Here is a 43,602-nt window from a genome sequence, read left to right as displayed (position 1 = left end):
CCACCACCCCGCGCGGCGGCACCCCCGGCCCCCGCCCCGACAACCACCGGCGCCGCCGCCACCGCGGCCAACAACCGCCGCCGCGAGACAAACCCCCGCGGACCGTCCCCGTACACCCGGTCACCATTCCTCACTTCATCGCCTTTCATGACGGGATGAAATCATGACGTAGCGGGTGAAAGGGGGCATTGGGGTGGGGGTGTCCGGGGGAGGGGGCGAGGCGCCCCGTCCACTCACCCTCGGGCGACCGGGCTCCCCCACAGCCACAGGAAGGCCACTGCCCTCACGGAGAAATCGGCGGGAGCCCGGCCTTCCAGGGCATTGCGAGGGGGGAATCTCCATTCCGAGGACCGCCGTCACCATCTCCTCCCCGAGTCATCACCTCGGAATCCCGGGAATGGGATTTCCGACACCTGACGCCCGGTAACGCATAAACCGCCCCTACGGCCCGCGGTGGAAATGGACGGTCGAGCCCGGCCGACGCCGCACGAGCCGCCTCACAACCCGCTCCTGGCGCCCACCCCGCCCTGTCCTAGAATTGGCGCGACCATCTCAGCGGCCCGACGGGCTTCCGCTCCGCACCCGCGGAACAGAAGGACATGCCCCCACCCGCACGAGCCACTTCGTGCTGCCTGGGGGCAAACTCTTGTTGTTCCGTGAGTCCGTGGCGTCACTGGCCCGCCGCACCCACGTCGAAGGACGGCTGGCGGAACTCCTGGCCGAGAACTTCGTCCACCGGCACGGTCACCGCCCCCGGTCCTCGGAGATCCGCTCCTGGAACCGCAGCATCCCCGTACTCGTCAATTCACTGCTCGAAGCCGGTCTCGGCGAAGTGGAGATGTTGCTCGAGTACGGCCTTCCCCTGACCAGCAAGCGCGCGGACGTGATACTGGCCGGTGTGCACCCGGGCACCGGTGGCCCTTCCTACGTGGTCGTGGAGCTCAAGCAGTGGAGCGAGGCATACCCGGAGGAAAGCGACCCCCTGCAATGCCGTATTGACGCGTATCCGGCTCCTGTCCTCAACCCGATCGAACAGGTACGTGGCTACTGTGACTATCTGGCGTCGTTCAACGGCGCCCTGGAACAGAGCCCGGAATCGATCTCCGGGGTGGCTTTTCTGCACAACGCCACCGAATTCGGCGTGGCCGGGCTGCGGCAGGTCACGGAGGACCACCGGGGCCGGATGTTCACCGGAGAGCAGCGCGGCGCATTTCTCGACTACCTGCGCGCAAGGCTGGCGCCCAAGCCCGGTGCCAGGGTGGCTGATGACCTGCTGCAGGGCAAAGTGCGGCCCTCCCGGCAATTGCTGGATGTCGCCGCCGACGAAGTCCGCAGCCGCGAGCAGTTCGTGTTGCTGGACGAGCAGCGGTTGGCCTACGAGACCGTGATGTCGGCGGTCGGGGCGGCCCGGCGGTCCCACCACAAGCAGGTGATCGTGGTGGCAGGCGGCCCTGGATCCGGAAAGAGCGTGATCGCCCTCTCCCTGCTCGGTGAGTTGTACCGGCGGGGAATTCCGGCCCTGCACGCCACCGGCTCGCAGTCGTTCACCAAGACCATGCGCAAGGTGGCCGGGTCCCGGAAAACCGAAGTCCAGCGGCTCTTCCGCTACTTCAACAGCTTCATGGAAGCCGAACCCAACGATCTCGACGTACTGCTCTGCGACGAGGCACACCGGCTCCGCAAGACCTCGGCCAACCGCTACACCAAGGCGGAGCTGCGCACCGGACGCCCGCAGGTGGCCGAGTTGATCGACGCTGCCCGTGTTCCCGTGTTCCTCCTCGATCAACACCAAGTGGTGCGTCCGGGCGAGATGGGGACGGTGGACCAGATCCGCCATGCGGCGGCTGCGCAAGATCTGCAGTGCACAGTCGTGGAGTTGGACGGCCAGTTCCGGTGTGGCGGCAGCGACGCGTATCTGCGGTGGGTGACCAGCCTGCTGGGGCTGGAGGGGGACAGCGCCATCGACTGGGAGCCGGACGGCAAAGTCCGGTTGCTGACCGCGGACAGCCCGCAGGAACTCGAGGACTTCCTGAATTCCCGGCGGGATCAGGGCTACAGCGCGCGGATGTCGGCGGGCTACTGCTGGCGGTGGACGAAGAAGATCACTCCGGCCATGACCGCTCTCCCCGCCGACGTCGTCATCGGCGACTGGGCGAGACCGTGGAACCTCTTCGGGGACCGTTCCCTGCTGGGCGCGCCGCCGGCGTCGCTCTGGGCCACCGATCCTGCGGGCTTCGGGCAGGTGGGGTGTGTGTACACGGCGCAGGGCTTCGAATACGACTGGTCCGGCGTGATCATGGGCCCCGACCTCGTCTGGCGGACCGACCACTGGGTGGTCGACCGGTCCGCCTCCAAGGATCCCGCGTTCACCAGAGCGACCCCGGACACCGATATCGACCGTCTGATCCGCAACACCTACAAGGTTCTGCTGACCAGGGGAATGATCGGGACGGTCATCTACTCCACCGACCGGGAAACCCGCGAGAAGCTCCGGTCCTTGATCCCACCCTCCGAAGGGGCGTAGCGGCTCCGTTCCACGGCCCCCCACGGTCGGCGCCCGCCGGACCCGGCGCGCTCCGTCGGCCGTAGGAGCCGCTGCACACCCGACGGGGTCGATCACCCCCAACACGTGATGCATTAGTGTGGTTCGCGCTGCGCACCTTCCCGGAGGGTACGTCGGCGGCTGTTCACCACCGGTCCCCGGATATGACTGGTAAGTGGTTTCCCCGCGTCTTGTGCGTGGGTGAGTGCGGATGCCCGGAAGGGCAGATCCCTGCTGCTTCCCAGTTCCTACCGAGGAGTGGTGACGCATGAACCCCGTTGCGTACAAGCCTGCACGTCGTAACTGGCTTCGCGAGATTCTGGTCGACGTCGCCGTGGGTGTCATCGCCAATGTGGTGCTGACGGGCCTGACAGCGGCAGCGCGCCTGTTCTTCTGACGGGCAGGTGGCGGGCCCGGAGAGCCCGCCACTCCGCTTTCCCCGAGCGGTGTCAGACCCGATCGGTGTCAGAACAGCCGGAGATCCGGCTCCTGCGTTTTCCCCTTGTTCCGGTTCCTCTGCCGCTTTCCCCTTGTCCTCTTCGGGCGGGGAAGATGCGGCACACGTGCTTCCGGCGGAAGGTTCTCCCAGGTGGGGCGCAGCCCGTGGATCTGAAGCTCACCGACGAGTCCCTTCAGATAGGTCCGGGTCTCCTCGTCCGTGGAGTACAGCACGGTCGCACGGCTGGCCCGCGTCATCAGCACGTGGTACGCGTGGCGGATGAGCCGGGCGAATTCCGCGTCGTCAACGCTGCCGGGTTTCACCTTCGGGTCGAACGACCCGGGCACCGCGACGCGCTTGACGCCCGTCTCCGGGTCCTTGCGCTCCTTTCCCCGGCGGAACACCCACCGGTCACCGCGGCGGACCATGTCCTCTCCCATGATCACGCCGCACCAGTCCCATTCGAGACCTTGCGCCGTGTAGACACAGCCGATCTGGTCGAGTCCCTTCTCGTGCACGGACCAGATCTTCGAGGGCGGCGCACCGTCCTCGCAGAAGGCTTCGCTGTCCGCGTTCCACGCCCGGTGCCAGTCGCCGATACGGACGTCGGCTTCCAGGCGCTTCTCCTTGCCCAGTGGCTTGGTCCACGGCCAGCAGTAGCCCGCGACCATCCGCGCGGATGCGCCGGCCAGGGCTTCGGTGCGGATGACGCGTTCCAGTTCCTCCGGGGTGTCCGCCACCTCGATGTGCATCAGCCCGTCCGGGGTCCACGGCTCGGGCTCCTCGTCCGTCACTCCCAGGGCGGCGCGTACCCAGCGGATGTAGCCTTCGCTGCCACCGCACCGGAACTGCTCCTGCAGGTCGTACTGGAGGAGTTGGGCGCCGTAGCGCCCGGCCGCGCCCTTGATCAGATCGGTGGTGCCCACCTCGTTCGGCCGTACGGACTGCCCTTCGTCCAGGAAGAACACGGTCAGGCGGGAGGCGTCGAGCAGTTCGTCCACCTGAGGCTGTGTGCCCTGTTGTTCGGGTTTCCAGAAGCGGTTGGTCGAGCGGTCCCGCAGGCGGTGGGCCTCGTCGCAGATCAGCACGTCCAGGGGCGGATCCGGTGGGGTGACGAAGCTGCTGAAGTAGGTGAAGGATTCCCGGAATTCCCGGTCGCCGTAGCCGACATGTTCTTGGAGCGCACCGTTGAACGCCCGGCTCCCGCTGGCGTACTTGACCGTCCGGCCCGCCGCTTCCAACTCCGCCTTGACCTGGAGCCCGATGGCGCTCTTGCCGGTGCCCGCACCCCCTCTCACCAGGAAGACCACGCGTCGGTCGTCCGGCACGAGGGCGGGGCGCCGTTCGTCGGGGAGGACCTTGGCAGCCGCCTCCAGGATCTGGTCGGCAACCGTCTTCTGGCGCCCGCGCAGGGTGAAGACCGTGTCGTCCCCGCGGGAGCGGATCATGGCGTCGAGGAGCGGGGTGTTGCGCAGTCCCATGCTCCGAAGCAGGATTTCGGCCCCGGAGGCACCGCCTTCGGCGGCGAAGTTCCGTCGGAAGTCGGAGAGCAGTTCTTCGCGCTGATCTCCCGTGTACACACGGGAATAGACTCCGTTGGGTGCGTCCAGATCGGTCAGCGCCCGCACGGATTCCTGAGTGGCGTTGTGGAGATAGGCAAAGCCTCCACACTCGAATTCGATTCCGTTGAGGGGACCGCGCGCTCCGGTGAATGCGTCGTAGTATTCGCGCAATTGAAGGGCGGGGTGCTTTTTCGGCTCCTCGATGCCCGGCACGCGGACCTGCGTCATCTTCCCGAAGGCCCGTTCCACCCTGGTCACCCTCGACCAGCGCTTCAGCTCGACGAGTTGGACGGAGATCCGGTGCTCCTGCGGGTGTCGGCCGATGAGCACGACGTCGATGAGCCGAGGGTCCCGCCGACCGTCCTCGTCGAGCGTGGCGGCGCACTCGACGATCATCTCCACGTTTCCGCGGCCGGACATCACCAGATCGTTCGCGAGGCTCACCAGGCTCTCCGCCCAGGCGGAGCGTTCGGACTCCGAGGCGTTCCCCTCCCGGAAGTACCGCCATCGAGCGGCGAGATGCGGCACCATGCGATCTCTGGAGTTCAGTTCGAGGAGATCTTGGGCCGCCAGCTTCAGCAGGAGCATGGACACGAGGTGGTTCCCCCTGGGCACGAGTGACTCGTGCGGGTGGGGGCATGTCCGCGTGGGAAGCCCGGCGGGCCGCAACCGGTACCGGTGAGTTTAAAAGCCCCACCGGCCCGGCCGTCGTCGGGGCGGCTCCCGGCCCCGGAGCGGCCCCCCGGTCGCCGCCACCTGCCCGTCTCTCCCTACCTGTCGGCTTGCGCCTCACCCCCCTCCCGCCGCGCCACCCGCAGGCCCGCCGTGCCGACCAGGAGTAGTGCGGCGACCGTGCCGAGGGTGAAGGTTTCGAAGGTGGTGCGGGAGACGCCCCAGGTGGTGTCGAAGGTGTAGGGGAGGCCGGCGAGGGATTCGAGGGTGCCGGGGAAGAGGGCGCACCAGGAGCCGAGGAGGATCCAGGCGTAGACCAGGGCGGCGCAGGTCAGGAAGCCGCGGTGGCCGAAGGGGACGCGGTAGGGGCGGATGACGTCGGGGCGGCGCAGGCGGAGGAGGACGAGGGAGGGGACGATGATCAGGTAGGAGAGGAGCAGCGTGGTGACCGCCACGGTGAGGACGACGGCGAAGACGGCGCCCGCGTCGCCGCCCGCGAGTTGCATCGCCGCGAGCATGAACACGGTGGCCACGATGCCGGAGAGCAGGTTGGTGCGGACGGGCGTGCCGAGCCGGGGGTGGAAGGCGCCGAGGGAGCGGCTGAAGGAGCCGCCGTCGGCGGCGGCCATCGCCTGCATCCGGTCGCTGACGATCATCCAGGCGCTGCCCTGGGTGAGCAGGGCGAAGACGAACATGACGGCGGTGAGCGTCAGCAGCGGTCCGGCCGCGGGTCCGTAGATGCCGAAGACCAGGCGGGCGCCCTCCATGAAGCCGCCGATGCCGGTGACCTGGCGGGCGGGGACGACGGCGAGGAGGGCGAGGACGGGCAGCAGGTAGCAGCAGACCGCGACGGTCGCGGAGCGGCCGAGGGCGGCGGGTACGTCGCGCTGCGGGTCGTGCATCTCCTCACCGGCGGCGTTGGGCGCCTCGAATCCGACGTACGCGAAGAGCAGGATCGGCACCAGGGCGAGGAATCCGGCGGTCGAGGGGGTGAAGTGGGTGTCGGCGAGGCCCTGGAAGCCGTGTTCCAGGCCGTAGAGCACGGCGGTGAGGGTGAACAGGGCGATGGTGAGGACCTTCATCGCGGCGCCGATGGTGGTGATCCACTTGCCGCGGCGGAGCGAGACGACGGCGGTGAGGATGGCGGTCCACACGAAGAGCAGTTTGAAGGTGTAGTCGGCGACGGTGCCCGAGCCGAGGTGGAAGACGAAGCCGTCCCAGGTCTGCGCGGCGAGGAAGACCAGCGAGCCGCCGAGCCAGATCGGGTTGGTCACCCAGTAGAAGAGGGTGGTGAGCGCGGCGGCGGAGCGGCCGAGGGCGAGCCGGACCCAGACGTACGGGCCGCCCTCCTGCGGGAACGCGGCGCCGGTCTCGGCGAACAGCAGGGCGTAGGGCACGAGGAAGAGCAGGGCGAGGGCCGCGGTCCAGGTGACGGCCTCGCCGCCGCCGGTGGCGATCTGGCCGACGGTGTCGAACGAGATGACCGCGGCGATGGCCATGGCGGTGATGTCGAGGCGCTTCAGGCTGCGCCGCAGGCCGGTCGTCGTGGTGTCGGGGGCGCGCGAGGCGGTGGACGGGAGAAGAGAGGACACGGGCAGTTCCTTGGGGGTGTCTTTCGGTCTTCGTGGATGCGGCGGTGGCGTGCGGTGCCGGGCCTCGCGAGGGCGGGGGCTCGCCCTCGGGCCGGGTGTCCGTGGGTGGGGCGGTGGCGCGGCGGGGTGCGGTGCCGGGCGTCACGGCCCCACGAAGACCGGAGGGACACCCATGAGGGGGAAGGGCCGCTGCGAGTGGGCACGCGGGCGCGCGGCGACGGGTGTGGCGTCCGGGTCGGGGAGGCCCGGCGGGGCACCGGGCCTCCCGGGAGGGGTCAGGCGGTGCGGATCTCGCCGGTGGGCGCGGTGCGTTCGAGGACGCCGCGCAGCGCGGTGGCCACTTCCTTGGCCTCGGACTCGGTCATCACCAGCGGCGGGGACATGACCAGGCTGTGGGCGGAGTCGCGGACGATCACGCCGGTCTCGCGGCGGATGACGTCGTGCGGCATCCGGTCGGGGTGGAGCGGCAGGGGGGTGCGGGTGGTGCGGTCCTGGACCAGTTCGACGGCGAGCATCATGCCGACGGAGCGGATCTCGCCGACGATCGGCAGGTCGCCGAGGTGTGCCTCCAGTTCGGCGTGGAGGAAGGCGCCCCTCTCCGTGGCGCGGGCGAGCATGCCCTCCTTCTCGATGATGTCGAGGTTGGCGGTGGCGACGGCGGTGGCGACGGGGTGGCCGTTGTAGGTGTAGCCCATGGGGAACCCGTGGTCGCGCAGGAGGGTTTCGGCGACGTGGTCGCCGACCAGCAGCGCGCCGAGCGGGACGTAGCCGGAGGTGATGCCCTTGGCGGTGACGATGATGTCGGGGGTGACGCCGAAGTGCTGGGCGGCGAACCACTCCCCCATGCGGCCGTAGGCGGTGACGACCTCGTCGAAGATGAGCAGGATGCCGTGGCGGTCGAGGACCTCGCGCACGCGGGGCCAGTAGTCGGCCGGGGGGACGAGCATGCCGCCGACGCCCATGATGGGTTCGCCGATCATCGCGGCGATGTTCTCCGGGCCGATCTCCGCGATGCGCTCCTCCAGTTCGCGGATGAGGAAGTCGGTGGGGTCCTCGCCGCCGTAGAGGTCGGTGCGGTACGGCCACGGCGGGGTGAGGTGGGAGACGTGCGGCATCATCGGGGCGAAGCCCTCGTGGTAGAGGGGGAAGCCGGTGGCCGAGCCGCCGCCGTAGCCGATGCCGTGGTACGCCTTGCTGCGGGCGAGGATCCACGTCCGGCTGCTCTCGCCGCGGCGGTGGTGGTGGTAGCGGGCCATCTTGATGGCCGCCTCGTTGCCCTCCGAGCCGCCGGAGGTGAAGTAGACGTGGTTGAGGGGGTCGGGGGCGAGCGCGGCGAGGCGGGCGGCGAGTTCGATGGCCCGCTCGTTGGAGAACTCCCAGAAGCTGGTGAAGTACTCCAGCTTCGACATCTGCGCATGGGCGACGTCGGCGAGTTCGGTGCGGCCGTGGCCCACCTGGGCGAGCCAGAGGCCGCCGGTGGCGTCGAGGTAGCCGCGGCCCTCGGTGTCGGTGAGACGGCAGCCGGAGCCGGAGGCCATGATGACGCGCTCGGCGGCGTCGCCCGGCAGGTAGGGGTGGATCAGGTGGGCCCGGTCGAGGCGGGTGAGTTCCGCGGTGTCCATGGTCATCGTGGGTGTCCCTTGTTCGGTGCGGTGGGGTGCGGTGGCGGGGCGTGTCGGGTGCCCGCGCGGTCAGCCGTGGGAGATCCAGGTCGTCTTCAGGCCGGTGTACTTGTCGAAGGAGTGCAGGGAGAGGTCGCGGCCGTGGCCGGACTGCTTGAAGCCGCCGAACGGGGTGAACGGGGAGAGCGCGTCCACGGTGTTGACGGAGACGGTGCCCGCGCGCAGGGCGTCGGCGACGCGGTGGGCGCGGCCGAGGTCCGATGTCCACAGGGAGGCGGCGAGCCCGTAGGCGGAGTCGTTGGCGAGGCGGACCGCCTCGGTCTCGTCCGCGAAGGGCAGCACCGTCAGGACGGGGCCGAAGAGTTCGTCCCGGACGAGCGGGGCGTCGGGGCCGAGGCCGGTGGCGACGGTGGGGTCGAGGTAGGCGCCGTCCCGGTCGGGCCGGGTGCCGCCGCAGGCGAGGGTGGCGCCGGATGACGTCACGGCGGCGAGGACCCGCTCCGCCTGTGCCTCGTCGACGAGCGGGCCGAGGCGGGTGGCGGGGTCGAGCGGGTCGCCCGGCCGCCATGCGGCAGCGTGGGCGGCGACGCGGGCGGTGAACTCCTCGGCGACGGACGCCTCGACCAGCAGCCGGGTGGTGGCGGAGCAGACCTGCCCGGCGTTGTAGACGAAGCCCCAGGCGGCGCGCTCCGCGGCGGTCTCCAGGTCGGCGTCGGCGAAGACCACGTCGGGGCTCTTGCCGCCGGCCTCGGGCCAGACCTGCTTCATGTTCGACTCGGCGGAGTAGGCGAGGAACCGCTTGGCGACGGCGGTGGAGCCGGTGAAGACGAGGGTGTCCACGTCCGGGTGGCGGCCGAGCGCCTGCCCCGTCGTCTCCCCCGGGCCGGGGACGACGTTGAGCACACCGTCGGGCAGTCCGGCCTCCGCGGCGAGTTCGGCGAGGAGGAGGGCGGAGAGCGGGGACTGTTCGGCCGGTTTCAGCACCACGCTGTTGCCCGCGGCCAGTGCGGGTGCCAGCTTCCAACCGGCGATGTCGAGCGGGAAGTTCCAGGGCACCACGGCGCCCACGACGCCCAGCGGGGCGCGGCGTACGAGCGCGAGGTTGCCGGGCGGGGCCGGGGCGATCTCGTCGTAGAGCTTGTCGACGGCCTCGGCGTACCAGGCGAAGACTCCGGCCGCGCCGGGGACGTCGGTGCCGTAGGACTCGGCGATCGGCTTGCCCATGTCGAGGGTGTCGCAGAGTGCCAGGTCCGCGGCGTGCTCCTCGATGAGGCGGGCGAGGGCGAGGAGCACCCGCTTGCGCTCGGCGGGGGCGGTGCGCGACCAGCGGCCGTCCTCGAAGGAGGCGCGGGCGGCGGCCACGGCCCGGTCGACGTCGGCGGCGGTGGCGGCCGCCACGTGGGTGGTGACCTTGCCGGTGGCGGGGTTGACGGTCGGCAGCCACCGGTCGTCGGTGGGGTCGGACCAGGTCCCGTCGATGAACAGGCGGGTGCGGGGGGTGAATGCGGCGGCGCGCTGCCGCCAGTCGGCGTACGTCTGCATGGTGTGGCCTTCGATTGCGTCGTGGGACGTGGGCGAAGCGGTGGGCCGGGGTGGCCCCGACCGGGACGGAGATGCCGTTCGAGACGGTGGGGTGCGGCAGGGGGAAGGGCTCGGAAGGGAGCGTCCGCACCGGTTTCTTTGAGTCGGAATTCAAACAATGGATGAACCGGCCGTCAATGCTCCGGACGGGAACTTCTTGCACAACCTGAGACGGGGGTCAGAGAATGAGCGGTATGAGGAAAGCCGGTAGACCACGCAACCAGACGGCACGTAGGCAGGCCCTCGTCTCCGCCGCGGGGCGGGCCATCGCGGAGCGCGGGCTCGAAGCCCTGCGCATCAAGGACATCGCGGATGCCGCGGGCGTCTCCCAGGGCTCGGTCCTGTACTACTACCCGGAGCTGAACGACCTCGTCCTGGAGGTGCACCGGGGCGCCGTGGAGGGCTATCTGGCCTCCCGTCAGCGGGCCTACGAGGAGGCACCGGCCGACGATCCCGCCGCCCGCCTCCGGGCCCTGCTGCACAGCGGGCTGCCGACCATGACCGACGATCCGGCCCACGGACTCCTCTACGAGCTGCACCGGCGCGCCGGGCGCAGCCCCGGCCACGCCGAGCTGATGGCCTCACTCTTCGCCCGGGAGGTCGCGCTCTACACCACCGCGCTGGAGGTGGGCGCGGCGAGCGGCGGCTTCACGCTCGCGGCGTCCGCGCAGGATCTGGCGCACGGACTGGTGGCCCTGGAGGACGGTTACGGGCTGCACATCGTCAGCCGCAACGCCGCGCTCCACCCCGACCGGGCCCAGGAGTTGATCCTCGCCCACGCCCGGGCGGTGACGGGGCGCGCCGACCTCTGAGCGCGCCCGTTCAGGTCCCGGCGGGCCGGGGCGCGGTGTCCCGCAGGACGTCCATGGCCGCCCGGGCGCGGGCGGACTGGGTCACGCCGCCCACGGAGGCGATCTGGACGGCGAGCGGCGGTCCGGCGTCGCGGAGCGGGAGCGCGGCGATCTCCCCGCCGCCGTAGGTCTGGCGGGTCGCCGGGCGCTGGTTGAGCACGGAGTAGCCGAGTCCGCGGGCCACCAGGGAGCGCACGGTCTCGTAGCTCCGGGTGCGGTAGCGGACGTCGGGGGCGCCGCCGGTGGCGGCCACCAGCGAGCGGAAGTAGTCGCGGCTGTGCGGCAGGTCGAGGAGGACCAGCGGCTCCGCGGAGAGTTCGGCCAGCTCCACGCCGTCCCGGTCGGCCAGCGGGTGGTCGGCGGGGACGATGACGTACGCCGGGGCGTGGGCGATCGTCTCGCAGTGCAGGTCGGGTTCGGCCGACAGCCCGAGGTCGTAGGTGAGGGCGAAGTCGATCCGGCCCGCCGTCAGCGCCTGGACGAGTTGGTCCGTCTCCGCCTCCACGACATCGATCTCGATGCCCGGATGGCGCCGGGTGCACTCGCTGAACAGCGGCGGCAGATAGTAGGGGGCCAGCGTCACGAAGCAGCCGACGGTCACCGGTCCGGACAGCGATTCGCCGCTGCCCTGGGCCTCCCGTTCGACCTCGTGGGCGCGGCCCAGCAACTCCCGCGCCTGCTGCCGGAGCCGCTCCCCCGCCGGGGTGAGCGTCAGGCTGCGGCCCCGGCGGCGGATGAACAGCTGCACCCGCAGGTCCCGTTCGAGGTTGTGGACGGCGGTGGAGACGGCGGACTGCGCGATGTGCAGCTCCGCCGACGCCTCCGTCATCGACCCGCGCTCGGCGGCCACCAGGAAGTAGCGGAGCTGAACGAGCGTGAAACCCACTGGTGACATCATCTGCGGCCCTCGGCTCCTGGTGATCCGGTCGGTGCCGACCTTATTGCGCGGCGGGCGCACGGCTCGCGACGGGCGCCGCCTCGGCCACGTCCCCGGGGTGCAGCAGGGCGGATCCGGCGGTCTCCCGCAGGGACAGGGCGGCGACGAGACCGCCGACCGCGAAGACCATCAGGTACGGGCCGGGCACCAGGGTGCTGCCGGTCGCCGAGATGAGCACGGTCATCAGGTACGGCACCGTCCCGGCGAAGAGCGCCGCGGTGATGTTGTAGGCGACGGACAGCCCGCTCTGCCGGGTGCGGGTGGGGAAGACCTCCGCCGACCAGACCGCGTACGTCCCGAGGATCGCGGCCAGGATCACGCCGAGTCCCAGACCGGCGATCCAGGTCCCGACGAGTCCGGTGCGCATCAGCCAGAACGCCGGGGTGGCGAGGACCAGCAGGGCGGCGGTGGCCCCGACGAACACCGGCTTGCGGCCCACCCGGTCGGAGAGCAGCCCGAAGAGCGGCACCAGCACCAGGCCGAGCAGCGAGATCGCGGTGGCCAGCAGGGCGGCGCTGTCGGCCGGGTGCCCGAGGTGGTCGGTCTCGTAGGTGACGAGGTAGGTCAACACCGCGTAGAACGGCACATGCATCGCCGCCATCAGCCCCGCCGCCTGGAGCAGTTCCCGCTTGTGGTGGCGGAGGAGTTCGCGGGCGGGGCTGCGCGGGACGGTGCCGCTGGCCTCCAGCGTCCGGTACTCCGGGGTGTCCTCGATCTTGTTGCGGATGAAGTAGCCGATGACGCCCAGCGGCGCGGAGACGAGGAAGGGGACCCGCCAGCCCCAGGCGGTCAGCTGGTCGGCGTCGAGCCCGGTGGACAGCAGCAGGAAGACGAACGACCCGGCGAGGAAGCCGAGCAGCGAGCCGACCTCCAGCCAGCTCACCCCGAAGCCGCGGCGCCCGCGCGGCGCGCTCTCGGCGAGGAAGCTGGCCGCGCTGCCGAACTCGCCGCCCGCCGCGAACCCCTGGACCAGCCGCAGCCCCACCAGGAGCAGCGGCGCGGCGATCCCGATCGAGGCGTAGCCGGGCAGCAGCCCGATACAGAGGGTGGCACCGGACATCAGGAAGATGACCAACGACAGGGTGCGCTTGCGGCCGATCCGGTCGCCGAGCGGCCCGAACACCAGGGCGCCGACCGGCCGGATGCCGAACGACACGGCGAACACCCCGAACACGGCGAGCAGCCCGGTGGTGCTGTCCTCCGCCGGGAAGAACACGGTCGCGACGGTACCGGCGAGATAGGCGTAGGCGGCCCAGTCGAACCAGTGCACGAAGACGCCGATGGCTCCCGCGGCGACGCTCCTGCGCAGGTCGGCCACGTCGGTGGGCACCACGGCTTCGTTCTCTACGGTGCCGCTGTTACGGGTGCGCATGTGCGCCTCCTTGTGGGACGGGGGAAAGGGGCCGGAGCGGTGCGGGGCCGGCGGCGCGGTGTGCTCAGTGCGCCGCCGGAAGGCCGGTGAGGGCGGCGGGGCCGGTCAGCTCGTGGAGCTCCGCGGCGGTCAGCAGTCCCCGCTCGCGGATGAGGTCGAGGGCGGGCCTGCCGCTGTGGTGCGCCTCCAGCGCGAGGGCGCAGGCGGTCTCGTAGCCGAGGGCCGGGCCGAGCGCGGTGACCAGTCCGGTGGAGGCGGCGACGGAGGCGGCGAGCCGTTCCCGGTCGGCGGTGATGCCCCGCACACAGTGCTCGGTGAGGACGCCGATGCCCGCGGCGAGGTGGCCGAGTCCGGCGCTCAGGCTCCGGTAGATGACCGGTTCGAAGGCGTTGAGCTGGAGCTGACCGCCCTCGGCGGCGAGGGTGACGGTGACGTCGGCGCCGATGACCTCGAAGGCGATCTGGTTGACCGCCTCCGGGATCACCGGGTTGACCTTGCCGGGCATGATCGACGAACCGGCCTGCCGCGGCGGGAGGCGGATCTCTCCGAGCCCGGTCTGCGGCCCCGAGGAGAGCAGCCGCAGATCGTTGCAGATCTTGGAGAGCTTCACGGCGATGCGCTTGAGCACGCCGGAGAGCTGGACGAAGACCCCGGTGTCCTGGGTGGCCTCGATGAGGTCGGGGGCGGAGACCAGCGTCGGGATGCCGGTCAGGCGGCGCAGGTGTGCCACTGCGCGCTCCCGGTAGCCGGGCCGGGCGTTGAGTCCGGTGCCGATCGCGGTGCCGCCGAGGTTGAGTTCGTGCAGCAGCGGCCGGACCTCGGCGAGCCGCTGTTCGTCCTCGGCGAGGGTGGCGGCGAACGCCCCGAACTCCTGGCCCAGCGTCATCGGCACCGCGTCCTGGAGCTGGGTGCGGCCCATCTTCAGCACCTCGGCGAACTCGTCGGCCTTCGCCGCGAAGGCGCCGCGCAGCGCGGCCAGCGCCGTGAGCAGGTCGGCGATCTGCGGGTCGAGGGCGAGCTTCACGGCGGTCGGGTAGACGTCGTTGGTGCTCTGGCCGAGGTTGACGTGGTCGAGGGGGTGCAGCTCCGTGTACCGGCCGCGGGGGTGTCCGAGCAGTTCCAGGGCGCGGTTGGCGATCACCTCGTTGGCGTTCATATGGGTCGAGGTGCCCGCGCCGCCCTGGAGGAGGTCGACCACGAACTGGTCGTGGAGCGCGCCGCCGCGGATCTCGGCGCAGGCGTCCGCGACGGCCGTGGCGCGGACCTCGTCCAACGCGCCGACCTCGGCGTTGGCGCGGGCCGCGGCGCACTTCACGGCCGCCAGCGCGCCGATCAGCCGCGGCCGGGTGGCGAGGGTCTCCCCGGTGAGCGGGAAGTTGGCCACCGCGCGGACGGTGTGCGCGCCGTAGTAGGCGTCCGCGGGCACCTCGACGTCGCCGAGCATGTCGTGCTCCGTGCGGTAGCCGCGCTCCGGCGGGGCGGTGCTCGGGGAACCTGCGGTCAGGGACATCGGTGTCCTCCGGATCGTGCGGTCGGTGGGTTCCGGTGGGCGGCGTCGGGGTGGCGGTGACGGGGCGGCCGCCGGGAGCGCCGTCGGTCCCGGCGGCCACCCCGTCACCCCGCCGCTCCCCCGTCGGAGGCGGCCCGGTCCACGCCGGTCCAGGCCAGTGCGAGCGCCCCGTCGAGCAGGGCGCGCTGCGCGGTCGGCCCCACGCAGTACGCGGCGAACTCGTGCTGGTGGTTGGTGGCGGGCAGCGAGCCGATGCCGATGTAGGGGTGGATGGCCGGGACCACCTGCGAGACGTTGCCCATGTCGGTGGAGGCGCGGTTCATCCGCGCGGCCTGACCGGGCGGTGCGAACTCCCGCCCCAGGGCGACGGCGTTGGCGCGGTAGTGGGCGAGCGCCCTCTCGTCCGCGCGGAACTCCGCGTACGGCTTGCTCTCCGGCTCGACGGTCAGCTCGCAGCCGGTCGCCAGCGCTCCGGCCTCGAAGGCGCGCATGACGCGCGGCTCCAGTTCGGCGAGTTCGGCGAGCGTCTCGGCCCGGACGTACCACCGGCCGCTGGCCCGCTCCGGGATGGCGTTCGGGGCGTCCCCGGCGTGCGTCACCACGCCGTGCACCCGGGCGGAGGCGGGGAGTTGCTGGCGGAGCAGGCCGATCGCGACCTGCGCCACGGTGAAGGCGTCGGCCGCGTTCACCCCGGCCTCCGGGTAGGCCGCGGCGTGCGCGGACTTCCCGGTGTACGCGACCTTGGAGTGGCTGACGGCGAACGGCCGGGCCTCGGCGACGTCGACCGGCGCCGGGTGCACCATCATCGCGAGGTCCACCCCGGTGAAGGCGCCGCGGTCCAGCATCTCGATCTTGCCGCCGCCGCCCTCCTCGGCCGGGGTGCCGTAGACCTCGACGGTGAGGCCCGCGTCGTCGGCGACGGCGGCCAGTCCGAGCGCGGCCCCCACCGAACTCGCCGCGATGAGGTTGTGCCCGCACGCATGGCCGAGGCCGGGCAGCGCGTCGTACTCGGCGCACAGCGCGACCCGGACCGGCCCGCTGCCGAACGTCGCGTGGAACGCGGTCTCCAGGCCCAGGTACGACGAGGTGACGTCGAAGCCCACCCGGTCGAGCAGTTCCGGCACGGTGGCCGCGGCCCGGTGCTCCTCCCAGGCGGTCTCCGGGTCGGCGTGCAGCCGCTCGGAGAGCCCGATCAGCTCCTCCGCCCGCCGCTCGACCGCCCGCCGGGCCGCCTCCTTCAACGCACTCATCGCCGATCGCCCGGGACGCCGTACGAGGGGGAGGTGGCGGGGTCGAGGCCGCGGGTGACGTAGTCGTCGCGCTGCGGGAGCCACACGTCGAGGAGGTCACCGAGCCGGTCCATGGGGTCGTCGGCCCAGTCGACCCGCAGGTCGGTGACGCGCCAGCCGACGTCCGCGACGACCGCCAGCCCGGCCGAGTGCACCGGCCCCGCCTCGCCGCCCGCGGCGACCGCGGCCCGCATGGCGGCGAGCAGCCGCTCCTCCAGCTCCCCGGTGGCGGCGGCGTACGCGTCGACGAGCACGCCGGGGATGTGGGTACCGGAGAGCATGTTCCCGGCCGCGACCGCGCCGTCCGCGGTGGCCGTGGCGTGGGTGCCCAGGGTCTGCGGACCGCTGAAGGCGTACCCGGGTCCGGAGCGGCCCAGGACGGTCAACTGCCGGTAGGCGATGGTCTTCTCGCTGCGTGCCGCGCCGGTCACCTCGGCGAGCGCGCGCTCGGCGTCACCGTGCTCGGCGAGCGCGTCGAGCAGATCGGTGCCGAGGGTGGGGTCGGTGATGTTCTGCGAGGTCGCGGCGCCGACGCCGGGCCGCAGATGGACGACGCGGGCGGCGACGGCCGGGCTGGACGAGCTGGCCGCGATGCCGAACCGCTCGCCGTCCCGGACCACCAGGGAGAACGTCATGCCTGCGCCTCCTTCGGGAGCACGGCGATCGCGTCGATCTCGCACAGCCACTCCGGGCGGGCGAGGGCGGAGACGACCAGCCCGGTGGAGATGGGGTGCACGCCCTTGGTCCAGCGGCCGACGGTGCGGTAGACGGCCTCGCGGTAGCGCGGGTCGACGAGGTAGATCGTCAGCTTGACCAGGTGCTCCATACGGGCACCGGCCTCTTCGAGCAGCATCTTGATGTTGGCCATGGCCTGCTCGGCCTGTGCCTCGGCGTCGCCGATGCCCACCGACTCGCTCGTGTCGAGGTCCTGGCCGATCTGCCCCCGTACATACACCGTGTCTCCGGCGACGACCGCCTGGCAGAGGTCATTGTCGAGGTTCTGCTCGGGATAGGTGTCGCGGGTGTTGAACGGACGGATCCGGGTGTGCCCGCCGGTCACGATCGGGGCGTTCACCCGGCGGCCCCCGCCGGTCGAGGTCGTGGAGGTCATCGTCTGCTCCTCAGTGCTGTCCGGTCGCCGTCGCGGCGCCGGTCCGGTCGGTGGGTTCGTAGGCGAAGTAGCCCCGCTGGATCGCGATGTGGTCGGCGACGTAGCGCGCGTCGTGCCAGACGCCCCAGATGAAGCTCGATCCGCGGCGGGAGAGCCAGGGCAGGCCCAGGAAGTAGACGCCGGGTTCGGACGAGATGCCCCGCCGCTGGTCCGGGCGGCCCTTCTCGTCGAACGCGTCCACGTCGAGCCAGCTGTAGTCGGTGGCGAAGCCCGTCGCCCACACGATCGAGGTGACGCCCGCCGCGGCCAGGTCCAGCTCCAGCCGGGGGCTGGTCACGCACTCCGGGTCGGCGCCGAGGACATGGGCCTCCGGCTCCTCGGGGAGGTCGAGCCCGTTCCGTTCGATGTACGCGTCGGCGGCGCGGAGGAACTCCAGGTACTTGGTGTCGCCGACGGCGATGTTCGCCGCGAGGTCCGGCGCGAAGCGGAGCACCCCCTCGTTGTAGGACGCGGTGAGGCCGACGAGTTCCACACCGGTACCGGCCAGTTCCCGGAAGTCCACGGTGTGCCCACCGCGGGCGCCGCTGACCGCGATGGTGACGTGCTCCGCCCCCTGCGGCGGCGTCTGCGCGTCCCAGATCCCGAGCACCCCCAGCCACCAGCAGAAGTCCCGGCCCCGGTACGAGCGGGGCGGCCGGTCGTGCGGCCCGACGGAGAGGAGGACCCGGCGCCCGGACCGGCGCAGCTCATCGGCGATCTGCACCCCCGAGGAACCGGCCCCGACCACGAGCACCCCGCCCTCCGGCAGCTGCTCCGGATTCCGGTACCCACTGGAGTGGATCTGCACGGGGACGGCGCCGTCGGGCACGATCGGCGGGATCACCGGCCGCTGGAACGGCCCGGTCGCGGCCACGACGAACCGCGCGTCGATGGCCCCCTCCGACGTCTCCACCCGGAAGCCCGGCCGGTCGGCCCGCTTCCGCACCGAGGTCACCTCGACCCCGCACCGGACCGGCGCGTCGATCTTCTCGGCGTACGCGGCGAGGTACTCCGCGACCTGCTCCTTCGACGCGAAGCCGTCCGGGGCGACGTCCGGGAACTCCAGCCCCGGGAAGCGGTCGTGCCACGCGGGCCCGTTGGCGACCAGGGAGTCCCACCGCTCGGACCGCCACCGCTCGGCGATCCGCTCCCGCTCCAGCACCAGGTGCGGAATGCCCTGCGCCCCCAGATGCTCACTCATCGCCACGCCCGCCTGGCCCGCCCCGACGACGACGACTTCGGTCTCTTCACTCGGCATGTGTGCCTCCACTCACGCGGTGCTCCATCCCGGTGTCGGATGGACTGCGCTGCTGCAGGAGACATCCTTGGACGCACCCAACTACCTGTCCAACAGATGTTTTTGTTGAGAGGGATCTGTTTCACAGATGCTGCGGGTGACGTGCGACACGACCCCGGGGCACGCCCTGCGCCCGCTCACGGGCAGAACGGCCGGACGAGCACGTACTCCGCCCACACCGTCTTGCCCGGACCGCCCACGCGCGGCTGCCAGCCCCAGCGGGCGGCCAGCCGCGAGACGAGCAGCAACCCCCGGCCGCTCTCCGCGTCCCCCGGCTCGCGGACGGCGTCCGGGCGCGGCGGCACCCGTTCGGTACGGGTGTCACCGACCTCGACGCGGACCGTCGCCCGGCCCGGCGCACCCGCCACGAGCCCCAGCCGCAGCACGAAGTCCCGACCGGGCACCCGGCCGTGCCGTACCGCGTTCGCGCTCAGCTCCCCCGCGATCAGCACGATCGCGTCGTGCGGATCCGTGCCGTACGGCACGCCCCACTCGTCCAGCCGGACCGCGACCAGCCGCCGCGCGAGGCGGGCACCACGGGCGGTGGCGGTGAACCGCATCACGAAGACACCCGGATCCGGGACCCGCTCGGCATTCAACTGCGGTACGGACAGGGCTGGTTGGTCGGCGCGGACGGCGTGGCCGCGGTTGCTCGTCATGCCGTCCACGTTCCGCTCGGCGCCCCGACGTGACCAGTGGCGACGCTCGGACGCCCCCCGGTTGTACGCGCGGCCCCGGAACCCGTACGAGGCGTACGGCGTCACCCCAAAGGCGGCTCAACGTTGGGCAGGTGACCGGCGGTTCGGGGAGGCAGAGGTGTGATGACGGAACACGCGCAGACGGAATGCGGATCCGCTCCGGCGGACGGCGAGGCGGCGGTGGCGCTCGGGGGCGGCTGGGAGGACGACGGCGGCGGCGCCCGCGCCGCGGACAAGTCCGCGCAGGGCGTGGTCCTCGCGTTCGGCCAGAGCATGAAGACGCTACGGCTACGGGCCGGAATGGAACGCGAGGAGTTCGGGCGGAAGATCGGCTACTCGGCGTCCACGGTCGCCTCGTTCGAGCAGGGACGCCGGATCCCGTCACCGGGAACGATCGACCAGGCGGACAGCATCCTCCGGGCGGACGGCCTGTTGAAGGTGTGGAAGGAACAGGTGGAACGGGCGCAGTACCCGGTGTTCTTCCAGGGGATGGCCCAGTTGGAGAAGGAAGCCGTTGAACTGCTCGCCTACGACACCCTCGTCTTCAAGGGGCTGCTCCAGACCGAGGAGTACATGCGGGCACTGCTGGGGATGCGACGCCCCGTCCTGGATCAGGAGACCATCGAACAGCGTGTGGCGGCACGACTGGCGCGGCAGACCATCTTCGATCGCTGGCCCGCCCCGTTGCTGAGCTTCGTGCTCGACGAGTCGATCCTGCGACGCCCCTACGGCGGAACAGACGTGCTGCGGAGGCAGTTGGAACACCTGCTCCTGATCGGCCAGAAGAAGAACGTAGCGCTCCAGGTCATGCCACTCGACCGGGAGGAAAGCGCGGGCGTGGACGGACCGTTCACGGTCGTCACGCGCACCGGAGACGGCAAGAAGTTCGTGTACGCCGAAGCACAAGGCTCTGCCACCCTTGAGACCGACCCGCAGCAGGCAGCCCTGACTGCCGCACGCTATGGGATTATCCGCTCGCAGGCTCTCCCCACGCGGGAGTCACTGGAGTTCATCGAAAGGTTGCTGGAGTCGCCATGAACAACATCGAGTCCTCCACCACCGCAGCCGACCTCGCCTGGTTCAAGAGCAGCTACAGCGGGGCCGAAGGTGGAGACTGCGTAGAGGTCGCCTGGCTCAAAAGCAGCTACAGCGGAACCGAAGGCGGCCAGTGCGTAGAGGTCGCGGCCGGTACCGAATCGGTGCTCATCCGGGACTCCAAAGCCGTGGCCGGGCCGGTCGTCACCGTCTCGCGCCGGGCGTGGACGGGGTTCATCGGACTGGCCACGTCGACGTCGGCGCAGAGCGGGATCTGACGTCCGTTCACCACTCCACGTGAGCCCTGCCGTCCGTCGGGCGGCAGGGCTTCCGCGGGTAAGGGCACGGGTCAGATCCGGGTGGCGAGCGGGACGGAGAGCTGCTTCAGCCAGGTGCCGGTCGCGAAGTCACGCGCCTTGAGGACGACACGGTCGCGGTACACGTCCACCTGAAGCCCCTGGTTGAAGCGGCCGGGGACGGTGACCTCGCCGCCCTGCCCGTTGTCGGCGAAACCGGTCTGCACCGCACCGGTGTTGACGACCGAGAAGCCGTCGAGGTTGGCGGTGCCGGGGACGACGCGGCGCACGTACCAGTCGGAGAGCGTCAGGTCCCAGTGGGTGTGGCCGCTGAAGAGGAACACATCGCGGTGGCGCCCGAGGAGACCGAGCAGCCGGTCCGGCTGGAGGTAGTCGCTCATGTAGAGCTTGTTGCGGGTGCCGGAGACGGTGTTGGGCAGCGGGTGGTGGCTGATCACCATGACCGGCCTGCGGCGCCGCGCCCAGTACCGCAGACGCTCCTCCAGCCACCGGAACTGCGCCTCACTGATCCACACCTCGTCCCACAGCGAGCTGTCGTGGTACTTCATGTACCGCTCGGTGCCCAGCGTCAGGACCGGGATGCCGCCGAACGTCGTCTCCGCGAAGATCCGGGAGCGCCCGGCGAAGCGGTAGAAGCTGCGGAAGAGGGAGTCCTCCGTGGTGCCGTTGGGCCAGCTGTCCTGGGCGAGGGTGTCCGGGTCGGCCCACTTGGGGACGTAGAACTCGTGGTTGCCGATGGCCCAGGCGAGCTGCCGCGGCTTCGGGCCCCGGTCCAGCGCCTTCCGCACCTCGGCGTACTCGAAGTCGTAGCCGCGCGGGGTGATGTCCCCGGCGACGGCCAGCCCCGAGGAGTGCGGGTTGACGTCCCGGATGTCCCGGAGCGCCTGGGAGAAGTCGTCGAGGTCGCCCTGGATGTCGCTGATGACGTTGAACGAGGTGACCGGTCGGCCACCGCCGCCACCGGCGACCGGCGCCGCCGCGGCGGGCGCCTGGGCGAGGCCACCGAGGGCCAGGGCTCCGGCCGTCGCACTGAGCAGGGATCTGCGTTCCACGGGTCTTTCCTTCCGGATACCGCGCGGAAGCCGGAAGAGCGGCCTCCGCGCGTGGGACGGGACCCGTTACAGGTAAGCGATCAAGCGGGCGGGCAGGTGAACGCACCTCGACGTCCGGGCGGAACGCTCACCGCCCGGCCCCCGCGGCGGGTGCCGCGACCGGTCTCCCGGGGCGTGCGGACGAACGTATGCGAGATATTCGCCGGAACCGTACCGTGACAAGGGGGATGAACCGGCCGAGATCCACAGACGGCCGTGGGGGACGAGAACCGCTTCGCACCCGCGGTCGTGGCCGGAGCGACAGGCGAGACAGGTGCGGCGCACCCACCGTGCGGACCGGCACCACGCCCGGGGTCACCCGTCGTCCGACCGCGTACCGCGCAACGGGAGCGCCACGCACGGAAGGTACGCAACGTTGACCGCACAGTATGACGATGTCGCCGGTCGGATGGCCGAGGTCGACCGGACGATCCGGCCGTACCGCAACAGTGCCGAGATTCCGGCCGTGTTGGGAGCCGTCGGTGGTCTGGCAGGGGCCGCGGTGCTGGACGCCGGATGCGGATCGGGGGCCTACACCCGGCTGCTGCGCCGGAGCGGGGCGGCCGAAGTGGTCGGAGTGGACGCGAGTCCGGCCATGGTGGCCGTCGCCCGCGCCGCGGAGGAACGCGAACCGCTCGGCATCACGTACGAGGCGGCCGACCTCGTCGACCTGGTGGCCGGACGCGCCTTCGACCTCGCCACGGCGGTCAGCGTCCTGCACTACGCCGACACGGGACGCGCCCTGTGCCGCATGTGCGAGCGCCTCTTCGCCCACCTCAGACCCGGTGGACACCTGGTCACCGTGGTGGGCAACGCCGATCTGCCCTCCGGTGCGGTCCGCGACGTCTTCTCCATCGACCGGCCCGAGCCCGTCCACGACGGCGACAGTTGCACCCTGAGCATCCACGCCACCCCGCCGATCCACCTCGCGGTACGCCACTGGAGCCGCGGGGCGTACCACACGGCCCTCCACACCGGCGGCTTCACCGACATCACCTTCACCCCCATCGGCCCTTGGAAAGCCACCCCCGGAACCGAACCCCTCGCCCTCCTCCTGTGCGCCCGTCGGCCAGAACCGTAGGGGGCTCCCTACGGCTCTCTACGGCTCCCTACGAGGTGGGCGCCCGCGCCTTCAGAGGGGCAGAGGGAACGACTCGCTGAACCGGGCACCGGGGCGGTTGCGTACCGTCGCCCGGTCCGGGCCATCGCACGGCGGCTTCGCGCAGCCCGTGCAACCATCGGGCGCCGGTCGGTGTTTTGGTGAGTGATGGACACGACAGCCGAGCCACTCTGCGAACGCCTGGCGACGGATCTGGACGACGGTTTCACGGAACTGGTCCGGGTCCACGCCTCGACGGTCCATGCCTTCCTGCTCCGGGTGACGGGAAACGCCGAGGAAGCGGACGACCTGGGCCAGGAGGCATTCCTGCGCGCCTACACGGCGCTACAGGGGTACTCCGCGGACCGGCGCCGTGCGCTGCGTCCCCGTGCGTGGCTGATGACGATCGCCGCGAACGTGTGGCGCAACCATGTGCGCACCTGCGTCCGCAGGCCCGTCGCCGGCACCCGCGTGGAGGATTCCTGCGAGAGCTGGCCGGCCGCGGGTCCGGGGCCGCAGGAGCGGGCGGACACGGCCGCCGACCGGGCCGTGCTGGTCGCGGCGCTCGCTCGATTACCCGAGCGGGCCAGAGTGGCGGTGGTCCTGCGCCATGTGGTCGGCATGAGCTACGCCGAGGTGGCCGGGGTGCAGGGCTGCTCGGTCGGTACGGTCAAGGCTCAGGTGTCGAGAGGGCTCGGCACCCTGCGTGAACTGCTGGAACCAGAAGTCGCGTTGCTGAGGGAGGTGACGAGGTGAACCGAGGTGGGGAATGGGCCTCGCAGCCGGAGGGCCGGGTGGAGACAGCACTGGCGGGACTTGCGGGCCCCGCCCCCGGGGACTTCGCGGCCCGGGTGCTCCAGCGGGTGGGAATCCCGAGGGACCGTTACGACACCTATCTGCACCTCGACGCGCCCGTCGGCGGGCTGTACGTCGCATTCGGGGCGGAGTCCGTGACCGGATCCGCGTTGGGGGAAACGCTGCCCGGCCCCCGGGCATTCGAAGAGGCGCACCTCGCCCGCACGGGGCGGAGCGCGATTCCCACGACACGGCCCCTGCCGGGTCTGCGGACCGCGTTGCGCACCGGTCGGACCAAGAATGTGCCGATGGATCTCCCGCAGCTCACCGAGGCGGAGCGGGCCGCGCTCGATGCGGTACGCACCATTCCCCGCGGGCAGTTGCGACCGCTCGCCTGGATCGTGCGGGAGTCCGGGCTCACCGACTCCGCCGCCGTCACCGAGGCGCTGATGGCCAATCCGGTGCCGCTGCTGATCCCCTGCCACCGGGTCACGTTCGACGACGGCGGTCCCTGCGATCTGCGGTACGGGCCCGCCGTGGGCGTGGCCCTGCGGGACGCCGAAGGGATCGACGACGATCTGGTGGGGCTGTCCCGCTCGGGGACGGTGTTCCTCGGCAGCGACACCACACGGATCTACTGCCATCCCACCTGCGCCCATGCCCGCCGGATCGCCCGGCCCCACCAGGTGCCGTTCCGCTCGGCACGGGCCGCCCGCGAAGCGGGTTACCGCGCCTGCAAGAGCTGCCGTCCGATAGCGGCGTAAGGCCCACGGCGGAGTGAGGTCCGCCGTGCAGGGAGACCGGTCCCGGCGTGCGGTCCCGCGCGCCGGGCGGAGAACAGCCGCGTACCGAACGCCACAGCCACGGAACCGCCCTTCACATCATCCAGCGGGGAGGAAGACGTCACGGTGCCGCTGTGCACCCGTGACCTCGTCGAGGTCACGGGCGGCGGGGCGCTGCGGCTGCTGGGGCGGCTCGATCCGCTGGCCGACCGGCGCGGCCTGACCGCCGGTGCGACCCGGCGCCAGGTCGCCGACCGCGCCGTCGTCAGGCTTCTCGTCCGCGACGGCACCCTCGCCCTCTGCCCCCGACGCCGCATCCCGGGCCGTCCGCCGACCCGCGATGCAACCGTTTCCGAACCGGCGGTGTTTCCCCTATACGTGCCACCGAACCGGACGCCGGACGAGCCGCTCCGCCGGATCCGTGGGCGTCCCGCTGCCGGTTGTGCTGGTGGTCACGCGCTCACTCTCTTCCCTGGGGCGCCCCGACCGGGCGCCCTCACGACGCGCCGTCCCCGGCCTTCCATCGCGCGTACTGCCGGGGCAGGCACACCGCGCACGGCCGGTACCCCGCGGCGACGGCGGTGACTTCGTCGGCGAAGAAGACCCGGTGGCGTGCGTAGTGCCCACAGGCGATGGCGCGCAACGCGGAGGGGCAGTCGAGCCGCCCGTACAGCTTTCCCGGCCGGTGGCCGCCGAGGGTGCCGGGTGTGGCGCTCACGTAGGGGCTGCCGTCACGCCCGACGAGCGTGTAGGTCGCGTCCCCCGTGAATCCGTCCATGACGAAGCCGAGTGTGCATCCCGCGAGCCGATGGTTCCGGCGGTATTCGGACATCGCGCTGAGGGTGCCGTCACGCCCTCGCCGCCCACCGACGCAGCTCTACGGTTCGACGGTGTTGCCGTCAGTCGTGGGCAAGATCGCCCTCAGACACTCCTGCGGGGGACCGCTCTCTCAACGCCGACAAACAACCTCGCCCCGTCCACCAGGGACGAGATGGAGAACGTTCATACAGCGGCAGTAAGCGACGCTTCCCTGTGCTCCCAGGCGCCGAGGACGGCCTTGTGCGCGTCCGGCTGGAGGTGGGCGTAGCGCTGGGTGGCCTGGAAGCTCGTGACCGAGGAGGTGCTGGACCTCGTAGAGCGAGAGGCCCTTTCCTGTGCCCACCCGCGGCCGTTCGGTTCCGATGCTCGTCTGGCTCTGTCTCATCAAGGAGCGGCGTATATCAGGGGCATCCCTGATGCGGCGAACCCCCAACATCGAGTGCACTTGGTACCGGCATACCTTCCGAGCAGAAAGCAGGCATTGTCTTGCACACGACGACGGTCGAATGGATTCGTGCCGACGAACGTCTCCCCCGCAACAGCGATTGCGTCATCGCCGCCGTGACCGGCCGCTACCCAAGCGACCCAGGAGAAGACCCGGAACCGTTCTCCGGGCAGGAGTTCTGGCTGGTGCTCCCCATGCACTTCAGCAGCATCCACCCGGTGGAGGAGACCGGGGAGATCATCGAGAACTGCTTCCACGACCCGGACGGCGTGATCCGATTTCCCCTCGGCGGACCGAGCAGCGACGAAGTGGTCACACACTGGGCCGAGTTGCCCAACCTCCCCGGAGCCGACGTCCAGAGCATCCTCGGTGACGGTGTAGGCCCTGCCCTTCGCCACGTGTCCGATTAGACGTCGTCTCCTTGGCGAGCTGGCGACAGTCGGCGAGCCGGGCCATGCTGCCGACAATCAGCCTCTGACCGGGCCGCCCCAGCATGCCCAGCTCGCTCAACGCATCGGCGCCGCGCAGCCGCAGCTGCCGCCGCAACCCCCCCCGGCACCCCGCCGCGCGCACGCGGCCGATGCCCGTAACACCCACACCGCACCTCACGCACACGCGGAACCCCCAGCTCAGGCGCCCTTCCCCGCCTTCTCCAGGATCGCCACGCACTCCACGTGGTGGGTCATCGGGAACAGGTCGAACGCCTGCGTCCGCCGGGGCACGTAGCCCGCCTCGCGGAAGTACGCCAGGTCGCGGGCGAGGGCGGCGGGGTCGCAGGCCACGTAGGCGATGCGGCGGGGGGTGAGGGAGGCGAGATGGGTGACGGTTTTGCGGCCGGCGCCGGCGCGGGGCGGGTCGAGGACGATGAGGTCGGCGGAGGTGATGCCGGTCCGGGGGAGGATCTGCTCGACCTTGCCGTGTTCGATGCGGACGCGGTCGAGGTCCTGGAGGTTGTGGCGGGCGTCCTCGGCGGCGCGCTTGCCGGATTCGATGCCGAGGACCGCGCCCTTCTCGCCGACGCGTTCGGCGAGCGCACCGGCGAAGAGACCGACACCGCAGTAGAGGTCGAGGGCGGTGTCGCCCTTCTTCGGCATCAGACCGCGCATCACGGCTTCCACGAGGACGTCGGCGGCCATCGGGTGGACCTGCCAGAAGCCGCCGTTGCCGACGCGCCAGGTGCGGTCGGCGGCGCGCTCGCGGACGAAGGGGCGGCCGTGGACGCGGTGGACGCCGCCGTCCTTCTCGTTGATCCGCAGCACCGAGACCGGCTTGTCCAGCTCGACGATCGGCAGACGGCCGCCGGGGCGCGGGGTGAGGACGACCTGACGGTCGTGGGAGCCGGTGGCGGCGATGGCCTCGACGGTGGCGATCTGCGGCCACTCGCGCTTCTCGATGCCCAGCTCGGTGACGCCGGGGGCGGCGATCAGGCAGCGGTCGACGGGCTGCACCTCGTGGGAGCGGTGCTTGCGCAGACCGGCGTGGCCGTCGGCGTCGACGGCGTACTGGACGCGGGTGCGCCACGCCGGGACCTCGCCCTTGGCGACCTTGTCACCGGGGGCGGGGGCGACGGTGCCGTCCCAGCGGGCCTCCTCGGGGGTGAGACCGGCCAGCCGCTCCAGCTGTTCGGTGATGACGGCGCCCTTGAGGCGGCGCTGCGCGCCGGGCGCGGCGTGCTGCCAGTCGCAGCCGCCGCACCTGCCGGGGCCGGAGAACGGGCAGGGCGCCTCGACGCGGTCCTTGGAGGGGGTGTGGATCTCCACGGCGTCGGCGCGCAGGAAGCGGGCGCCCTCGGCGCCCTCCGTGACGCGGGCGGTGACGCGCTCGCCGGGCAGCGCGTGGCGGACGAAGAGGACCTGGCCCTCGTCGGTGCGGGCGATGCAGTGGCCGCCGTGGGCGACGGGGCCGACCTCGACCTCGTACTCCTCGCCGACCAGCGACTTCTCGGGTTCTGTCTGCATGGCGGGCGAAGCTCCAAAGGGTGGGACCGGCGCGGCGGGGCCGCGGCCGGGTACGGCGGACGACAGCCTTCGAGTCTACGTGCCGCGGCCCCGTGCCCCGTGCCGGGCGCAGCTCGCGCGCCCGGCACGGTCCCCGTCACTTGCGGGGTGCGGCCTTGTCCTTCTTCGGCTGGCTGACCGGACCGCGGCGGACGGCGCCCGGCGCGTTCCACTCGGCGCGGCGGCGGGCCCGCTTCTTGGCCGCCTCGGAGGAGTCCAGCTGCCAGGGGACGGAGGTGACCATGACGCCGGGGGTGAACAGCAGCCGCCCCTTGAGGCGCAGCGCGGACTGGTTGTGGAGCAGGTGCTCGTACCAGTGGCCGACGACGTACTCCGGGATGTAGACCGAGACGACGTCGCGCGGCGATTCGCGGCGCAGCGACTTGACGTGGTCGACGACGGGGCGGGTGATCTCGCGGTAGGGCGAGGCGAGGACCTTGAGGGGGACCTCGATGCCGCGGCGTTCCCACTCGGCGCGCAGCGCCTTCGTGTCGGCCTGGTCGACGTCGACGCTGACCGCCTCCAGGGTGTCCGAGCGCATCAGCTTGGCGTAGTTCAGGGCCCGCAGGGTCGGCTTGTGGACCTTGGAGACGAGGACGAGGGAGTGCACCCGGGAGGGGCGGACGATGTCGTCGTCGGGGGTGTCCTCGGCGGCGATCTCCTCGGAGACCCGGTCGTAGTGGCGGCGGATCGCGGTCATCGTGACGAAGAAGATGACCATGCCGAGGAGGGCCACCCACGCGCCGTGGGTGAACTTCGTCAGCAGTACGACGACGAGGACCAGACCGGTGAGGGTGGCGCCGAAGGCGTTGATCGCCCGGGAGCGGTGCATCCGGTTGCGGGCCGCCGGGGACTTCTCGGTGCGCAGATGGCGGTTCCAGTGCCGGACCATGCCGATCTGGCTGAGCGTGAAGGAGACGAAGACACCGACGATGTAGAGCTGGATCAGCCGGGTGGAGTCCGCGCCGTAAATGTAGACGAGGACGGCGGCGGCTCCGGCGAGCAGCACGATGCCGTTGGAGAACGCGAGGCGGTCGCCGCGGGTGTGCAGCTGGCGGGGGAGGTAGCGGTCCTGGGCGAGGATCGAGCCGAGCAGCGGGAAGCCGTTGTAGGCGGTGTTCGCGGCCAGGAAGAGGACCAGTGCGGTCGCCGCCGCGAGGATCACGAAGAGGAACGATCCCTTGCCGAAGACCGCCTCGGCGACCTGCGAGATGACCGGGTTCTGGGTGTATCCGGAACCGACCGGATGGCCGTGGTCGAGCAGGTCGGTGGCGGGCTTCTCCGCCATCTTCACGCCGGTGGTCATCGCCAGCGCGATGATGCCGCAGAACATCGTGACGGCCAGACCGCCCATGAGGGCGAGGGTGGCGGCGGCGTTCTTCGACTTGGGCTTGCGGAACGCCGGGACGCCGTTGGAGATCGCCTCGACGCCGGTGAGCGCGGCGCAGCCGGAGGAGAAGGCGCGCAGCAGCAGGAAGATCAGCGCGAAGCCGGCCAGTCCGCCCTGTTCGGCGTGGATGGTGTAACCGGCGGTGGGTGCCTTCATGTCGTGGCCGAGGATCAGCCCGCGGAAGGCGCCCCAGAGGATCATGAGGAAGACACCGGCGACGAAGACGTACGTCGGGATGGCGAAGAGCTTGCCGGACTCCTTGACGCCGCGCAGGTTCATCAAGGTCAGCAGGACGATGATGCCGATCGCGCAGAACGTCTTGTGTTCCACGACGAAGGGGATCGCCGAGCCGAGGTTCTCGACGCCGGAGGCGATGGAGACGGCGACGGTCAGGACGTAGTCGACCAGCAGGGCGCTGGCGACGGTCAGGCCCGCCTTGGGGCCGAGGTTGGTGGTGGCGACCTCGTAGTCGCCACCGCCGCTCGGGTAGGCGTGCACGTTCTGCCGGTACGACGCGACGACGGTGAACATCAGCACCACGACGGCGAGCGCGATCCACGGGCTGAAGTGGTAGGCGGAGACGCCTGCCACGGACAGCACCAGCAGCACCTCGCCCGGGGCGTAGGCCACGGACGAGAGCGGGTCGGAGGCGAAGACGGGGAGGGCGATGCGCTTGGGGAGAAGGGTCTCGCCGAGCTTGTCGCTGCGGAGTGCGCGCCCGATCAGGATGCGTTTGGGCACGTCGGTCAGTTTGGACACGCAGAGGATGCTAAGCCTTCATCCTCGGCGCGGCCCACCCGCCACCCGGCTCGTAGGAACGGCAGGTGGCGGGCGGCACGGCGCCCTTCCCGCACCCTTCACGGGACGCGCACACCTCCCTCACGGTGCCCGTCCGGGGTCAGCCGGTGCGCCAGGTCCGCTTGATCTCGGCCCAGCGACGGGCCTGGTCAGGGGTGAGGCGGCCGCGGAGCTCGGCGAGCTTGAGGAGGTTGGCCTCGGCGCCGCCGGTGAGCGTCTGGGCCTCGGCGCGGTAGTGGTCGTCGAGCAGCGCCTCGGTCTCCGTGTCGTTCATCACGGGCACCAGCCGCGCGGCGATCTTGTTGGTGTTGCGGTACGAGCCCTGGAGCAGGAACGGCGGCTCGGTGCGGGTGGCGTCGGCCTGTGCGGCGGAGTCGATGTAGGCGCGGTTGACGGCGAGGACGGTCTCCTGGACGCGCAGCAGGGTGCGCAGCACGGCGAGGATCTGCTCCAGCTCGGCGGGGGCGTAGGGGTGGCCGAGCCGGTCGGCGTGGGCGGTGGGGTCGCGGCGGGCGAGGCGGACGAGCAGGTCGGTGTCGGCGCGGTCGCGGGTGGCGAGCGGCGCCAGGTGCGGGTTGGCGGTCAGCGCGTTCTCGATGTGGGAGAGGGCGAACAGCTCCTCCTTCCCGGCGAGGACGTCGCCGAGGTTCCGTACGTCGGCGCGGTTGGCGAGCATGTCGGGCAGCCGGAAGCGGCGGCCGGACTCGGTGTACGGGTTGCCCGCCATGCAGACCGCGAACCGCTTGCCGCGCAGGTCGTAGCTGCGGGCCTCGCCGTTCCAGACGCCCTCCATGCGGCGCTGGGCATCGCAGAGCGGGATGAACTTCTGGAGGAGTTCGGGCGAGGTGTGCTGGATGTCGTCGAGGTGGAGGAGGACGTTGCTGCCCATCTCCAGGGCGAAGGAGATCTTCTCGACCTCGCGGCGGGCGGCGGCGTCGGGCGCGGCGGCCGGGTCGAGGGAGGTGGTGCCCTGCCCGAGGGCGGGGCCGTCGACCTTGACGAGGACGAGTCCGAGGCGGGCGGCGACGTACTCCAGCAGGGTCGTCTTGCCGTAGCCGGGCGGCGAGAGCAGGAGCAGCAGGCCCTGGCTGTCGGTGCGGCGGTCTGCGCCCGCGGTGCCGAGCTGGGTGGCGAGGTTGTCGCCGATGAGCGGCAGATAGACCTCGTCGATCAGGCGGTTGCGGACGAAGGCGGGCATGACCTGGGGGCGGTAGGCGTCCAGGCGCAGGCGGCGGCGTTCGGCGTCGAGGAGCGCGGTGCGGTGGCGGGTGTAGGCGCGGTGCGCGGGGACGCGGTGGGTGCGGAAGGCGCGGGTGCGGTCGAGGAGTTCGTCCAGGCGCAGCGGGAGGGTGCCGTCGGTGAGCGTCGGATGGCTGCCGAGGAGGCCGTCGACGGTGCAGGTGACCGGGGCGTCGACGGGGCGGCGGGGCAGGTCGGGGCCGCAGAGTTCGATGGCGGCGGCCTCGGGGAGGTCGGCGGGCGGGGCGCCGCGGTCGTCGGCGTAGCCGCCGAGCCAGGCGGTGACGAGTTGGTGGCGGGCGGCGAGGTCGTCGCCGAGGGCGGTGAGGTCGTCGGCGTACTCCTTGACGGCGGCGGAGCCGGGGCCGCCGAGGGCCTGGTGGAAGCCGGTGAGGAGGTCGCGGGCGGCGGCGCCGGTGGCGAAGCGGGGGCTGCCGTCGGCCAGCTCCTCGAAGAGGTACGTGCCGGTCTCCCCGGCCGTGGCTCCGTCGGCGGGGCCGCTCAGCCCGGAGGCGGTGAGGAAGGCGGTGGCGGCGCCGGTCAGTTCCGCGGCGAGGTCGGCGGGGCCGGTGGTGCGGCCGAAGCGGGCGCGGGCCCGGGCCAGGGAGTGGGCGCGGGTGGCCCAGGCGGTGCGGGCGGCGGGGTCGGTGCCGTGGTGCCAGAAGAGCTGGGCGGCGGCGCGGACCCGCGGGGTGAAGCGGAGCAGTCCGGCGTCGGCGCGCAGCCGCAGCAGGGCGTCGAGGACGGCGGTGGCGTCCAGGTCGTGGACGCCGCGGTCGTACCCCTCGTCGTACCGGGCCTGGGCGGCGGCGCGGACCAGGTCGGGGAGGGTGCCGTCGGCGCGCGCCGCGTGGAGTGCGTCCAGGGTCAGGCCGTCGTGACCGGTCTCGGCGTGGTCGAGGAGGAGGGCGGCGAGGTGTTCGGCGCGGTAGACGGCCGGGGACTCGGAGGCGAGGGGCTGGTCGCGGAATTCCCGGAAGGCGCGGTCGGCGGTGAGGCGGGCGTCGTCGGCCGGGGCGCGGTAGTCGGTGCCGGTGACGGCGAAGGCGAGGCCGTCGCCGTGCGGGACGAGGGTGAGGTCGAGCGGCTGGGTGTTGACGGCGAAGCGGTGGCGGCCCAGCCGCAGGGTGCCCTCGGGGTCGTAGAGGTCGGCGCGGTCGCGGAGCGCGCGGACGGCCTCCTGGCGGGCGGCGGTGAGGCGGCCCTCCAGCTCACCGGCGCGTACCGGGTCGGCGAGGGTGCGCAGTTCGGCGGCGGTGGCGCGGACCTTGGCGACGAGCGGGTCGGTGGCGAAGTAGGCGTGGATGTCGTCGGCGGCGGCCAGGGCGCGGGCGCGGCGGGTGACGGTGGCGAGGACCCGGTCGGCGGATTCGGCGAGCCGGTCGGTGTGGCGGGCGCGGGCGTCGAGCTGGGCCTGCTTGCGGGCGGCGAACGCCTCGTGGATCTCGTCGCGCCGTTCCGCGATCCGGGCGAGGCGGGCGTCCTGCACGTCGTCGGCGCCGCCGTCGGGTCCGCCGAAGCGGGCTTCGAGGTCCTCGACCTGGAGGAGCAGCGCGGCGAGTTGGGTGTCGCACTCCTCGGGGGTGGCGGCGTCGGCGAGCGCACCGGCGACGGACTGGCCGAGGAGGGCGAGCCGGGCGGCGAACTCCTCCTTGCCCTCGGCCTCGGCGAGGGTGCGGCGGCGGGCGTCGAGGGTGGCGCGGGCGCGGTTGACGGCGCCGAGGGCGTCGCCGATGCGGCCGAGGACAGCGGTGCGGACGGTGGTGTCGTCGAGGTCGAGGGTGGCGACGATCTCGGTGACGGTGCGCAGACCGTCGGCGACCTCGTCGATCCGGGCGGTGAGGGCGGCGGCGTCGGCGACGGTGGCGAGCGCGGACGCCTCGTCGGTGAGCGCGGCGACGGTGCGGTGGGTGGTGGCGAAGGCGTCGTCGGCGGCGAGGAAGGCGACGGCGCGGCGGGCGGTGGCGGCGAGGTCGTCGGCGAGCGTGGCGGAGAGCGCGTCCAGCGCGGTGCGGTCGACGTAACGGACCTCGCGCAGGGATTCCAGCCGGCCCTGGGCGCGGCGCAGCGCGGTGAGATGGCCGACCCAGGCGGCGGCCTCGTCGGGCTGCTCGCCGCGGACCCGGCGGACCAGCGCGGTGGTCTCGGTGGTGGCGCGCTCCAGTTGCCCGGCGGCGCCGTCGCGGAGTGCGGTGACCCGGGCGAACTCCTCGACGACCCGGGCGGCTGCCGCGCCGACGGCGGCGAGGGGTTCGGCGGGGGCGCCGAGGTCGGGGTCGGTGAGCCAGTGGTGGGTGTCGGCGGCGCGGGTGGCGGCCGTCGCGAGGGCGTCGAAGACGGCGGCGGACGGCTCGGTGCCGGTGGCCATCCGGGCCACGCCGAGCAGATCGGCGATGCCGGAGACCAGTTCGGCGTTGCCGATGCGGGCGAGCGGTCCGTCGCCCTGCGGGCGGGCGGCGGCGTACGCGTCGGAGGTGAAGGGGGTGTGCCAGATCTGCAGCGGGTGGACACGGGCCGCCTCGGCGCCCGCGTCCCGCAGCACGGCGAGGGTGCCGTCGTCGAAGAGGGCGTGGCCGCGCCCGGTGAGCGGGGCGGCGGCCTCCTCGCGGATGACGTTGTACGGCAGCAGCAGGGTGTGGCCGTCGGCGGGGCGGCGGAAGACGTAGAGGACGTCCTCACCGTTGGGCGAGCGCACCGCGCGGGCGAACTCCAGCCCGTCGGCGGCGGTGCCGAAGAGTTTGGTGCCGCCGGTGGCGAGGTGGTAGCCGCCGGGGAAGACGAGGCCCTGTCCGTCGGGAAGGGCGCGGCAGGCCCGGCCCGCGGCGTCGATGCGGGTGACGGTGCGGGTGCGGGTGTGGAAGACGAGGCAGCGGACGGTCTCCTCGTTGTACGGGCGGATGCGCAGCAGGATCAGCGGGCCGGTGCGGGCGTGTTCGACCTCGGCGTCGGCGAGCGACTGGAGCGGTTCGTCGACGGGTTCGCTGTGGATGCCGTCCGGGGTGGTGGTGTCGTTCTCCGCCTTGAGGGTGAGTTGGCCGCCGGAGAGGGAGACGTAGACGGCGCCCCGGACGTCGATGTGCGGATGGCGTCCGGCGACATGGTCCTCGCGGGTGGCGGCGGTGAAGGTGACGTCGTGGGCGGGCGGGTCGGTGAGGTCGCGTTCGCCCTGGTCGTCGAGGTAGGCGGGGGTGCCGTCGGCGGCCAGGCGCCAGCGCAGCACCCGTAGGTCGCCGGGGCGCTCCCCGGTGCGGAAGACGGCGAGCAACAGCGCCTCGGTGCGGCGCAGTTCCCGGAGCCGGGCCTGACGGTAGTAACGGTGCAGCTCGGAGAGGTCGCGGCGGAAGCGCGGGTCCGCCAGGAGGCCGGGCAGCGCGCCGGGGGCGGCCGGGGCGAGGGTGTCGCCGTCGCGGCGGTACAGCGCGAAGACGTCGTCGGGTCCGGGCTCGGTGACGGTGGCCGACGGGTGGTGGCCGAAGAGCAGATGGCCGCCGACCTCGACGACATCGCCGGGCAGACAGGGCGCGGCGCTCTCCAGCCGCCCGGTGGCCGCCAGTTCCAGGCCCGCGCCGCCGAACTCCTCGGTGCGGCGGGCGTTGAGGGCGCGGGCCCGCTCGGCCAGCTCCCCCGCGGCGGCCCGCAGCCGGTCGCGCAGCACCTCGTACGTGCCGTCGCCGGGCGAGGCGTCCGGCGTACGGTCCGCGGCGTCCGTGGTCTGCTGCGCGCTGTCGGTGTTCACGTTCTGGCTCTCCCGGTTCTCTCCCGGTGGCCCGGCACCTGCCGGGCCACCGGGCGGCTGACGTCGTACGGGGCGGACGGGGCGGCCCGGCGGCGCGCCCCGTCCCTGCGGCGTACGGGCTACGCGACCGGTGCCGCGGAGCCGTTGACGGCGGCGGGGCCGTCGGGGGCGGCGGCCGGTGCGGCGGCGAGAGCGCCGAGGTCACCGAGGCGCAGACCGTCCAGACCCTGGGCGCGGACCGCGTCCAGCAGGCCCTGGAGCGGCGCTGCCTGCGGGCCGCCGCCCGCGATCAACCGGCCGAGCGCCGCGGCGAGGGTGAGGTCCCGCAGCCCGGAGGCGCCGAGTCCGCCGAGCATCGCGCCGAGGTCGCCGGTGAACGTCGAGTGCTCCTTGTCGAGCCAGGGCGCCGCGACGGTGCGGACCGTCTCGGACCGGTCGACGAGGGCGTCGAGCCCCTTGGCGGTGCCGATCGAGCCGACGACCTTGTCGAAGAAGGCGCTCTCGCCGCCGACGATGTCGATGCGGGCGTTCTCCAGACCGGTGGCGAGCACCGTCGCCTGCGCCTCGGCGACCTGCCGCCGCACATCGAGGTCGGCCATCCGGATCTCCTTCTCGGCGGCGAGCCGCAGCCGGTACTCCTCGTGCTCCCGGCTCGCGGCGTCCAGCGCCGCCATCGCCGCGGCCTTCTCGGTGAGCCCCGCGGCCTCCGCCTTCAGCTTCTCGCCGATGGCGACCGCGTCGGCGTGCGCCTGCGCGGTGGTGCCCTCGGCCTCGGCGAGCGCCTTGGCGCGGGCGCCGTCCGCCTCGGCCCGCAGCAGCGCCGCGGCGGCCTCGGCCTCGGCGCGCCCGGACCGCTCGATGACCTCGGCGTTCCGCTCGCGGACCTGCACCTCGGCGAGGCCGGCGGCCGCCGCCTGGGCCTGCTCCCCCTCGGCGAGCCGGATCTTGGCCTGGGCGTCCAGCTCGGCGGTCTTGTGCCGGGTCTCGGCGAGGGTGATCTCCTCGGCGGCGCGGTGGGTGGCCGCCGCTTCCGCCGCCTCGGCCGCCTTGATGTCCTTGACCAACCGCTCCTGCGCCTCGGCCTCGGCCCGGATGATCAGCGACTGCCGCTCGCGCTCCGCCTCCTCGACGGTGCGCAGCTTCTTGATCTCCTCCTCCTGCGCGGCGACGGTCTTCTCGACGGCGATGCGCTCGCGGATGACGTCGGCGATCTCCCGCTTCTCCGCCTCGACCTCCTTGTCGGCGGCGATGCGGGTCAGCTGCGTCTCCCGCTCCCGGGCGATCACCTCCAGGAGGCGGTCCTTCTCGATGCGCTCGTTCTCGATGGCGACGATCCGCTCACGGTTCTTGACCGCGACCACGATCTCCCGCTCGCGGTTCTCGTTCTGGATGCCGAGCGCCTCCTCGGTCTTGAGGTGCGCGGACTGCGACCGCAGCCGCTCCTCGGCCTGCACCCGCGCCGTCTCGGCCTCCTCCCGCGCCCGGACGATCTCGATCTCCCGCTGCTGCTTGATCTCCGCGTCGGCCTGCCGCCGCTGGAGTTCGAGGACCGCCTCGCGGGCGTCGACGTTCTGCCGGGTGATCTCCTTCTCCTCGTTGCGCTGGTACTCGTTGGTGCGGACGTGCTCGATCGCCGTCAGCTCGGTGATCTTGCGGATGCCCTGCGCGTCGAGGATGTTGGCGGAGTCCAGTTGCGCCAGCGGCGTCTGCTCCAGGTAGTCGATGGCCGCGTCCTCCAGGCTGTAGCCGTTGAGGTCGGTGCCGATGACCGCGATGATCCGGTCCCGGAACTCGTCCCGCATCGTGTACAGGTCCTGGAAGTCCAGCTGCTTGCCGACGGTCTTGAGCGCCTCGGAGAACTTCGCGGCGAACAGCGCCTGGAGGGTGCTGTCGTGGCTGGCGCGCTCGGTGCCGATGGCCTGGGCGACCTTGACGACGTCCTCCTTCGTCTTGTTGACGCGGACGAAGAAGGCGATCCGGATGTCGGCGCGGATGTTGTCCTTGCAGATCAGCCCCTCGTGCCCGGTGCGGCCGATCTCGATGGTCTTCACCGAGATGTCCATCACCTCGGCCTTGTGCAACACCGGCAGCACCACCGCGCCGGTGAACGTCACCTCCACCTTGCGGTACTTGGAGACGATCAGCGCCTGACCCTGGTGGACCTTGCGGTAGAGGCGGGTCACGGCGAAGACCGCGACCAGCACGATGAGGACGGCTACGGCGACTGCTACGCCGATTCCTATGGTGAGGGCATCCATCGATAAATCCCTGTGTCGATTCGGGAGGGTGACGACGCGCGGGGCCCGGTGCGCGGCATGCGGCGGCGCACCCATGGGCGGGCGGGGAGCGGGTGCGGCCGGTCGGCCGCGGCTCAGACGACGGGTTTGTGCGGGTCCAGCGCGCCGTCGTAGGGCGCGACCCGGAAGAACTCGCCGTCGGCGTCGTAGGCGTAGATGAGGGCGGTGCTGCCCGCGACGAGTCCGCTCTCGTCGGTGCGGACCTGGACGACGGCGGTGGAGCCGTCGTCGGCGCGGACCTCCGCCTGACCGAAGTCGGCGGCGACGCGGCCGGTGCGTACGGTGCAGACGCGGCCGATGAAGTCGTCGCGGGAGGCGACCTTCTCGGGCGGCAGCAGGCGGCGGGCGAGGCGCCCGGCGAGGCGGACCCCGGCCCACGCCACCGCGAGGGCGGCGACCAGCGTGGCGGTGCGCGCGGGCCCCTCGGGCACCAGCGCCGCACCGGCCAGGCACACCAGCCAGGCCAGGAGCAGTCCGAGCGACAGCGATACCGTCACCGGCAGTCCGGCGCCGGTCGAACCGTCGGTGTCGGCGTGGCCACCCTCACCCCCGTCGAGGATGTGCACGCCGACGCCGCCGATCAGGACCAGCAGCCAGTACACGGCGACCACGACCAGGGCGAAACTGAAGAGCGCTGCCGGAAAGGCCAGCGCGGCTCTCAGGAAATCGGCCATGATCGTTCCCCCGTTGTGCTGCCGATGGCGGTACCGCTGTCGATGTCCGCATCGTGGCAGCAGAAGGCCGCCGGGCACATTGCCGGTTTCCGGCAATCTTTATGCGTTCTTGATGGCCTGTTATCGCCATACGACGTGCCGGGCACGCGGCGCGGCCCGGCACACCGTCACAGCGGCGTCCCCGGCCAGCCCAGCGCCCGGGCGCCCAACGCCGCGGTCTCCAGGGTGAATCGCTGCAACCCGTCGGCCGGGTCGTAGCCGGTCAGGAACTTGATGCGCTCCAGGCGGTACGAGAGGGTGCGCACGCTCACCGACAGCCGCCGGGCCGCCTCGGCGTTGACATATCCGGCCGCGGCACACGCCGACAACGTCTCCAGCAGCGGTTCGGCGCCGCCGCGCGCCTCGGTCAGCGGGCCCAGGACGCTGCGGACGAGATCGGCCATGGCGGCCCGGTCGCGGAGCAGCACCGGGAAGACCAGCAGGTCGGCGGCGCGCAGCACCGGTGCGGACAGCTCCAGCTGCTCCCCCAGCTCCAGGGTGCCGAGCGCCTCCTCGTAGGAGCGGACCACGCCCTGGGCGCCGGAGTGCGGGCGGCCGATGGCGACCCGCCGGGCGCCCTCGCGTCCGGCCACCTCGCCGCGGGCGGTGGCCGCGAAGGCTTCCAGCAGGGCCGGTTCGGCACTTGCCGCGATGCAGATCAGCCGTCCGCCCTTGGTGGTGATCAGCGCGTCCCGGTCGCCGAAGCGGCCGATCAGCTCGCGCTCCACGCGCCCGGCGACGGGGTGGACATCGTCGTACGGGCCGCTGCCCTCGGCGACCGCGACGGCGTGCGCGCGGGCCAGCCGCAGCCCGAACCGCTCCGCGCGCTCGGCCAGCCGTCCCAGGTCGCTGCGCCCGTAGAGCAGGTCGTCGATGAACTCGCGGCGGGCGGCCTCCTCCTCCCGCACCGCCAGCCGGGTCGCCCGCTCGTGGCCCTCGCCGAGCGCGGAGACCGCCGTCTCCACGGCGCCGAGCAACGCATCGCCGGTACGGGCGCGTTCGCCGATCCCGGCAGCGCGGGCGACCCCGGGGAGGGAGCCCCAGAGTCTGCGGGTCTCACCGAGGTAGAGGCCGACCAGCTCCCGCAGGCCGTACCCCGCCTCGGCGGCCCGCTCGCCCAGTTCGCGCAGGGCCTCCCGCTCGGGGCGGGCGAGCGCCCGGCCGGTGGCCGAGACCTCGCCGAGCAGGGCGGCGTAGCCGTCGAGGAAGGAGTCGGGTATCGCGACGGGCGTACGGCGGCTCACCGGGTGCCGCCGCGCCGTGCGCCGGTGGCACCGCCCCGTCCCCGGCGGCCCGTCGGCCGCTCTCCCCCGTACCGCTCCACCACGTCGCGCACTTCCCCGCACCTTCCTTGCCGGATCCCGGACATCTTTGTGCCCTCAATCTTGCCGGATCCCGGAAGCGGCCGGGCGCCGGCCCAGCAGATCGCCGAGTCCTTCGCGGGTGGCGGCGAGAAGGACCCGGTCCTGGGGGCGCAGCACGTAGGTGTCGCCGAGTTCGTGGACGAGGCGGGCGGGTTCCCGCTCCGTGCCGTCCGGTTCGGCCGCCGCGGCGTCCGGTCCGGCGTCGTCGGGCGCGGAGGTGTCCACCGCCAGCACCCGCAACCGGCCGGGGCGCAGCACCTCGGCGACGGTGCGGCCGGACAGCTCCGGATGGCCGCGCGCCTCGACCCGCGCCACCAGCAGCACCCGCCGCTCGACCGGGATGGCGCCGATGATCTGACGGCCCATGAGCGCACCGGCGAAGGCGGGCGCCGCGAGGAAGGTGACGCTGCGGCTGCGGGTCAGCGCCCGCGGATGGGCGGCGCGCAGGGTGCGGTAGACGGCGGTGGCGAACCGGTCGTCGAACAGCCGCAGCGTCACCCGCAGCCGCGGGGTGAGCGAACGGGCGTAGAGCGCCGCCTCCAGATTGGTGGAGTCCACGCTGGTCAGGGCGAGCAGCGTACGGGCCCGTTCGATCTTGGCGGCCTCCAGGACGCCCTCGTCGGTGACGTCACCCAGAACGACGGGGACCCGCAGCCGACGGGCGAGCGGAATGCCCCGCGCCTCCGGGTCCGCCTCGACGCACACCACGGGGATGCCCAGTTCGTGCAGCCGGGTCAGCACCCGGGTGCCGACCTTGCCCAGGCCCAGCAGGACGACATGGCCGGACAGTCCGCGCGGCGGGCGGCGCAGGGTGGCGGCGCTGCGGAACGTGCCGAGCGCCTCCAGCACCGCCGCGATCAGCACCGGCAGCAGCAACAACCCGGTGAGCCCGGACAGCAGTTGGAGGACCTTGCGGGCGAGCGGTTCGTCGACGGCCGGGTCGTTGATGGCGAACAGGTCCAGGAGCGAGAGGTAGACGGCGTGCAGCGGCGGTTCGCCGGTGGTGAGGGTGGAGGCGACGGCCAGCGCCAGCACCGCGCCGACGATCCCGGCGATCGACCAGCGCAGCCGGGCGGAGAAGAGCGAGCCGAGCGGGGCGCCCCGGCCGCGCAGCGCACGGGGCCGCACCTGACGGCCCCCGTAGGTGACGGTCTCCAGGACGACGCGGCTGCCGCCCGCCTCCCGCGCCACCGCGACGGCGCCCGCGCCGGGCAGCATCACCGGCCCGTCGTCGTCGCCCCGGGACGCGCTCCGGTGACGCCCCGCGAGATGGTCCGGGCGGTGGCCGTCGTCCGGGTCGTCGGCGGAGGGTGACAGCAGCGCGAGGGTGCACAACTGGGTGCCGGTGCCCCGGCCCGGTGCGTCGGGGCCGCGCTCCACGGCGCGCAGCAGCAACCCGTCCGCCTCGATGACCTTGCTGGTCCCGGCGACGGCGGTGGCCGCGAGGGCGGGCGCGACGGTGTCGGCGTCGGAGAGCACGGTGGTCGAGGCGTCGATCCACTCCGCGTCCGCCGGATCGGTGTCCGTGGCGACCGCCGCCGCCTGGTCGAGCAGCGCCTCCACATGCTGGCCGAGCTTGCGGTTGTAGAGCCGGATGACCAGCCGCAGCCGGGGGTTGAGGCGGCGGGCGCGCAGCGCCGCGTGGATGTTGGTCTCGTCGTCGTCGTAGACGAGCGCCAGCGCCTCCGCCCCGGGGACCCCCGCCTCGATCAGCGTCGCGTCGTCCGCCTCGGCCGACTCCAGGATCCGTACGGTCTCCTCGGGCGGCGCGCCGCCGTCCGCGCCCGGTGCGTCCGACGGCAGCAGCGAGGTGCGGGCCACCGCGGCGGTGACCCGGCCGAGCAGTGCGGAGGCCCGGCCCAGTCCGCGCAGCGACGGCGGGATCCGGGGCCGGTGCGGCTCGCGGGCGGACGGCATGACGAGGGTGACGCGTTCGCGGTAGACGTCGCGGAGTTCGGCGGCGATGCGGTGCGCGAGGGCGTCGTCGCCGCAGACCACCATGGCGGGTTGCGCCGGGGGCGGCGGGAACGACGGTGCGGACGGGCTCTGGTGCGGCAGGTTGGGCACCCGCGTAGCGTGCCTCATGATCACCGGGCGGCGCACCCGGTCGCACGGGCTCCGGATCGGGCCCGCACGGGGCGCCCCGGTACCGCACGGGGCGGGCCGCACGGGGCGCGCCCGGCCGTCGCGGGCCGACGGTCCGTACCCGCCGCGCCGTACGGACCGGGGCGCCGGTCCATCCGTAGAGGGCACCCCCGGGCCGCACGGCGCGAGGTTCGGGCCGTAAGGTGCCGCCTCGGCGTACGTCCGCGAGCGCCGCCAGGCATCCGGAATCCCGTATCCCGCTTCGCTCGGTGGCGGTCGCCTCACCCACCGCGCACACCACCCCTCCGGGGCGCCGCGAGGCCCCCGGGGATGCGGGCGGCACCGGCGTTGACGCTTAAGCTCGTCCCCGGGCGGCGCCGTACGCGGTGCGGCCCCTTGTTGCCCGGAAAGCGGAGAGAGAAGAGTGAGCAGGGTGTTCGTGCGGGTCGGCGGAGTGACCAGGACTGCGGGGTAGGTGGACGTGCACATCGTCATCATGGGATGCGGGCGGGTCGGTTCCGCGCTCGCCCAGACCCTGGAGAGCCAGGGCCACACCATCGCCGTCGTCGACCAGGACCCGACCGCGTTCCGCCGTCTCGGCTCGTCGTTCGGCGGCCGCCGGGTGACCGGCGTCGGCTTCGACCAGGACACGCTGCGCGAGGCCGGTATCGAGGAGGCGGGCGCCTTCGCCGCGGTCTCCAGCGGCGACAACTCCAACATCATCGCCGCCCGGGTGGCCCGCGAGATGTTCGGCGTCGAGAACGTCGCGGCCCGGATCTACGACCCGCGCCGCGCCGAGGTCTACCAGCGCCTGGGCATCCCCACCGTCGCCACGGTCCGCTGGACCGCCGACCAGATGCTGCGGCGGCTGCTGCCGTCCGGCGCCGAACCGCTGTGGCGCGATCCGAGCGGCGGGGTGCAGCTCGCCGAGGTGCACACCTCCCCGTCCTGGGTCGGCCACAAGATCAGCAAGCTCCAGGAGGAGACCGGCGTCCGCGTCGCCTTCCTCACCCGTTTGGGCGAGGCGATGCTGCCGACCTCCCAGACCGTGCTGCAGGAAGGCGATCTGGTGCACGTCATGATGCGCACCGACGACGTCGAAGCCGTCGAGGCGGCATTCGCCGAAGGCCCCGAGGAGGCCCACGCATGAGGGTCGCGATTGCCGGAGCCGGCGCGGTGGGCCGTTCCATCGCGGGTGAGCTGCTGGAGAACGGTCACGAGATCCTGCTCATCGACAAGGCGCCGACCGCCATCTCCGTCGAGCGGGTGCCACTCGCCGAATGGCTGCTGGCCGACGCCTGCGAGATCACCTCGCTCGACGAGGCGGCGCTGCAACGCTGCAACGTCGTCATCGCGGCGACCGGCGACGACAAGGTCAACCTCGTCGTGTCGCTGCTCGCCAAGACCGAGTACGGCGTGCCGCGCGTCGTCGCCCGGGTCAACAACCCGAAGAACGAGTGGCTGTTCAACGAGGCATGGGGCGTGGACGTCGCCGTCTCCACGCCGCGCCTGATGTCCGCCCTCGTCGAGGAGGCGGTGAGCGTCGGCGACCTCGTCCGGCTGCTGCGCTTCAGCCACGGCGACGCCAACCTCGTCGAGCTGACGCTGCCCCCGGAGGCGGCGCTGGCCGGTACCCGGGTCGGCGACGTCGACTGGCCCGAGGACACCTCGCTGGTCACCATCATCCGCGGCACCCGCGTCCTGACGCCCAACAAGGAGGACGCGCTGGAAGCCGGTGACGAGCTGCTGTTCGTCGCCGCGCAGTCGCGCGAGGAGCAGCTGGAGGACCTGCTGTCGGTCCGCCGCAAGGACGCCTGAGCCGGGCGCCCGCACCGACCGCGAAGGGCCCGGGAACCGTGGTGGTTCCCGGGCCCTTCGGTGTCACGGGGCGGCCCCCGTACGGCGCGCCTGCCGGGTCAGCGGCGGTGGCGCGGGCCGCTCGACGGCTCCGGCCGCCCGGTGGCCGCCGCACGCTCGGCCTCCGCCGCCTTCTCCGCCTCCTCGGCCGCCTCCATCTCCGCGAACACATCGATGGGCGGCGGCGCCTTCGCCAGGAAGACCCAGGTCAGATAGACCGCCAGCAGGAACGGCGGGATCTTCAGCGCGATCAGGATCCAGCCGAGCTGTGTGGTGTCCGCCCACCAGTACAGCGGGAAGAGGATCGCGCACTTGGCGAAGAGGATCAGCCCCCACGCCCAGCTCGCCTTGGCGTACGCGGTCTTACGGCCGGGGTTACGGGTGCGCCAGGAGAGGTTCTCCTTGAACACCGGGCCCAGGATCAGACCGATCAGCGGCACCCCCGCCACCGTCGTGATCATGTACGCCAGCGACAGGCCCAGGGTGTAGAGCATGCCGGGCAGATAGAAGTCCTTGGCGTTGCCGGTCATCATCGCGAAGACGACGCCGAACGCGACGCCGAAGACGCCGCCGAGGGCGTGCTTGAGGGTGTCCTTGCGCGCCAGCCGCACCACGGCCAGCACCAGCGA

At 72.3% G+C, this 43,602-nt stretch carries 33 protein-coding genes (1 of these 33 cut by a window edge); 11 read left to right on the top strand and 22 right to left on the bottom strand.

Annotation, left to right across the window (positions count from 1 at the left end; all coding sequences use genetic code 11):
• Nucleotides 1-646 precede the first annotated feature (646 nt).
• A complete protein-coding gene (locus tag IF23_RS0119415; RefSeq protein WP_030285354.1) occupies nt 647-2,524 on the top strand; it encodes a DUF2075 domain-containing protein in 1,878 nt (625 codons plus the stop codon).
• A gap of 286 nt (nt 2,525-2,810) precedes the next feature.
• Nucleotides 2,811-2,939, top strand: a complete 129-nt coding sequence (locus tag IF23_RS35045; protein WP_245655029.1) for a DUF6408 family protein — start codon at nt 2,811-2,813, stop codon at nt 2,937-2,939.
• A 68-nt stretch (nt 2,940-3,007) separates the two neighbouring features.
• Here IF23_RS35045 and IF23_RS0119405 read toward each other — a convergent pair whose 3' ends face one another.
• The 4 genes from IF23_RS0119405 to IF23_RS0119390 form a co-directional block, all read right to left on the bottom strand.
• Nucleotides 3,008-5,131, bottom strand: coding sequence for a DUF2075 domain-containing protein (locus IF23_RS0119405; RefSeq protein ID WP_030285352.1), 2,124 nt, complete (start codon nt 5,129-5,131; stop codon nt 3,008-3,010).
• Nucleotides 5,132-5,313: 182 nt separating this feature from the next.
• Nucleotides 5,314-6,807, bottom strand: a complete 1,494-nt coding sequence (locus IF23_RS0119400; RefSeq protein WP_051739711.1) for an APC family permease — start codon at nt 6,805-6,807, stop codon at nt 5,314-5,316.
• 275 nt (nt 6,808-7,082) lie between these two features.
• Nucleotides 7,083-8,435 carry an aminotransferase family protein gene (locus tag IF23_RS0119395; protein ID WP_030285348.1) on the bottom strand — a complete coding sequence of 451 codons (1,353 nt, stop codon included), beginning with the start codon at nt 8,433-8,435 and terminating at the stop codon, nt 7,083-7,085.
• 63 nt (nt 8,436-8,498) lie between these two features.
• Nucleotides 8,499-9,971, bottom strand: coding sequence for an aldehyde dehydrogenase family protein (locus IF23_RS0119390; protein ID WP_030285346.1), 1,473 nt, complete (start codon nt 9,969-9,971; stop codon nt 8,499-8,501).
• A 233-nt stretch (nt 9,972-10,204) separates the two neighbouring features.
• On the opposite strand from IF23_RS0119390, the gene IF23_RS0119385 reads away from it, so the two are divergent.
• Entirely contained in the window at nt 10,205-10,822 is a 618-nt protein-coding gene (locus tag IF23_RS0119385; protein ID WP_030285344.1) for a TetR/AcrR family transcriptional regulator, read from the top strand.
• 10 nt (nt 10,823-10,832) lie between these two features.
• Here the strand turns inward: IF23_RS0119385 and IF23_RS0119380 are convergent, their stop codons facing one another.
• The 8 genes from IF23_RS0119380 to IF23_RS0119345 all read right to left on the bottom strand — a co-directional run bounded on the left by IF23_RS0119380 (nt 10,833) and on the right by IF23_RS0119345 (nt 19,075).
• Nucleotides 10,833-11,747: a LysR family transcriptional regulator gene (locus tag IF23_RS0119380; RefSeq protein ID WP_051739710.1), complete on the bottom strand. Its 915-nt coding sequence runs from the start codon at nt 11,745-11,747 to the stop codon at nt 10,833-10,835.
• 52 nt (nt 11,748-11,799) lie between these two features.
• Nucleotides 11,800-13,170 carry an MFS transporter gene (locus IF23_RS0119375; RefSeq protein ID WP_030285341.1) on the bottom strand — a complete coding sequence of 457 codons (1,371 nt, stop codon included), beginning with the start codon at nt 13,168-13,170 and terminating at the stop codon, nt 11,800-11,802.
• 64 nt (nt 13,171-13,234) lie between these two features.
• Nucleotides 13,235-14,680: an aspartate ammonia-lyase gene (locus tag IF23_RS0119370; RefSeq protein WP_051739709.1), complete on the bottom strand. Its 1,446-nt coding sequence runs from the start codon at nt 14,678-14,680 to the stop codon at nt 13,235-13,237.
• A gap of 104 nt (nt 14,681-14,784) precedes the next feature.
• Nucleotides 14,785-15,930, bottom strand: a complete 1,146-nt coding sequence (locus IF23_RS0119365; protein WP_030285337.1) for a M20 family metallopeptidase — start codon at nt 15,928-15,930, stop codon at nt 14,785-14,787.
• The gene (locus IF23_RS0119360) at nt 15,927-16,604 is read right to left on the bottom strand and encodes a DUF1028 domain-containing protein (RefSeq protein ID WP_030285336.1); all 678 of its coding nucleotides are present in this window, start codon (nt 16,602-16,604) and stop codon (nt 15,927-15,929) included. The genes IF23_RS0119365 and IF23_RS0119360 overlap by 4 nt, the downstream gene beginning before the upstream one ends.
• On the bottom strand, nt 16,601-17,080 hold the full coding sequence (locus tag IF23_RS0119355) for a RidA family protein (RefSeq protein WP_211266175.1): 480 nt from the start codon (nt 17,078-17,080) through the stop codon (nt 16,601-16,603). Before IF23_RS0119355 ends, IF23_RS0119360 begins: the two co-directional genes overlap by 4 nt.
• Nucleotides 17,081-17,090: 10 nt before the next feature.
• The gene (locus tag IF23_RS0119350; RefSeq protein WP_037678731.1) at nt 17,091-18,377 is read right to left on the bottom strand and encodes a flavin-containing monooxygenase; all 1,287 of its coding nucleotides are present in this window, start codon (nt 18,375-18,377) and stop codon (nt 17,091-17,093) included.
• A gap of 176 nt (nt 18,378-18,553) precedes the next feature.
• Nucleotides 18,554-19,075, bottom strand: a complete 522-nt coding sequence (locus IF23_RS0119345; protein WP_078654089.1) for an ATP-binding protein — start codon at nt 19,073-19,075, stop codon at nt 18,554-18,556.
• A 162-nt stretch (nt 19,076-19,237) separates the two neighbouring features.
• Here IF23_RS0119345 and IF23_RS0119340 point away from each other — a divergent pair, with 162 nt between their 5' ends.
• Nucleotides 19,238-20,152: a helix-turn-helix domain-containing protein gene (locus IF23_RS0119340; RefSeq protein ID WP_030285329.1), complete on the top strand. Its 915-nt coding sequence runs from the start codon at nt 19,238-19,240 to the stop codon at nt 20,150-20,152.
• Nucleotides 20,149-20,427: a DUF397 domain-containing protein gene (locus tag IF23_RS0119335; RefSeq protein ID WP_030285327.1), complete on the top strand. Its 279-nt coding sequence runs from the start codon at nt 20,149-20,151 to the stop codon at nt 20,425-20,427. The genes IF23_RS0119340 and IF23_RS0119335 overlap by 4 nt, the downstream gene beginning before the upstream one ends.
• A 71-nt stretch (nt 20,428-20,498) precedes the next feature.
• On the opposite strand, the gene IF23_RS0119330 is transcribed toward IF23_RS0119335, so the two are convergent.
• Nucleotides 20,499-21,518 carry a metallophosphoesterase family protein gene (locus IF23_RS0119330; protein ID WP_030285325.1) on the bottom strand — a complete coding sequence of 340 codons (1,020 nt, stop codon included), beginning with the start codon at nt 21,516-21,518 and terminating at the stop codon, nt 20,499-20,501.
• 415 nt (nt 21,519-21,933) lie between these two features.
• Between IF23_RS0119330 and IF23_RS0119325 the strand changes: the two genes are divergently transcribed.
• The 3 genes from IF23_RS0119325 (at nt 21,934) to IF23_RS0119315 (ending at nt 24,215) form a co-directional block, all read left to right on the top strand.
• The gene (locus IF23_RS0119325; RefSeq protein ID WP_051739708.1) at nt 21,934-22,638 is read left to right on the top strand and encodes a class I SAM-dependent methyltransferase; all 705 of its coding nucleotides are present in this window, start codon (nt 21,934-21,936) and stop codon (nt 22,636-22,638) included.
• A 186-nt stretch (nt 22,639-22,824) separates the two neighbouring features.
• Nucleotides 22,825-23,412, top strand: coding sequence for an RNA polymerase sigma factor (locus IF23_RS0119320; protein WP_030285321.1), 588 nt, complete (start codon nt 22,825-22,827; stop codon nt 23,410-23,412).
• Between the two features lie 38 nt (nt 23,413-23,450).
• On the top strand, nt 23,451-24,215 hold the full coding sequence (locus IF23_RS0119315) for an Ada metal-binding domain-containing protein (RefSeq protein ID WP_037678728.1): 765 nt from the start codon (nt 23,451-23,453) through the stop codon (nt 24,213-24,215).
• A gap of 514 nt (nt 24,216-24,729) precedes the next feature.
• Here the strand turns inward: IF23_RS0119315 and IF23_RS0119310 are convergent.
• Nucleotides 24,730-25,011, bottom strand: a complete 282-nt coding sequence (locus tag IF23_RS0119310; RefSeq protein ID WP_030285318.1) for an Ada metal-binding domain-containing protein — start codon at nt 25,009-25,011, stop codon at nt 24,730-24,732.
• Nucleotides 25,012-25,538: 527 nt separating this feature from the next.
• Between IF23_RS0119310 and IF23_RS0119305 the strand changes: the two genes are divergently transcribed.
• On the top strand, nt 25,539-25,907 hold the full coding sequence (locus IF23_RS0119305) for an AQJ64_40280 family protein (RefSeq protein ID WP_245655028.1): 369 nt from the start codon (nt 25,539-25,541) through the stop codon (nt 25,905-25,907).
• Nucleotides 25,908-26,126: 219 nt separating this feature from the next.
• On the opposite strand, the gene IF23_RS0119300 is transcribed toward IF23_RS0119305, so the two are convergent.
• The 7 genes from IF23_RS0119300 to IF23_RS0119270 all read right to left on the bottom strand — a co-directional run bounded on the left by IF23_RS0119300 (nt 26,127) and on the right by IF23_RS0119270 (nt 41,032).
• The gene (locus IF23_RS0119300) at nt 26,127-27,455 is read right to left on the bottom strand and encodes a class I SAM-dependent RNA methyltransferase (RefSeq protein WP_030285314.1); all 1,329 of its coding nucleotides are present in this window, start codon (nt 27,453-27,455) and stop codon (nt 26,127-26,129) included.
• A 136-nt stretch (nt 27,456-27,591) separates the two neighbouring features.
• The gene (locus tag IF23_RS0119295) at nt 27,592-29,643 is read right to left on the bottom strand and encodes an APC family permease (protein WP_030285312.1); all 2,052 of its coding nucleotides are present in this window, start codon (nt 29,641-29,643) and stop codon (nt 27,592-27,594) included.
• A gap of 139 nt (nt 29,644-29,782) precedes the next feature.
• The gene (locus tag IF23_RS0119290) at nt 29,783-34,657 is read right to left on the bottom strand and encodes a DNA repair ATPase (protein ID WP_030285310.1); all 4,875 of its coding nucleotides are present in this window, start codon (nt 34,655-34,657) and stop codon (nt 29,783-29,785) included.
• A gap of 119 nt (nt 34,658-34,776) precedes the next feature.
• Nucleotides 34,777-36,915, bottom strand: a complete 2,139-nt coding sequence (locus IF23_RS0119285) for a flotillin family protein (protein ID WP_030285309.1) — start codon at nt 36,913-36,915, stop codon at nt 34,777-34,779.
• Nucleotides 36,916-37,028: 113 nt separating this feature from the next.
• Nucleotides 37,029-37,628: a hypothetical protein gene (locus IF23_RS0119280; protein ID WP_030285307.1), complete on the bottom strand. Its 600-nt coding sequence runs from the start codon at nt 37,626-37,628 to the stop codon at nt 37,029-37,031.
• A 167-nt stretch (nt 37,629-37,795) separates the two neighbouring features.
• The gene (locus tag IF23_RS0119275) at nt 37,796-38,911 is read right to left on the bottom strand and encodes a PucR family transcriptional regulator (RefSeq protein ID WP_051739707.1); all 1,116 of its coding nucleotides are present in this window, start codon (nt 38,909-38,911) and stop codon (nt 37,796-37,798) included.
• A gap of 135 nt (nt 38,912-39,046) precedes the next feature.
• Nucleotides 39,047-41,032, bottom strand: coding sequence for an NAD-binding protein (locus tag IF23_RS0119270; RefSeq protein WP_037678746.1), 1,986 nt, complete (start codon nt 41,030-41,032; stop codon nt 39,047-39,049).
• Nucleotides 41,033-41,597: 565 nt separating this feature from the next.
• Here IF23_RS0119270 and IF23_RS0119265 point away from each other — a divergent pair.
• Entirely contained in the window at nt 41,598-42,266 is a 669-nt protein-coding gene (locus IF23_RS0119265) for a potassium channel family protein (protein WP_030285302.1), read from the top strand.
• Nucleotides 42,263-42,934 carry a potassium channel family protein gene (locus IF23_RS0119260; RefSeq protein ID WP_030285300.1) on the top strand — a complete coding sequence of 224 codons (672 nt, stop codon included), beginning with the start codon at nt 42,263-42,265 and terminating at the stop codon, nt 42,932-42,934. The genes IF23_RS0119265 and IF23_RS0119260 overlap by 4 nt, the downstream gene beginning before the upstream one ends.
• 98 nt (nt 42,935-43,032) lie before the next feature.
• Here the strand turns inward: IF23_RS0119260 and IF23_RS0119255 are convergent, their stop codons facing one another.
• A protein-coding gene (locus IF23_RS0119255) for a DUF3159 domain-containing protein (RefSeq protein ID WP_030285298.1) crosses the window boundary here: on the bottom strand, nt 43,033-43,602 show its 3' portion. 267 nt of this gene lie beyond the right edge of the window; only the last 570 of its 837 coding nucleotides appear in the window; its start codon lies beyond the right edge, outside the window — the gene reads right to left on this strand; its stop codon occupies nt 43,033-43,035.

Origin of the sequence: Streptomyces catenulae, assembly GCF_000718015.1 — a bacterium.
Lineage (GTDB): Bacteria > Actinomycetota > Actinomycetes > Streptomycetales > Streptomycetaceae > Streptomyces > Streptomyces catenulae.
The sequence above is the reverse complement of the archived record's forward strand: the minus strand, read 5'-3'. Positions and strand labels throughout refer to the sequence as shown.

What these genes read in the sequence shown, in the direction of transcription:
- IF23_RS35045 (WP_245655029.1), top strand. Translation starts at nt 2,811, where the DNA reads ATGAACCCCGTTGCGTACAAGCCTGCACGTCGTAACTGGCTTCGCGAG.
- IF23_RS0119405 (WP_030285352.1), bottom strand. Translation starts at nt 5,131, where the DNA reads ATGCTCCTGCTGAAGCTGGCGGCCCAAGATCTCCTCGAACTGAACTCC.
- IF23_RS0119395 (WP_030285348.1), bottom strand. Translation starts at nt 8,435, where the DNA reads ATGACCATGGACACCGCGGAACTCACCCGCCTCGACCGGGCCCACCTG.
- IF23_RS0119390 (WP_030285346.1), bottom strand. Translation starts at nt 9,971, where the DNA reads ATGCAGACGTACGCCGACTGGCGGCAGCGCGCCGCCGCATTCACCCCC.
- IF23_RS0119385 (WP_030285344.1), top strand. Translation starts at nt 10,205, where the DNA reads ATGAGGAAAGCCGGTAGACCACGCAACCAGACGGCACGTAGGCAGGCC.
- IF23_RS0119375 (WP_030285341.1), bottom strand. Translation starts at nt 13,170, where the DNA reads ATGCGCACCCGTAACAGCGGCACCGTAGAGAACGAAGCCGTGGTGCCC.
- IF23_RS0119370 (WP_051739709.1), bottom strand. Translation starts at nt 14,680, where the DNA reads ATGTCCCTGACCGCAGGTTCCCCGAGCACCGCCCCGCCGGAGCGCGGC.
- IF23_RS0119365 (WP_030285337.1), bottom strand. Translation starts at nt 15,930, where the DNA reads ATGAGTGCGTTGAAGGAGGCGGCCCGGCGGGCGGTCGAGCGGCGGGCG.
- IF23_RS0119360 (WP_030285336.1), bottom strand. Translation starts at nt 16,604, where the DNA reads ATGACGTTCTCCCTGGTGGTCCGGGACGGCGAGCGGTTCGGCATCGCG.
- IF23_RS0119355 (WP_211266175.1), bottom strand. Translation starts at nt 17,080, where the DNA reads ATGACCTCCACGACCTCGACCGGCGGGGGCCGCCGGGTGAACGCCCCG.
- IF23_RS0119350 (WP_037678731.1), bottom strand. Translation starts at nt 18,377, where the DNA reads ATGCCGAGTGAAGAGACCGAAGTCGTCGTCGTCGGGGCGGGCCAGGCG.
- IF23_RS0119345 (WP_078654089.1), bottom strand. Translation starts at nt 19,075, where the DNA reads ATGACGAGCAACCGCGGCCACGCCGTCCGCGCCGACCAACCAGCCCTG.
- IF23_RS0119340 (WP_030285329.1), top strand. Translation starts at nt 19,238, where the DNA reads ATGACGGAACACGCGCAGACGGAATGCGGATCCGCTCCGGCGGACGGC.
- IF23_RS0119335 (WP_030285327.1), top strand. Translation starts at nt 20,149, where the DNA reads ATGAACAACATCGAGTCCTCCACCACCGCAGCCGACCTCGCCTGGTTC.
- IF23_RS0119320 (WP_030285321.1), top strand. Translation starts at nt 22,825, where the DNA reads ATGGACACGACAGCCGAGCCACTCTGCGAACGCCTGGCGACGGATCTG.
- IF23_RS0119310 (WP_030285318.1), bottom strand. Translation starts at nt 25,011, where the DNA reads ATGGACGGATTCACGGGGGACGCGACCTACACGCTCGTCGGGCGTGAC.
- IF23_RS0119300 (WP_030285314.1), bottom strand. Translation starts at nt 27,455, where the DNA reads ATGCAGACAGAACCCGAGAAGTCGCTGGTCGGCGAGGAGTACGAGGTC.
- IF23_RS0119285 (WP_030285309.1), bottom strand. Translation starts at nt 36,915, where the DNA reads ATGGATGCCCTCACCATAGGAATCGGCGTAGCAGTCGCCGTAGCCGTC.
- IF23_RS0119280 (WP_030285307.1), bottom strand. Translation starts at nt 37,628, where the DNA reads ATGGCCGATTTCCTGAGAGCCGCGCTGGCCTTTCCGGCAGCGCTCTTC.
- IF23_RS0119270 (WP_037678746.1), bottom strand. Translation starts at nt 41,032, where the DNA reads ATGGTGGTCTGCGGCGACGACGCCCTCGCGCACCGCATCGCCGCCGAA.
- IF23_RS0119260 (WP_030285300.1), top strand. Translation starts at nt 42,263, where the DNA reads ATGAGGGTCGCGATTGCCGGAGCCGGCGCGGTGGGCCGTTCCATCGCG.